Source organism: Paracoccus luteus (genome assembly GCF_004522155.1).
GTDB lineage: Bacteria > Pseudomonadota > Alphaproteobacteria > Rhodobacterales > Rhodobacteraceae > Paracoccus > Paracoccus luteus.
This window is the reverse complement of record NZ_SDEA01000015.1, coordinates 1-55686: the sequence shown is the minus strand read 5'-3', so window position 1 is coordinate 55686 and position 55686 is coordinate 1. Positions and strand designations below refer to the sequence as shown.

Genomic DNA, 55686 nt, shown 5'->3' with positions numbered 1-55686 from the left:
TGCATCACATCAGGCGGTGTCGTCCCGCCGGGGTTCGATCAGGTAATTCGCATTGCTCTTGCTGACCCGCCAGTCCTTGACCGGGCGATACCCCGCCGCCGCCTGCCAGTCCAGAAAGGCGGCAAGGTTGGCGTCGTCCACCTCGACCATCATCAGGGGGCGGGCGCGGGCGATGGTGGCGGACAGGCCCGCCAGCACTTCCATCTCCATCCCCTCGACGTCGATCTTGATCAGGGCGGGCGTCTCGCCGGTCAGCAGATCGTCGCCGCGGCAGACCGGGATGCAGCCTTCGCCGGGACGCAGGCGGGTGGCGCCCAGGTTGCGGTCGTGGCGGCGCATGCCAAAGCCCGTGGACGCGCCCGCACCCAGCGCCACGCCCAGATGGTCAAGGCAGACGACGCCCGCCAGCCCGTTCAGCAGCACGTTCGCCATCAGCGGCGCGGCGGCCAGCGGGTTCGGCTCGAACACGATGACGCGGGCCGCGCGCATCCGGCGGGCAAAGAACAGCGCGTGGTTGCCGACATTGGCGCCGATATCGACGATGGTGGCGCCGGGGGCGACCAGGCCTTTCAGCGTCCGCAGCTCGGGCAGTTCATAGAACCGGCCCTCGCGGATCGCGTTCTGCACCGGGTCGCGGCGATAGTTCAGCGCGAATGTCAGCCCGCCCCAATGGACCAGGTCAAAGGGCGGAAAGGCCACCGGCCCGCCCGACGCCAGCGCAGCCCGCGCCGCCGCCGCATCAAAATACGATGCGTCGGTCAGCTCGGGCCGCGGCAGGTCGATCGCCTCAGACATGGGGGGCGCAGGTCTCCTTGCGGTGCGTCAACCGACGCTGCCTTCCAGGCTGATCGCGACCAGGCTCTGCGCCTCCATCGCGAACTCCATCGGCAGCGCCTGCAGCACGTCGCGGCAGAACCCGTTGACGACCAGCGCCACGGCCTCTTCCTCGTCCATGCCGCGGGCGCGGCAATAGAACAGCTGGTCCTCGTCCACCTTGGACGTGGTCGCCTCGTGTTCGACGCGCGACGAGGTGTTCTTGACCTCGATATAGGGCACGGTATGCGCCCCGCACTTGTCGCCGATCAGCAGGCTGTCGCACTGGGTATAGTTGCGGCTGTCGGTGGCGCGCGGGTGCATCGTCACCAAGCCGCGATAGGTGTTCTGCGCGCGCCCGGCGGAAATCCCCTTGGACACGATGCGCGACCGGGTGTTCCGGCCCAGATGGATCATCTTGGTCCCGGTGTCGGCCTGCTGGGCGTTGTTGGCGATGGCGATCGAATAGAACTCGCCCTGGCTGCCCTCGCCGCGCAGGATGCAGGACGGGTATTTCCACGTGATCGCGGACCCGGTTTCCACCTGCGTCCACATCACCTTGGCGCGGGCCTCTCGGCAGTCCGCCCGCTTGGTGACAAAGTTGTAGATGCCGCCCTTGCCTTCCTCGTCGCCGGGATACCAGTTCTGGACGGTCGAGTATTTCACCTCGGCGTCCTCCAGCACGACGATCTCCACCACCGCCGCGTGCAGCTGCGCCACGTCGCGTTTCGGCGCGGTGCAGCCCTCGAGATAGCTGACATAGCTGCCCTTGTCGGCGATGATCAGCGTGCGTTCGAACTGGCCGGTGTTTTCCGCGTTGATGCGGAAATAGGTCGAAAGCTCCATCGGGCAGCGCACGCCCGGCGGGATATAGACGAACGAGCCGTCCGAAAACACCGCGCTGTTCAGCGTGGCGAAATAGTTGTCGCTTTGCGGCACGACCGAGCCGAGGTATTTCCGCACCAGATCGGGATGCTTGCGGATCGCCTCGCTGATCGAACAGAAGATGACGCCGGCCTTGGCCAGCTCGTCCTGGAAGGTGGTGCCCAGGCTGACGCTGTCGAAGACGGCGTCCACGGCGACGCGGCGCCCCTCGGCCGGGGCGCCCTCGGCGCCCTCGATCCCGGCCAGGATCGCCTGTTCCTTCAGCGGGATGCCCAGCTTTTCATAGGTCGCCAGCAGCTTGGGATCGACCTCGTCCAGCGACTTGGGCTTGACCGACATGCTTTTCGGGCGGGCGTAGTAATATTGATCCTGATAGTCGATGTCAGGGTAATTCAGCATCGCCCAGCGCGGCTCGACCATCGTCTGCCAGCGGCGGAAGGCGGTCAGCCGCCATTCCGTCATCCATTCCGGTTCCTCGTTGCGCTGGGAAATCAGCCGGACGATGTCCTCGGATACGCCCTTGGGGGCGTATTCCATCTCGATTTCGGTCTCCCAGCCGTATTTATAGGAACCCATGTTGGCGACGGTTTCCACCGTCTCGCGGTCGACGCCTTCGCGCACCTCGATCTCGGGCATGTCCAACGCGGCCATCGCTCACCTTCCTCGCTTGCCTTGCCAACGGGCGCGGGCGGCAAGCCACGCGTCGGCAAAGCGATCCAAATCCTCGACCGGGGTCGCCCATCCGAACGACACCCGCAGGGCGCAGCCCGCGTCATCGTCGGACAGCCCCATCGCGCGCAGCACCCCGCTGGCCCGGACCTTGCCCGACGAACAGGCCGACCCGGCGGACACGGCGAACCCCGCCAGATCCATCTGCATGACCTGCGTTTCCCCGCGCCATCCGGGCGTGAGGATTGACAGGGTGTTGGGCAGGCAGTCACTGTCGCGCCCCGGAAACATAGTGTTTCCCTCGGCATCTTCCAGTCTCATTCGCAGGCGATTTCGCTGCGTCGCCAATTTCTCCGCCATGCCGTCGGCCAGGTCGCGCTGCGCCGCCGCCGCCGCGGCCGCAAAGCCCGCGATGCCGATCAGGTTTTCCGTGCCCGCGCGCCGGCCCAGTTCCTGCCCGCCGCCGCGGATGCGGGCCGCCCGGTCAGTGCCCGCGCGCAGGATCAGCGCGCCCACGCCGCGCGGACCGCCCAGCTTGTGGGCGCTGACGAACCCCGCGCCGATGCCCAGCCAGTCGAAGGCCAGCGGGATCTTGCCGAAACCCTGCGTCAGGTCGCTGACCGCCAGCCCCTGCGGCAGCGGCTGGATCACCCCGGTTTCGCTGTTGGCCAGTTGCAGGGCGGCGCGGGCCGGGTCGGGCACCGTCACCTGCCCGTCGGGGGCCACCGCCAGCACCTCGTCGCACCAGGCCCGCACGGCATCGTGTTCGACGGCTGCGCAGGCCAGCCCCTGCCCTTCCAGCGCCAGCGCGGCAGCCTCGGTCGCGCCCGAGGTGAACACGATGTCGGCCTGCGCCGCGCCCAGCGCCTGCGCCACCGCCTCGCGCGAGCGTTCCAGCAGCATCTTGGCCGCGCGCCCCTCGGCGTGGACGCTCGACGGGTTGCCGACCACGTCCATCGCCGCGGCCATCGCGGCGCGCGCCTCGGGCCGCAGGGGGGCGGTGGCGTTCCAGTCCAGATAGACGCGGCTCATGCCGGACCGTTCGCGGGCGGATCGCCGCGGCCCAGCGCCGCCGCGATCCGCGCGGCCAGACGGCGCGCCACCTCGTCCTTGGGCATGCGCGGCCAGTGTTCGGCGTTGCTGTCGGTGATCAGCACCACGGCGTTTTCCGTGCCGCCCATGATGCCGGTCGCGGGCCGCACGTCGTTGGCCACGATCCAGTCGCAGCCCTTGCGCGCCCGCTTGGCGGTGGCGTGCGCCACGACGTCGTCGGTTTCCGCGGCAAAGCCCACGACCAGCGGCGGGCGGCGGTCGTCACGGCTGATCCACGCCAGAATGTCGGGGTTCTCGACCATGTCCAGCGCGGGGGGCCGGCCGCTGCCGTCCTTTTTCATCTTGCGGTCCGCGGCGTTGACGACGCGCCAGTCCGCCACGGCCGCCGCCATCACCGCCGCGTCGGCCGGCAGCGCCGCCTGAACCGCCGCCTGCATCTCGGCCGCGGTCTGCACGGGCAGGACCGTCACGCCTGCGGGCGGCGGCACGCTGGCCGGGCCGGTGACAAAGCTGACCCGCGCCCCCAGGTCGCGCAGCGCCGCAGCGACCGCCGCCCCCTGCGCCCCCGACGAACGGTTGGCGATATAGCGCACCGGGTCGATCGGCTCGTGCGTCGGCCCCGAGGTGACGATGACGTGGCGTCCGTGCAACGGGCCCGGCGGCGGCGTGACGATGACATCATCCGGGGCCGCCTGCGGGCGGGGCGGCACGACCACCGCCTCGGGCGGCAGGCGCAGCGGCGCCTCGGTCAGCAGGGCCGGGCCCAGCGCGTCCCGGATCGCGTCCAGGATCGCCTCCGGCTCGGCCATCCGGCCCGCGCCGTATTCGCCGCAAGCCATCTCTCCGACGTCGGGACCGACGAACAGGATGCCGTCGCCCTCCAGCGTGTCGCGGTTGCGGCGGGATGCGGGGTGATCCCACATGCGCACGTTCATGGCCGGCGCGACCAGCACCCGCTTGTCGGTGGCCATCAGCAGGGTCGAGGCGAGATCGTCGGCCAGCCCGCCCGCCATCTTGGCCATCAGGTCGGCCGTCGCGGGCGCCACAACAACCAGATCGGCGGCGCGCGACAGCTGGATATGCCCCATCTCGGTTTCCCGCGTCAGGTCGAACAGATCCCGGTGGCACGGCTGCCCCGACAGGGCGGACAGGGTCAGCGGCGTGACGAACTGCGCGCCCGCGGCGGTCAGGACGCAGGTGACCTCGCCCCCCGCGCGCTGGATCATGCGCACCAGCTCGGGCGTCTTGTAGGCGGCGACGCCGCCCCCCACGATCAGCAGAACGCGTTTTCCCTGCATGGCACCCCCCTGCGCTGGGTGCCAGTCCTAGGGGCAAGCGCCCCGGGGGGCAAGAACGGGATGCCGCCGGGGTGGGTGATCGGGCCCCCGCGCGGCACGGCTTTCGGGTGTATGCGTTGGCCCGATCCGGCGCGTGGCATTGCGCCCCACGGGGAAGGCTTCCCCTACCCGCCCGCAAGGAACGGCAGGCGATAGCCGATGGCCTCGGCCAGATGGGGCGCGCGGACCCGCGCCTCGCCGGCCAGATCGGCGATGGTGCGCGCGGTCCGCAGGATGCGGTGATAACCGCGCGCCGTAAGCCCCAGCCGATCCGCCGCGCGCCGGATCAGCCCGGCCCCCTCGGCGTCCGGCTCGGCGATCTCGTCCAGCAGCGCGCCGCCCGCATCGGCGTTCGTCCGCAATCCGGGATGGGCGTCAAAGCGGCCGGCCTGCACGGCCCGCGCGGCGGCGACGCGGCCGGCGAACGCGCCCGACGGCTCGCCCGTGGCGGGCATGTCCAGATCGTCCAGGCCGACCGCAGGAACCTCGATCCGCAGGTCGAAACGGTCCATCAGCGGCCCCGACAGGCGGCCCAGGTAATCGCTGCCGCACAGCGGCGCCTTGGCGCATGCCCGCGCCGGATCGGCCAGATGGCCGCAGCGGCAGGGGTTCGCCGCCGCGATCAGCAGGAAACGGCAGGGATAGCGGATATGCGCGTTGGCGCGGGCCACCACGACCTCGCCCGTCTCGATCGGCTGGCGCAGGGTTTCCAGCACGGGGCGCGAGAACTCGGGCAGTTCGTCCAGAAACAGGATGCCGTTGTGCGCCAGGCTGATTTCCCCCGGCCGCGCGCCGCGCCCGCCCCCCACGATGGCGGCCATGCTGGCCGTGTGGTGCGGATCGCGGAACGGCGCCGCGCGCGAGATGCCGCCGTCGCCCAGCAGCCCCGCCAGCGAATGGATCATCGAGGTTTCCAGCGCCTCGGCCGGGGTCAGGTCCGGCATCAGCCCCGGCATGCGGGCGGCCAGCATCGACTTGCCCGCGCCCGGCGGGCCGACCATCAGCAAGTGGTGGCGCCCGGCGGCCGCGATCTCAAGCGCGCGCTTGGCCCGCTCCTGCCCCTTGACGTCGACCATGTCCGCCGCCGGCCGGGGCCGCGCCACCTGCCCCGCGCGGGCCTGGCCCAGCGGGGAACGCCCGGTCAGGTGGTCGACAACCTCGCGCAGGCTGGCGGGCGCGATCACGGGGACGGCGCCGACCCAGGCCGCCTCGGCCCCGCAGTCGCGCGGACAGATCAGCGTGCGCTGGTCCTCGGCCGCCGCCATCGCCGAAGGCAGCGCGCCGGCGACCGCCACCAGCCGCCCGTCCAGCGCCAGCTCGCCCAGCGACACCACCTGCGCCAGCTCGTCGGCCGGCACGACCTCCAGCGCGGCAAGGATCGCCAGCGCGATCGGCAGGTCGAAATGCGACCCCTCTTTCGGCAGATCGGCCGGCGACAGGTTCACCGTCACGCGCCGCGACGGCATCGCCACCGACAGCGCGCCGAAGGCCGCGCGCACCCGTTCGCGCGCCTCGCTGACCGCCTTGTCGGGCAGACCCACGATGGTGAACGACGGAAGGCCCGGCGAGACCGCCGCCTGCACCTCGACCAGCCGGGCCTGGATGCCCTCGAAGGCCACCGAATAGGCGATGGCAACCATCCGCGACTCCCCCTTGCACCGACAGGGACAGCTAGCGCGAGAGTGGTTTAAGAAAGGTTAACGGCGGGGAGAAATGTGGGCAGTGCGACCGCCTCGCCGGGGGGTGGAGTTGTTGCTCGACGCAGGCGGCGTAGCCGCCTGCTCATCCGACGATGCCACAGGCGAGCGGTGCAGAACCCGGTGCGGCTTTGCCGGTTCTCGCGCCAAGACGGCGACCCGGCGCCGCGGGACGCCGATCTGGTGTGACCCGCAGAGACTGAACCGCGCAGGTTTCCCGCTTGGCGAGGCCCGCGTGGGCCCTCGTCTCGACCATGTTGATTCGCCACGCCGGGCTGGTCCCGTGGGACCACCCCCACCCGCGCCACACGTTGCGGCCTTGGCCCTGCCTAGCCCGCCGCCCGCCGCCGCTCGATCGCCTCCCAGATCAGCGCGGCGGCGTTGATGCCGTCGAACCGCTCCAGCTCCTGGATGCCGGTGGGCGAGGTCAGGTTGATCTCGGTCAGCCAGCCGTCGATCACGTCGATGCCCACGAAGATCTGGCCCTTTTCCCGCAGGACGGGACCGATGATGGCGCAGATCTCGCGTTCGCGCTCGGTCAGGCCGACCTTCTCGGGGCGGCCGCCGACATGCATGTTCGACCGCGCCTCGCCCTCTGCCGGGACGCGGTTGATGGCGCCGACCGGCTCTCCGTCGACAAGGATGATCCGCTTGTCGCCGCGGACGACGGCGGGCAGGTATTTCTGCGCGATCACCGGCTCGCGGTTGATGCCGCCGAACAGTTCCAGCAGCGCCGACAGATTGGCGTCGGCCTGCGGCAAGTGGAACACCCCGGCGCCGCCGTTGCCGTAAAGCGGCTTGAGGATGATCTCGTCGTGCTGCTTGCGGAAGGCGCGGATCGCATCGGCATCCCGCGCGATCATCGTGGGCGGTGTGAGGTCCGGGAAATCCAGCACCATCAGCTTTTCCGGCCAGTTCCGCACCCAGAACGGATCGTTGACGACCAGCGTGCCGGGATGGATCCGGTCCAGCAGGTGGGTCGATGTCACGTAAGCCATGTCGAACGGCGGATCCTGACGCAGCCAGACCACGTCGAACCCGGCCAGATCGACGCGCCGCCAGTCGCCGAAGTCGACGTGATCGCCCTTTTCCCGCCGTAGCGTGATGTCGCGGCCGGTCGCCATGACCCGGCCCTGATCGAAGACCAGCCGGTCGGGGGTATACTGGAACAGCGAATGGCCGCGCTCCTGCGCCTCGATCGCGATGCGGAACGTGGAATCGGCGGTGATCGAAACCTGTTCGATCGGGTCCATCTGCAAGGCAACGGTCAGGCCCATGAATCATGCTCCGGCTGGTCGATTGCGGGTCTTGTGGCAAGGCCCCCGTCTTGATGCAACCGCGTCAGTTCAGGCCGAAGGCATTGGGGATCAGGTCGATGGCGCCGGTCTCGTCAACCAGCGCCGCGTCAAAACGCTGTTCGGTCAGCGAGCCGTCGGGCAGATCGGCGCAATACTCCTGCGCGGCAAGGCAGATGCGATCCATCTGCCGACGCGACAGACGCTCGGCGGCAATGGCGTGGGTGGTGCTTTTCTTGACCTCGACAAAGACCATCGCAGGCCCGTCCCGCAGGATCAGGTCGATCTCTCCGGCCCGGCCGCGCCAGCACTGCGCCAGGATCTCGCAGCCGCGCGACCGATAGACCTCGGCGACGCGCCGTTCGGCATGGTGGCCCGACGCATGGGCCGTCAAGCCGCGCGCCACCCGCGCCGTGCGGAACGACCGCGCCGCGGGCACCGGTTGGGCGCGGTCGAACCGGTCAAAGGCCTCGTGTCTCATCGCCATCCTCCTGCATGGCCAAGGCCATGCGATACACATCCTTGCGCGGCAGGTTCAGCGCGCCCGCCACCTCGGCGGCGGCGTCGCGCACCGTCATCCGCCCCAGCCGGCCGGCCAGGGCCGTCCTGACCTCGTCTGCGCCGGCCAGGACCGGGGCCGGCGGCGCCAAAACGACCACCACCTCGCCTTTCAGCCCCGCGTCGGGAACCATCTCGCGGACCTCGGCCACGGTTCCCCGCAGCACCTCCTCGAACTTTTTCGTCAGTTCCCGGCACACCGCCATACCCCGATTCGCCTCAATCTCGCACAACTCATCCAATAATTGCTTAACGCGCCTCGGACTCTCGAACAGCACGACGGTCGCGTCGACCCCGGCCAGCCCGCCCAGCCATCTGCGGCGCGCCGCGGCTTGCGGCGGGGGGAATCCCGCGAACAGAAATCGGTCGCTGGGCAGGCCCGCCACCGTCAGCGCCGCCAGCAGGGCCGACGGACCCGGCACCGCATGGACGCGCGCGCCCGCCCCGGCCGCGTCGCGGGCCAGCGCAAAGCCGGGGTCGGCGACCAGCGGCGTGCCCGCGTCCGAGCAATAGGCCACCGACAACCCCTGCCCCAGCGCCGCCAGCAGGCCCGGACGGGCGCGGGCGGCGTTGTGGTCGTGATAGGCGACGATGCGGCGGCCGCGCAGCGGGATGGCGTGGATCGCCATCAGGTGGCGCAGCGTGCGCGTGTCCTCGGCTGCCAGCAGGTCGGCGGCGTTCAGCACGTCCAGCGCCCGCAGCGTGATGTCGCGCGCCACCCCGATGGGGGTCGCCACCAGATGCAGGCCGGGGGGCAGCGGCCTTGCCTCGATGGTGGCCGTAAGCGGGCGGGCCGGCTCGCGCGCGGCAGGCGCCTCTGCCCTGCGGGCCGCACCCTCGGGGCCGCCCGGCCCGGTCCGCGCATCCTTGGTCATCGTCCGCTCCGTGCCCCGGCATGGGCGCGTCAGGTTGCCACGTCGCGCTCCTTGTGGCTAGGCTTGCCCCGTCGGCCCACCGCCCAACGAGGAACCACCATGTCCACACTCGCCCCCCGCCGCGCCTTGCATGCGTTGCGCCGGCCCCTGTGGCGCGCCGCCGCGGCGGTTGCGGCGCTGGCGCTGGCCGCCTGTCAGCCGCTGGAACCGACCGCCTCGGGTCCGCAGACCGGCCCGATGATCGATCCGTCGCAGCCGGTGCAGGTCGCGCTGCTGGTGCCGACCGGGTCGGGCAACGCCGAGGTCGAGTGGCTCGCCCGCTCGCTTGCGAACGCGGGCCGCATGGCCGCGGCCGACGCGCAGGGCGCGCGCATCGACCTGCGCGTCTATGAAACCGCCGGCAGCGCCGAAACCGCCGTCGCCCGCGCGAACGAGGCCGTGGCCGCCGGCGCCAAGATCATCGTGGGCCCCCTGTTCGCCGAGGAAACCAACGCCGTCGGCAACGCCATGCGCGGGCGGGTGAACGTGCTGTCCTATTCCAACAACGCCGACATCGCCGGGGGCAACGTCTTTGTGCTGGGCAACACCTTCGGCAACACGGCCGACCGGCTGGTGTCCTATGGCACCAGCCAGGGCCTGCGCCGGTTCCTGGTGGTGTCGGAGACCGACACGGCGGGCCAGCTGGGCGGCGCCGCGATCGAAAGCGCGATCGCCCGCAACCGCGCCACGATGGCCGGCCGCACCAGCCACGGGATGAGCCGCGCCGACATGGACGCGGTCGCCCCGCAGATCGCGCAGGCCGCCCGCGCCAACAACGCGCAGGCGATCTTCCTGACCGCCAACCAAAGCAGCGTCCTGCCCGAGATCACCGCCGCCCTGGCCAATGTCGGGCTGAACGGGTCGGCCATCCAGATGATGGGGCTGACGCGCTGGGACACGCCGTCCGAACGGCTGGGCCTGGCGCAGCTGCAGAACGGCTGGTTCACGGTGCCGGACCTTGCCCGCATCTCGGCGTTCCGCAACCGCTATCAGGCGGCCTACGGGGAACAGCCGCACGAGCTGGGATCGCTGGCCTATGACGGGGTGTCGGCGGTCGCGGCGCTGGTCCGCGCCGGGCGAAAGAACGCCGTGACGACCGCGGGGCTGACCAGCGGCGGCGGATTCGCGGGCATCCAGGGGCCGTTCCGCCTGCGCCCCGACGGCAGCATCCAGCGCAGCCTGGCGGTGGCCACCATCCGCGGCGGCAGGCTGGTCATCCTTGACCCCGCAGGCCGCAGCTTTGGCGGCGCCGGGTTCTGACCTTGACCGCCCCGGCCACGCCCGGCGCGGCGGGCGACCCCGCCGCCCCCGTCCAAAGCGCCCCGGCATTGCCCGGGGCGCATGCGTTGTTCGACCCCGACCGGCTGGCGGCGGCGCTGGACGAACGGCTGGCGGGCCTGGCCGATGCCCGCGCGATCAGGGACGCCACGGTGGACCTGCTGTCGCGGGCGCGGGCCGAGGCGATGGCCGATATCGTCGCGGGGCTTGCCAGCCACCCGCGCGCGGGCCGCGAAACCGTGCGCGCCATCGCCACCCTGACCGATGCGACGGTGCGGGCGGTCCATCACGTCGCCACCTGCCACCTGCACCCCAACCCCCACCCGACCGAGGCCGAGCGCCTGGCCGTGGTGGCCGTCGGCGGCTATGGCCGGGCCGAGATGGCGCCGCAGTCCGACGTGGACCTGCTGTTCCTCGCGCCGTGGAAGATCAGCGGCTGGATCGAAAGCATCGTCGAGTCGATGCTTTACATGCTGTGGGATCTCAAGCTGAAGATCGGGCACGCGACACGCTCGCTGGACGAATGCCTGCGGCTGGGCGAACGCGACATGACGATCCGCACCAGCCTGCTGGAACACCGCCGCATCTGCGGTGACGCGCTGACCGCCGAAACCCTGCGCGACCGCCTGTGGCCGGAACTGTTCGAGCGCACGATCCCCGAGTTCATCGAGGCCAAGCTGGCCGAACGGGCGCAGCGCCACAAGCGGCAGGGCGGCCAGCGCTATGTGCTGGAACCCAACATCAAGGAAGGCAAGGGGGGCTTGCGCGACCTGCAGACGCTGTACTGGATCGCCAAGTACATCCACCGCGTGGACCGCGCGGTCGAGCTGGTGGATCTGGGGTTCTTTACCCGCGACGAGCACGCAACCTTCTGGGCGGCCGAGGATTTCCTGTGGGCGGTGCGCTGCCACCTGCACCTGATCGCGGGGCGGGCGGTCGATGTCCTCAGCTTTGACATGCAGGTCGAGGTGGCGGCCCGCATGGGTTATCACGACACGACCGGCCGCCGCGCGGTCGAGATCTTCATGCAGGATTACTTCCGCCACGCCACCCGCGTGGGCGAGCTGACGCGCGTGTTCCTGACCGCGCTGGAACAGCGCCACGTCTATCGCGCGCCGCTGCTGCCCGGCATCTTCCGCCGCCGAAGGGCGCTGCGGCCGGGGTTCACCGAAAAGACCGGGCGGCTGACAATCGACGCCCCCGATGCGTTCCTGACCGACCCGCTGAACATCCTGCGCCTGTTCCAGGAGGCGCTGCGCACCGCGATCCTGCTGCATCCCGACGCGATGCGGCTGGTCGCGGCGAACCTGTGGCGCATCGACGACCGCATGCGCCACGACCCCGAGGCGGCGCGCATCTTCCTGGACCTGCTGCTGGGGCACGGCAATCCGGTGCGCTCGCTCAGGCGGATGAACGAGTTGGGAGTGCTGGGCGCCTATATCCCCGAGTTCGAACGCGTCGTCGCCATGATGCAGTTCAACGTCTATCACCATTTCACCGTGGACGAGCATTCCATCCAGTGCGTCGCGGCCCTGTCGGCCATCGAGCGCGGCGACGAACAAGAGGATCTGCCCCTTGTCAGCGCCATCATGCAGGGGCCGATCGACCGGACGGTGATCTATCTGGCGACGCTGCTGCACGACATCGGCAAGGGCCGCCCCGAGGATCATTCCATCATCGGCGCCCAGATCGCCCGCAAGGTCTGCCAGCGCCTGCGCCTGGCGCCCGAGCAGGTCGAACTGGTGGAATGGCTGATCCGCAACCACCTGCTGATGTCGGACGTGGCGCAGAAACGCGACATCGCGGACCCCCGCACCCTGCGCGATTTCGCCAAGGCGGTCCGAACGCGCCGGCGGCTGGACCTGCTGACCGTGCTGACGGTCTGCGACATCCGGGGGGTGGGGCCGGGGACGTGGAACAACTGGAAGGCGGTGCTGATCCGCAAGCTGTATCAGCAGACCGCCGACGCGCTGGACAACGGGCTTGAGGACGTCAACCGCGAGCAGCGCGTGGACGAGGCGCGGCGCAGCCTGCGCCACCTGCTGACCGCCCAGGGGTGGGAGCCGCGGTCGATCCGGGCCGAGACGCAGCGCCACTATGACAGCTATTGGCAGGGGCTGCCCACCGACACGCAGCAGGTCTTCGCCCGCCTGCTGCGCGGCATCCGCGACGACGAAATCCGCATCGACCTGGACCCCGACCTGAAACGCGACGCGACGCGGGCGGCCTTCGCGCTGGCCGACCATCCGGGCATCTTCTCGCGGCTGGCCGGGTCGCTGGCGCTGGTCGGCGCCAACGTGGTGGACGCGCGGACCTATACCACCCGCGACGGCTATGCGACGGCGGTGTTCTGGATCCAGGACGAGGCCGGGCACCCCTATGCCGCCGACCGCCTGCCCCGCCTGCGCCGCATGATCGAGCGCACGCTGGCGGGCGAGGTCGTCCCGCGCGAGGCCTTCGCCGACCGCGACAAGGTGAAAAAGCGCGAGCGCGCGTTCCGCTTTCCCACCCATGTCACCTTCGACAACGAGGGCAGCGAGATCTATACGATCATCGAGGTGGACACCCGCGACCGCCCCGGCCTGCTTTACGACCTGACGCGGACGCTGGCGCAGAACCACATCCAGATCGCCAGCGCGGTGATCGCGACCTTCGGCGCGCAGGTGGTCGATACGTTCTATGTCAAGGACATGTTCGGGCTGAAGCTGCACCAGCAGGCGCGGCGCGACGCCCTGGAACGCCGCCTGCGCCAGGCCATCCGCGAGGGGGCCGAGCGCGCCGCCGCATGACGCCGCCGGGGCGCGGACGTCCCTTCCGCCGGGATAACCCTGTGCGGGGCGCGTGCCGCGCCCTTGCCCATTCCGCCGTCTCATGTCGGCAGCCCTGCGGGCGTCGCGCAGCCCGGTCTGAGCCGGCGCGTTCCATCCGTGCAACCTTCCGCCGCACCGTCCGCCCCACCATCCGCCCTTGTGGCAGCAGCCCCCTTGCCGGGTCCGCCGCGCCGCCCCGGTCGGGCCACGCGCGGCTTGCGGTGCGGCGCAATCGCGGGCACATCGGCGCGGCACCGGCGCCGGCGGGTGGCGCGCGCCCCGCGAAGGGCCGCCGCAAACGGAAAAATAGCGAGGGGGGACGGGCAATGCGGGGCGGACTGCTGCGGGGCTTTGTCTCGGTCGGGCTGTGGACATTCCTGTCGCGGCTGTCGGGGTTCGTGCGCGACATCCTGATGGCCGCCTGGCTGGGCACCGGCCCGGTCGCCGAGGCGTTCCTCGTGGCGCTGTCGCTGCCCAACATGTTCCGCCGGTTCTTTGCCGAGGGCGCGTTCAACACCGCCTTTGTGCCGCTGTTTTCCAAAAAGCTGGAATCGGGCGAAGACCCGCAGGGGTTCGCCCGCGACGCGTTTTCGGGCCTTGCCTTTGTCGTGGCGGTGTTTTCCGCGCTGGCGATGATCCTGATGCCGGGGCTTGTCTGGCTGATGGCCGCCGGTTTCGCGGGCGACGAACGCTTCGACCTCGCCGTCGAATACGGGCGGATCACCTTCCCCTATATCCTGCTGATCTCGCTCGCCTCGATGATTTCGGGCGTGCTGAACGCCAACGGGCGGTTCACCGCCGCCGCCGCGGCGCCAGTGCTGCTGAACCTTTTGTTCATCGTCGGCATGGTTCTGGGCCGGGCCTTCGGCTGGGATCTGGGGCTGACGCTGGCCTGGGCCACGCCGATCACCGGCATCGCCCAGCTGGCGCTGGTCTGGTGGGACGCCAGCCGCACAGGCTGGCGGCTGGTCCCCCGCCGGCCGCGCCTGACGCCCGAGATGCGGCGGCTGCTGACCATCGCCCTGCCCGCGATCTTTGCCGGCGGCGTGGTGCAGGTGAACCTGCTGGTCGGCCGACAGGTCGGCAGTTTCTTCGACGGGGCGATCGGCTGGCTCAGCTACTCTGACCGGCTTTACCAGCTGCCGCTGGGCGTCGTGGGCGCGGCGGTGGCGGTCGTGCTGCTGCCGGAACTGGCGCGGCGGCTGCGCGCGGGCGACGACAGCGGCGGCCAGTCGGCCTATAGTCGCGCGACGGAATTCGGGCTGTTCCTGACCCTGCCCGCCGCATTCGCCATCGCCGTCATCGCCGTGCCGATGGTGGCCACGCTGTTCCAGCGCGGCGCGTTCGACGCGCATGACACCCAGCAGACCGCCCGCGCGCTGGTCGTCTATGCGCTGGGGCTGCCCGCGTTCGTGATGCAGAAGATCCTGCAGCCGCTGTATTTCGCGCGCGAGGATACGCGCACGCCGTTCCGGTTTGCGGTGGCGTCGATGGTCGTCAACGCGGCCGTGGCGTTCGGCCTGATGCCGGTCGCCGGGTTCCTGGCGGCCGCCATCGGCACCAGCGTCGCGGCCTGGGTGATGGTCGGGCAGCTGTGGTGGGGCACCCGCGCAATGGGGATCGCCGCGCGCGCGGATGCGCGGCTGGTCCGGGCCGTCCCGCGCATCGTGCTGTCGTCGGCGCTGATGGCGGCGGCGCTGTGGGGCCTGCGCGGCTGGCTGGCTGCGGACGGCGAGGGCGACGTGCCCGGCCTCGCCCTGCTGGTGATGGGCGGGGCGGCGATCTATTTCGGCTTGAGCTTTGCGACCGGGGCGGTGCGCGCGGCGGATTTGCGGGCCAACGTGCGCCGCCGCTGAACGCAGCCACACCGACAGGCGGAACAGCAGCCGGAACAGCAGGCAAAGCGCGGGATGCAGGCGAATCGTCACGGGGCCACCTTTCCCCGCGACGGTCGCAGACGATCCTTCAGATCGGGTTAACGGTGCCTGACGCGCCCGCGCAGCCGGGTCCAGCCGCCCGGAACCAGCACGAAGGACAGGGCGAACCCGATCAGGAAGCCCGCGATCTCGGCCACCCAGTTCATCCCCGCGCCGCCGAACACGATGCCGAACACCAGCTGGAACGCCAGCAGGATGCCGATCAGCGAAAACGCCCGCATCTGGTTGGCGTTCTCGGCCCCCAGCCGCGCCCACAAAAGGAATGTGAACGCGCCCAGCAGGCCATAGACGGCGGGATAGCCGCCGACCAGCGGGTCGAACCGCACCCCCGGCAGCAGCCGCGCGGCGACGGCATAGACCAGGCCGCCGCCGACCGCCGCGCCCAGAAACACCAGCGCCACCGCGGCGGGCCGGAACGCGCGGGCCACCATGTTGCCCAGCGCCAGCAGGAACACGCACACGAACAGCGCATGGGTCAGCGAATAATGCACAAAGGGATAGGTCAGCAGCCGCCACAGCTGCCCGCCGACGGGCGTCCAGCGTTCCCACGCGCGGATGGCGAACTCGGGCGCAAAGGCGGTGCGTTCCACCATGATCTGGCGCGCGGCCCCGCCCGCGCCGGGGCCGCCGCCCAGAAAGCCCAGCCGTCCCAGCCCGAAATACGCCTCGGCCGCAAGGATCGGCGCGGCCAGGATCCAGATCACCGCGGGCACGGGGTTCAGCGGGCTTTGGTCGTATCCGGGGCGCATCGCGGTCCTTTCGTGGGGCGGTTGCGCCCGTTCCGGCCAAGGGCTATCCCGGCCGCATCCGTTTTTCCAGCAGGCTTGCCATGACCCACGCGCCCCGCATCTTTTCCGGCATCCAGCCGTCCGGCGGGCTGACGCTGGGCAACTATCTGGGCGCGCTGAAACGCTTTGCCGAAAAGCAGGGGCAGGTCGAGACGGTGTTCTGCCTGGTCGATCTGCACGCCATCACCGTCTGGCAGGACCCCGAACGCCTGCGCCAGCAGACGCGCGAGGCGGCGGCGGCGTTCCTTGCCTCGGGGATCGACCCGGCGCAGTCGGTGCTGTTCGTGCAGTCCCACGTGCCCGCCCACACGGAACTGGGCTGGATGCTGTCCTGCGTGGCGCGCGTCGGCTGGATGAACCGGATGACCCAGTTCAAGGACAAGGCCGGCAAGAACGCCGAGGCCGTCAGCCTTGGGCTTTATGCCTATCCGGCGCTGATGGCGGCCGACATCCTCGCCTACAAGGCGACGCATGTGCCGGTGGGCGAGGACCAGAAGCAGCATGTCGAACTGACCCGCGACATCGCGGCCAAGTTCAACCACGACTATGGCGTGGATTTCTTCCCCCTGCCCGAGCCGGTGATCGAGGGCGCGGCGACCCGCGTCATGTCGCTGCGCGACGGCAGCAAGAAGATGTCGAAATCCGACCCCTCGGACGCCAGCCGCATCAACCTGACGGACGACGCCGACACCATCGCGCAAAAGATCCGCAAGGCCCGGACCGATGCAGACCCTCTGCCGGGGTCGATGGCGGGGCTGAAGGACCGGCCCGAGGCGCGCAACCTCGTCAACATCCATGCCGCGCTGACCGGCGAGACCCCGGACGCGGTCTGCGCCCGGTTCGAGGGGCAGGGCTTTGGCGCCTTCAAACCCGCGCTGGCCGAGGTCGCGGTGGGCGTCCTGTCGCCGATCACGGCGCGGATGAACGCGCTGATGGCCGACCCGGCCGAGATCGACCGCATCCTGCTGGCGGGGGCCGAGCGGGCGCATGCCATCGCAGCCCCCATCGTGGCCGACGCGCGCGAGATCATGGGGATGATCCGCGGCGCACGCTGATCGGGCGCGCTGAAAAAGGGGGCGCTGCCCCCGGCCCCTGGCGGGGCCTCCCCGGGATATTTCGGGCCAGAAGATGCCTAGAACAGCGACAGCTGCTGGCCTGCGCGGGGCGGCGGGGCAAAGCGGCTGCAGTCGAGGGCCGGGCTTTCGGTCGCAAAGCCCAGCCGCTTGCGGGCGAGGCGGAAACGCTGGTGCAGCAGCTCGGCCTCGACCCCCTCGCCGCGCATCCGGCTGCCGAAGCGGGGGTCGTTGTCGCGCCCGCCGCGCATCGCCCGGATCGCGGCCATGACATGCGCGGCTTTGCCGGGGTGATGCCGGTCCAGCCAGTCGCGGAAAAGCGGCGCCACCTCGAGCGGCAGGCGGATCGGGATCATGCTGGCGGTGGCGGCGCCGGCGTCCCGCGCGGCGGCAAGGATCGATTCCAGCTCGTGCGCGGTCAGCACCGGGATCATCGGCGCGGCCATGACGCGCACCGCGACGCCCGCGTCCGCCAGCGCCCGGATCATCCGCAGCCGCGTCGCAGGCGCGGGTGCGCGCGGTTCCATCTGCCGGGCAAGCGCCGGGTCCAGCGTGGTCAGCGAGACGCCGACGAACGCCTGCCCGCGCGCGGCCATCGCGCCGATCAGGTCCAGGTCGCGCAGGATGGTGTGGCCGCGGGTGACGATGCTGACCGGGTGGTTCCAGTCGTGCAGCACCTGCAGGCAGCCGCGCATGATCCCCAGCCGCGATTCGGCCGGCTGATAGGGGTCGGTGTTGGTGCCGAAGGCGATGGCCGCCACGGCATAGGCGGGGCGGGCGATTTCCTCGGCCAGCCGGGCCGGGGCTTCCGGCTTGGCGGTGATGCGGGTTTCGAAATCCAGCCCCGGCGACAGGCCCAGATAGGCGTGGCTGGGGCGGGCAAAGCAATAGATGCAGCCGTGTTCGCAGCCGCGATAGGGGTTGACCGAGCGGTCGAAGGGCACGTCGGGCGACTGGTTGCGGGTGATGATCCGGCGCGGGTTTTCGGTCGCGATCTCGGTGCGCAGCAGGGCGGCGTCGGGCGGGGTGTTCCAGCCGTCATCCTCTCGCACCGGCTGATAGGGTTCGAACCGCGCCGCCGGGCGATGGGCGGCGCCGCGGGCCTTGAGGATCTCGTCGGGGTTGGCCGGGGGAAGGTGGGGCGGGGGCAGCATGAGGACAGGATAGAACATACCGCGAACTTCGTCATCCCTTTTGAATCGAATGCTGTGCGGCTTGTCGCCGCCCCGCGCGCCATCCCCCTTCCATCGCCGCGCGGCAGACCCCATATTCGGACCAGAACCGGAGGGAACGATGCCCCTGCCCCATTTCCTGCTGATGCTTGCCGCCGTGATCCTGACCGCGGGCGCCACGCTGTGGGCCGCGCTGGCCGCCGGTGTGCCGCTGCCGTTGATGGGCGGCGTGGTGCTGGCGGGGGCCGTCGTCGTGCATCTGGCCACGCGGTCGCGCGACGCGGGCGACGGGCCGCATCACCACCCCGGCGCCTGACCGCTCAGCTTTCCAGTTCGGCGTCCCAGTACAGGTAATCGATCCAGCTGTCGTGCAGGTGGTTCGGGGGGAATCGCCGGCCGATGGCGTGCATCTCTTCGGTCGAGGGGCGGCGCGGGGCATGGCGCAGCCGCAGCCCCGACTGGCGCAGGCTGCGGTTGGCCTTTTTCAGGTTGCAGGGCGAACAGGCGGCGACCACGTTTTCCCAGCTGGTCACGCCGCCCCGCGACCGGGGCACCACATGGTCGAACGTCAGATCGCCCCTGGCCCCGCAATACTGGCAGCAGAACTCGTCCCGCAGAAAAAGATTGAAGCGCGTGAAGGCCACGCGCTTCCTGGGTTTCACATAGTCCCTGAGGACGACGACCGAGGGGATTCGGATCACCTCGCGCTGGCTGCGGACCACCTCGTCGTATTCGGCGATGATGCTGACGCGGTCCAGGAACACGGCCTTGATCGCCTCTTGCCAGGGCCACAGCGACAGCGGGTAATAGCTGAGCGGGCGGAAATCGGCGTTCAGGACCAGCGCCGGATTGCGGCGCAACGACGCGGGGTCGCGCACGAACTGGGTGCGAAAGTCGGAACCGCCGTGATGGTCGTCCAGCATCGTGCGTCGCGCGCCCCCTGCCCCCGGCGTGGCCGGGCCTGTCAGAACCGTCGCGCCGACTATATCTGGCGGTCGCAAGCTGGCAAGTCCCGGACATCTGGTCACGCGCGGGTTGGCGCGCATTCGTGACGCGGCCGTGACAGGGCGGCCGCGGTTCGCTGTTTGGGGCGCGCGCCGCGCCGTGGTATGATGGCGCGCCGCCCCCGCGATGCAGACGGGCACGCGGCAGGAGGTCACATCATGAGCAAACCGATCAATCCCCTGCGCGCGACCCTTGCCGCATCGCTGCTGGGCCTGGCCGCGACGGCGGCGCTGGCCGATCCGGGGGTCGTGCGCATCAACACGCCCTCGGGGCAGGTCTATGCCGACGCGCGCGGCATGGCGCTGTATGTCTTTGACAAGGACGAGCCGGGCAAGTCGAACTGCGACGGCGACTGCGCGGCGAAATGGCCGCCGCTGGTGGCGCCCGCAGGGTCCACCGCGACCGGGGCCTTTGCGCCGATCACGCGCAGCGACGGCACGATGCAATGGGCGATGGACGGCCGCCCGCTGTATCTGTGGGTCAAGGACACCGCGCCCGGCCAGACGACCGGGGACGGCGTGGGCGGGGTCTGGCACGTCGCCAAGTGACGGGGGCCAAGTGACGCGGGCGGGCGGCGGACGGGCCGCCGCTCAGCCCTCGTCCAGCACGTCGCGCAGGAACGCCAGCGCCACCGACAGCCCGTCGGGCGCGATGCCGTGGCCGGTGCCCTGCATGGTGTGGCCATAGACGGTAAAGCCCGCGCCGGTCAGGGCCTGCGCGGCCAGGTCCATGTCGGCATAGGGCACCATCTCGTCCGCGTCGCCGTGGACCAGCAGCACCGGCGGGCGGACCCGCACCTCGGCCGCCAGCAGTTCGGGGGCCAGCAGCCGGCCGGAAAACCCGATGATGCCCGCGATGGCCGTATCGCGGCGCGGCACGACATGCAGCGCCATCATCGTCCCCTGCGAGAACCCGACCACGACCATGCGGTCGGGGGACAGCCCCTCGCGTTCAAGGACCGCGTCCAGAAAGGCGTCGATGTCGTCGGCCGCACGGGCCATCCCGTCGCGGGCGTCGGTTTCGGACGACCCGTCCAGCCACGGGATCGGAAACCACTGGCGGCCAAAAGGATTGTTGCGCGACGGGTCCGTGGCGTCCGGCGCATAAAAGGCCGTGGTCGGCAGATGCGGGATCAGCGGATCGGCCAGACCCAGCAGGTCGGCCCCGTCCGCACCATAACCATGCAGGAAGACGACGACCGAGCGGGCAGTCTCGGGGCCCTTGCGGCCAGAGGACAGGGGACGGGGGGGCATCGGCACTCTCGCAATTCGGAAAAACCCGCGCAGTTTGGGCGATGGGGGCGGGATGGTAAAGGCAAAGCCTCAGATCACGCCCTCGCGCCCCTTGGCGACGCGGTAATGCGCCCACAGCGCGCGGGCGGCGACGGCGCGCCAAGGGCGCCAGGGCTGCGCCAGTTCGGACAGCGCGCGGGGCGTGGGCCGGGCGTCCAGCCCATACAGCAGCCGCGCCGATTCCTGCAGCGCAAGGTCGGCGGGCGCGAATGCGTCGGCGCGGCCCAGCGCGAACATCAGATAGATCTCGGCCGTCCAGCGCCCGATGCCGGGAAGCGCGGTCAGCGTCTCGACGACCGAATCATCAGACTGCGCGGCCAGCGCGTCCCAGTCCACGCCCGCCGCGGCGATGCCGCGCAGATAGCGGATCTTGGGGCCCGAGAGGCCGCACGCCCTCAGCGAAGCCTCGTCGGCCTCCGCAATGGCGCCGGGCGTCACCAGCCCCGCCGCGGCCAGCCGGTCCGAGATGGCGCGGGCGGCATGGATCGACAGCTGCTGGCCCACCACCGCGTCGAGAATGGCGGCAAAGCCGCCCTCGCGCCGGCGCAGCGGCAGGTCGCCCAGGCCGGGCAACACCCGCGCCCAGACCGGACAGACCGCCGCCAGATGGGCCGCGCCCTCGGCCAGGTCGGCGTCGGACGCGATCAGGCGCATCAGCGGCGGTCCTGTTCGATGGTGTCGGCCCAGGCGCGCGCGCCCTCTTTCAGGCGCGTCTCGAACGCGGTCGAGATATGCTCGCGCAGCGCCTGTTCGGCGGCGGCCGCGTCGCCCGCGGCGATGGCGTCCACGATCTTCTGATGCTCGGCCATCGCCCTGTCGCCCCGTCCCGGCGCGGCCAGCGACGTGTGGGCCATCAGCGCCATCGTGCGATGCACGATGTCCAGCTGCTGCACCAGATAGCGGTTGTGCGACGCCAGATGGATCTGGTGGTGAAAGCGGCGGTTCGCCCGGCTCAGCGCCTGCGGGTCGGCGACGATGCGGCGGTCGTCCTGCACCATCTGGTTCAGGACGCGCACCTCCTCTCGGGTCGCATGGCGGGCGGCAAGGCGGGCGGACAGGGCCTCAAGCTCGGTCCTGACGGTGTAAAGCTCGGCCAGCTGGTTGTGGTCCAGCGTCGCCACGATCAGGCTGCGGCCGTCGCGGGTCAGCATCGACTGGGTTTCCAGCCGTTGCAGCGCCTCGCGCACGGGGGTGCGGCTGACGCCGAAGCGTTCGGCCAGTTCCGATTCGACCAGCCGGTCGCCGGGGCGATAGGTGCCGTTGTCGATGGCCGACAGGATCAGGGAATAGGCGTCCTTCATGCCGGCACAGTTGGGCCGCGCCGCCCGCGATTGCAAGCCGCACAAGGGCGGGCTAGGCCGCCCCCATGTCCGATGCCGTCCCCTGCCCCCCTTGCGGGCCGTCCGCCCTTCGCGCCGCCTTTGCCGGGGTGGATCTGTGGATCTTTGACCTGGACAACACGCTGTATCCGCCCGGCACGCGGCTGTTTGCGCAGATCGAGGCGCGGATGACCGCCTATGTCCAGCGCTTGCTGGGCGTCCCCGCGGCCGAAGCCGACCGCCTGCGCGCGCGATACTGGCGCGACCACGGCACCACGCTGGCCGGGCTGATGACGCATCACGCCATCGACCCGGCGGCCTATCTGGCCGATGTCCACGCCATCGACTTTTCCGCGCTGGCCCCCGATCCGGCGCTTGCCGCGGCCATCGCCGCGCTGCCGGGGCGCAAGATCGTCCACACGAACGCCGACGCGGCCTATGCGCGCAAGGTGCTGGCGGGCTGCGGCCTGGCGCCTGAACGGGCCGCGCTGTTCGACGCCGTCTATGGCATCGAAGAGACGGGCTTTCACCCCAAGCCCGACCCGCGGTCATTCGCCGCAGTCGCCGCCGCGCATGGCGTTGACCCCACCCGCGCCGCCATGTTCGAGGACGATCCCCGCAACCTTGAAACCCCGCATGCGCTGGGGATGCGCACGGTGCTGGTCGGCCCCGGACGCCACGGGCCGGACGATCTGGACCCCGACCACGCCCACGGTCCCCACGTCCAGCACCGCACCGACGACCTGCCCGCGTTCCTTGCGGCGCTTGCGGCCCGGCCGCGCCCCGTGGCAGACTGAGCGGGCGCAAGCCAGTTGCACGATCACACGAGGCCACCATGTCCCAGACCCACAAAGGCGCGGCCGAGACCGTCGGCGAGGCGCTGACCGGCGACGCCGAGATGCAGTCCCGCGCCGAGCTGCGGATCGCCACGCGCATCCTGGGCATCCTTGTGATGGTCGTCATCGTGCTGGCGGTGATCGTGATGCTGTTCGGCCTGCCCGCGCTGAACATCATCGGGCTGATCGGCACGGTCATCGTGTTCGGCCTGCTGATCGCCTATGCCGCCGGATTCTGACCGGGCGGTGACGTCGGTCGATGTGCTGGTGTCGGGCGGCGGCGTCGCCGGGCTGATCGCGGCCGCGGCCTTCGGGGCCGAGGGGCGCTCGGTGCTGTGCGTGGACCCGTTCGCCCCCGTCACGACCGAGGACGGACCGGGCGCGGACCTGCGCACGACCGCGTTCCTGCAACCCTCGGTCGATCTGCTGGACCGGATCGGGCTGTGGGGCCGGCTGGCGCCCCATGCCGCGCCCCTTCAGGTGATGCGGATCGTGGACGCGGGCGGCGCGCGCCCGGTGGCGCGGCTGACGCGCGAGTTCGACGCGTCCGAGATCTCGGACCGGCCATTCGGCTGGAACATCCCCAACTGGCTGCTGCGGCGCGAAATCTCGGCCCGGTTGGCCGAACTGCCGGGGGTCGAGTTTCGCCCCGGCACCGGCACCGCCGGGCTGACGCCGCGCGACGACGCCGCGCTTGTGACGCTGACGGACGGCAGCGCGGTTGCCGCGCGGCTGGTGGTCGCCGCCGACGGGCGCGATTCGCCCGTGCGCCGCGCGCTGGGGATCGGCGTGCGCACCATCCGTTACGGGCAAAAGGCGCTGGCGTTCGCGGTAACGCACGAGCGCCCGCACGACAACGTCTCGACCGAGGTTCACCGCTCTGGCGGGCCATTCACGCTGGTGCCCCTGCCCGACCGCGACGGCCGCCCCGCGTCGGCCGTGGTGTGGATGGAACGCGGCCCCCGCATCGCGCAGCTGCGCGCCATGCCGCGCGAGGATTTTGCGGCGGAACTGAACGCCCGGTCCGCAGGCGTGCTGGGGCATCTGACGCAGGCGACCGGCCTGACGGAATGGCCGATCATCAGCCAGATCGCCGACCGCTATGCCGGGCCCCGCACCGCCCTGATCGCCGAGGCCGCGCATGTCGTGCCGCCCATCGGCGCGCAGGGCCTGAACATGAGCCTGGCCGACCTGGGATCGCTGCTGGACCTGTCGCGCCACGATCCGGGTTCGGCGGACAGCCTGGCCGCCTATGCCCGCCGCCGCCGCCCCGAGGCGCTGGCCCGGCTGATCGGCATCGACGCGCTGAACCGCGCCAGCATGATGACGCCCCGCCCCCTGCGCGACCTGCGCGCGGCAGCCTTGGGCGGGCTTTACGCGCTGGCCCCGGTGCGCCGCACGATGATGCGCGCGGGGCTGGGGATGCGGTAAGGCCGGGGCCACCGCGCGGGGACGCTGCGGCGGCCTTTCTGCTGAGAGCATTGACGGGTGGTTCCGGTTGCCCGCAAGCCGAGTATTTGGACCAAGAAGAAACTCAGCCCAGCGGGCCGGGACGGCGTTCCTCGGACAGGACGACGTTCGCCTCGACCTGGCCCACGCCGGGCAGGGTCATGATGCGGCGGCGCAGGATGCGTTCGAAATCGGGGATGTCGCGGGCCACGATGCGCAGGCGGTAGTCAAAGCGGCCCAGCACGTGCTGGACGGTCTGCACCTCGGGGATGGCGGTCACGGCGCGCTCGAACGTTTCCAGGTCGATCCGCCCCTTGGCGGCCAGCCGCACGCCGAGGAACACGGTCACGCCGAACCCCAGCGCGGCGCGGTCCACCACGACGCGCCGGCCGGCGATGACGCCCGCGTCGGTCAGGCGGCGGATGCGCCGCCACGCGGCGGGCTGGGTCAGCCCCACCGCGCGGCCGATCGGCGCCGCCCCCAGCGTCGCGTCGGCGGCCAGCAGGCGCAGGATGGCGCGGTCGGTGTCGTCCAGATCGACGCTCACAGCGCAAGCTCCGCCGTGTCCTTGATCGTGGCGACCAGCATCAGCGGCTCGATATCCGTCACATGGGGCAGCGCCAGGATGCGGTCGCGCCAGATCTGCTGCCAATGGGCCATGTCGCGCGCGATCACCGACAGCCGGATATCGACCGACCCCAGGAAGGTCTGGATCTCGGTCACCTCGGGCACGTCGCGCGCGGCCGCGGTGAAGGCGTCGAAGGCGCGCGGTTCGGTCTTGTCGAGGGTAAAGCGCAGGCTGACCTGAACCTCGTATCCCAGCGCGCGCCAGTCGATGCGTGCCTCGGTCCCCTGCAGGACGCCACGGTCGCGCAGCCGGTCCAGCCGGCGCCACAGCGTGGCGGCGGTGACACCCGCGCGCGCGGCCAGCGCCGCGTTGTCGGCCTGCGGATCGGCCAGCAGGTGGCGCAGGATACGCCGGTCGGTGTCGTCGAGCATGATTTTTGCGCATGATCGGTATGAGGGACATAGATTTCGCGCATATTGCCCGCACGGCCTGAAGAATGCAACGCCCTCAGCCCGCCAGACGGCTAGGTTCCATCCATTACAAGGAGAAGAACCATGCGCGTTTACTATGACCGCGACTGCGACGTGAACCTGATCAAGGACAAGAACATCGCCATCCTGGGCTATGGCAGCCAAGGCCACGCCCACGCGCTGAACCTGCGCGACTCGGGCGCCAGGAACCTTGTCGTGGCGCTGCGCGAGGGCTCTCCCTCGGCGCAGAAGGCCGAGGCCGAGGGGCTGAAGGTCATGGGCATCGCCGAGGCCGCCAAATGGGCCGACCTGATCATGTTCACCATGCCCGACGAACTGCAGGCCGACACCTATCGCAAATACGTCCACGACAACCTGCGCGATGGCGCGGCCATCGCATTCGCGCACGGGCTGAACGTGCATTTCGGCCTGATCGAGCCGAAAAAGACCGTGGACGTCATCATGATGGCCCCCAAGGGCCCGGGCCACACGGTGCGCGGCGAATACGTCAAGGGCGGCGGCGTGCCCTGCCTGGTCGCGGTGGACAACGACGCGTCGGGGCGCGCGCTGGACCTGGGGCTGTCCTATTGCTCGGCCATCGGCGGCGGGCGGTCGGGGATCATCGAGACCGACTTCCGCGAGGAATGCGAAACCGACCTGTTCGGCGAGCAGGCGGTGCTGTGCGGCGGGCTGGTCGAGCTGATCCGCATGGGCTTCGAGACGCTGGTCGAGGCGGGCTATGAGCCGGAAATGGCCTATTTCGAATGCCTGCACGAGGTGAAGCTGATCGTCGACCTGATCTATGAGGGCGGCATCGCCAACATGAACTATTCGATCAGCAACACCGCCGAATACGGCGAATATGTCAGCGGCCCGCGCATCCTGCCTTACGACGAAACGAAGGCGCGGATGAAGGCGGTGCTGAAGGACATCCAGTCGGGCAAGTTCGTGCGCGACTTCATGCAGGAAAACGCCGTCGGCCAGCCGTCGTTTAAGGCCACGCGCCGCATCAACGACGAACACCAGATCGAACAGGTCGGCGCCAAGCTGCGCGAGATGATGCCGTGGATTTCCAAGGGCAAGATGGTGGACCGCGCGCGCAACTGATGCCGCCGGGGGCGGGGGGCACTCCCCCCCGCCGCACATCCCGGCAAGGACAAGGGAGGGCGTCCATCGGGGCGCCCTTTTTTCGTGCAAATGCCTGTGGTTGACGGTCGCGACCGGCGGGAACCAACGACCCGCGGCGCGGATTGATCCGGGCATCGACAAGGGGGCGGATCATGGCGGACGAGGGCGAGTTCAGCGGGGCCGCCCCCGGCGGACATGGCGCGCAGGGTGAACGGCCGGACATCCGCACCATCCTTCTGGCGCTGATCGCGCTGGTTCTGGTCGGCTGGGCGCTGCGTGCGATGGCCGCCGTGGCGATCCCGGTGGTCGCGTCGATCCTGATCGCGCTGGCGGTGATGCCGGTGCGCGACTGGGTGCGGCGCAGACTGCCCGAAAAGCTGGGCGGGCTGGGCATCGTCGCCGCCATGACGCTGTTGCTGCTGGTGGTGGCGGTGTTCGCCGGTGCGCTGTGGCTTGCCGCGCAGCAGGTGGCCGCACAGTTGCCGGGCGGCGGCGAACAGGGGGTCGAGCTGCTGACCCAAGGCGGCGAGGCGACGGGCGATGGTTCCCGGCAGGCGCTGCCGCTGGGCCTGCCCGCGGACGTCACGGACCCTGCGGACGGGGCGCAGCCGTCAGGCGAAGGGGCGTCCGCCGGCGGCGGTCCCGGCGTTGCCGGGCTGCTGGAGGGACGGGCTGGCGACCTGGCCGCGCGTTTCGGCGACACCGTCATCGGCGTCCTTGCGGATACCGGGGCGGCGGTCCTGAACTCGGCGATGGCGATCGGATCGGCGCTGGTGGTGATCTTTTTCCTGGTCCTGCTGATCCTGATCGAAAGCGGCGACTGGCGGCAGAAGATCGCGACCGTCACCCGCCGCCGCGACGAATGGCGGCTGACCGAATCGGCCGAGGTGATCGCGCAGAAGGTCCGCACCTATCTGCTGATCCGGGCCGTGCTGGGCGCGGTGACGGCGGTGCTTTACGGGCTGTGGCTGTGGTTCTTTGGCGCGGGGCTGATCATCGTCTGGGCGATCCTGACGTTCCTGCTGAACTTTGTCCCCACCGTGGGGTCCATCGTCGCCGGGCTGCTGCCGGTCATCTATGTGCTGATCACGCAGGATGCCGGGACCGCGGCCGCCGTCGGCGTCGGCATCCTGGTGATCGAGCAGGTGATGGGGAACTATGTCGATCCGCGCGTTTCCGGCAACCGCATCGCCGTGTCGCCGCTGGTGGTGCTGGTGGCGCTGCTGTTCTGGGCGTGGGTCTGGGGCATCCCCGGCGCCCTTCTGGCCGCGCCGGTCACGGTGTCGCTGATCGTGCTGGGCGCGCATGTGCCGGTGCTGCGCCCCTGGGCGCTGCTGCTGTCGGACCGGACGGACATGCAGGGGCTGAAGGACGCGACGCGGCCCAAGTGACGCGGAGGGGATGACCGGCGCGGCGCGATGCCGCCTTGCGCGTCACAGGTCGTTGTGGCTGTTCAGCAGATCCGCCGCGCGCACGGTGCGGCCGTCGGGCAGCCGGCACAGATCGGCCCGCCTGCCCCCTGCGGTGCCCGCGATGACCGCGCCCCCGGTGCCCGCGCAATACAGCGCCGCCGGATCGACGATGGCGGCTGCCGCCGGTGCCCGCGCCGCCGACTGGGCCTGCGGGGACGCCCCGCCCCCGCAGGCCGCCAGCAGCAGGACCGACACGGGCACGGACATGGTCATTGGCATCATGCGGTTCATCCGGTGGTCCCTTGCGTCGGTTGCGTCGGTTGCGTGGGTGGCAGGGTGCCAAGCAGCGCCGCGGCAGGCAAGCCGCAGCGGACCGGCGCGCCGAAAAGATGCCGCGCGGCGCGGGCGCAGGGCCAGTGCAAACGCGATGCGCGTGACGCCCTGCGCCAGCATCCGCGCAATGGGCAAGCAATCAGGAACCGGCGCAGCCGGCCGCGCGGGCGGCTGCGCGGGCGGCCCCCAGCCGGGTCGCTGGTCGCAAAGGCCGCGACATGAAAGGGCGGACCTGTCCCGGCCCGCCCCTGTCGTTTCCCGGCGTGTCCCGTTACTTGGGGATCTGCGCCGTGATCCCCTCGACAAAGAAGTTCATGCCCGACAGTTCCTCGTCGGTGGCGACCGCGCCCTCGGCCAGCCAGTCGCTGCCGTCCTGCTTTTTCAGCGGACCGGTGAACGGGTGGTATTCCTTGCTGGCGATCTTCGCCTGCAATGCCTCGGCCTCGGCCTTGATCTCGGCCGGGACGGCGTCGGTGATCTCGCCGATCTCGACCTCGCCGTCGCCGATGCCCAGCCAGACGCCGTGCGAGGTCCAGGTGCCGTCCAGCACCTCGCCCACGCGCTTGATGTAATAGGGCGCCCAGTTGTCGATGATCGAGCTGACCCGCGGCGTCGGCTTGAAGTTCGCCATGTCGGACGCCTGACCGAAGCCGATCACGCCGGCTTCCTGCGCCTTGGCAAGCGGCGCGGTCGAATCGGTGTGCTGCAGGATGACGTCCACGCCCTCGGCGATCAGGGCGGCGGCGGCGTCGGCCTCTTTCGCGGGGTCGAACCAGCTATAGGCCCAGACCACCTTCATCTCGACGTCCGGGTTCACCTTGCGGGCGTGGATAAAGGACGAGTTGATGCCCTGCACGACCTCGGGGATGGGGAACGACCCGATATAGCCGATCTTGTTCGACTTGGTCATGCGGCCCGCGATGGTGCCGATCACCGCCCGGCCCTCATAGAAGCGGGCGTCATAGGTCGCCACGTTGTCGGCGCGCTTATAGCCGGTCGCATGCTCGAACTTCACGTCCGGGAACTTGGCGGCGGTGTTGATGACCGAATCCATGAAGCCGAAGCTGGTCGCGAAGATCAGCTTGTTGCCGGCCAGCGCCAGCTGGGTCAGCGCGCGCTCGGCGTCGGCGCCCTCGGGGACGCTTTCGATGAACGTCGTCTCGATCCGGTCGCCGTATTCCGCCTCGATCGCCTGCCGGCCCAGGTCGTGCTGATAGGACCAGCCGCCGTCGCCGACCGGGCCGACATAGATAAAGCCGACCTTCAGCTTTTCACCCTCGGGGATGGGGGCGGCGGTCTGGGCCACGGCGCGGACGCCGGGCAGCAGGGCCAGCAGCGCCGCGGCTGCGGCCGAGGCCAGAAGGGTTCTGCGGTTCATCGAAAGCTCCTTGCGGTCGGGGTTATCGCAGCGCGTGGAAGGTGCGGCCCAGCGAGCCGGGTGCCGCGCCGCCCCCTCCGCGCGCGTATTTCTGCCGGGCCGATATCAGCACCAGAACGATGATCGTGGCAAGATAGGGCGCCATGCTAAGCAGTTGAACCGGAACGGCGACGCCCGCCGCCTGCAGGCGCAGTTGCAGCACGGTCACGCCGCCGAACAGCCACGCGCCCGCCAGCACGCCCCACGGGTTCCAGCCCGCGAAGACGACGATGGCCAGCGCGATCCAGCCGGCGCCGGCGGTCATCCCCTCGGTCCACTGCAGGACGATGGCGATGCTGATATAGGCCCCGCCCAAGCCGGCCAGCGCGCCGCCCGCGGCGATGGCCGCGACGCGCACGGCGCGGACCTTGTAGCCCAGCGCGTGCGCCGCGTCATGGTTTTCGCCCACGCCGCGCAGGATCAGCCCCGACCGGGTGCGGTTCAGGAACAGCCACGCCAGCGGCACCAGCGCAAGGCCCAGCCAGATCATCCAGTTGACGCCCAGCGGCCCGCCCGGCATCGCGGGGGCCTTGATCCCCTCATACGGTTTGCCGAACATCGCGGTCAGCCCCAGCCCGAACAGCGTCAGCGCAAGGCCGGTCGCGACCTGGTTGGTCAGCAGCATCTGGGTCAGGGCGGCAAAGATCATCGCCAGCGCCGCACCTGCGACGGCGGCGGTGACAAACCCGGCGGCGGTGCTGCCGGTGGCGTGGGCGGCGGCGAACCCCGCCAGCGCGCCCACGATCATCAGCCCCTCGACCCCCAAGTTCAGGACGCCCGCGCGTTCCACGATCGCCTCGCCCAGCGCGGCGAACAGGATCGGCGTCGCGGCGGACACCAGCAGCAGCAGCGTCGTCAGATCGAGGATCATGCCCCGCCCTTTCCCAGCCGGATGCGGAACCGGGTCAGCGTGTCGAAACCCAGCAGGAAGAACAGCAGCATCCCCTGGAACACCTGCACGGTCGCGGCGGGCAGCTGCATGGTCAGCTGCGCGAGTTCGCCCCCAATATAGGTCAGCGCCAGCAGCAGCCCCGCCAGCAGGATGCCCAGCGGGTGCAGGCGGCCCAGGAACGCCACGATGATCGCGGTGAACCCATAGCCCGAGCCGAAGCTGTCGATGATCTGCCCGCCGGGGCCGGACGCCTCGAACAGGCCCGCCATGCCAGCCAGCGCGCCCGACAGGCCCAGGCAGAACGCGACCAGCACCGCGGGCCGCACCCCCGCAAAGCGCGCGGCGCGGGGCGCGAGGCCGGCGGCGCGGATATGAAAGCCGCGGATATGGCGGCTCATCAGGAACCAGGTGGCGACCACCGCCAGCGCCGCGGCGACCACGCCCCAGTGCGCGCCGGTGCCCGCAACCAACTCGGGGTTCGCGGCGGCCGGGTATTGCTGCAGGTTGCGCGACCCGGGCATGCCGAACCCTTCCGGGTTGCGCATCGGGCCGAACGCCATCCACGCCGCCAGTTTCTGCGCGACATAGACCAGCATCAGCGACACGAGGATTTCCGACGCGCCGAACCAGTTGCGCAGCATGGCCGGGATCATCCCCCAGGCCCAGCCGCCCGCCGCGCCCGCCACGACCATCGCGGGGAAAATCCATGCCCCCTCGGCCGGATAGGCGGCCAGCGCCACCGCCGCGCCGGTGATGCCGCCGACGATGTATTGCCCCTCGGCCCCGATGTTCCAGATGCCGGCGCGGAATCCCACCGCCAGCCCGCAGGCGATCAGGATCAGCGGCCCGGCCTTGACCAGCAGCTGCGGGCGCGAATAGCCCGCCGCCGTTCCGAACAGCGGATCCCAGAAGATCGTGCGGACCGCCGCGACCGGGTCGAACCCCATCAGCGCAAACAGGATGCCGCCCGCGATCATGGTCGCGGCGACCGCCATCAGGGGCGTGGCGAACTCCAGCCAGCGCGGGGCGGCGGGGCGGGGTTCAAGCCGCAACATGCGCGACCTCCATCCCGTGGGCGCCGCCCAGCATCAGGCCGATCTGCTCGATCGTCAGCCCCTCGGTCGGGACGGGCGCGGACAGCCGTCCGTTGTTCAGCGCGGCAAAGCGGTCCGACAGCTCCAGCAGCTCGTCCAGATCCTGGCTGATGACGACGACCGCCGCGCCGCCGCGCGCAAGGTCCAGCAGCGCCTGCCGGATGGCGGCGGCGGCCCCCGCATCGACGCCCCACGTCGGCTGGTTCACGACCAGCGCGCGGGGCTGCTGCATGATCTCGCGGCCGATGACGAATTTCTGCAGGTTGCCCCCCGACAGCGAGGCGGCGGGCGTCCCCGGTCCCGGCGTGCGCACGTCAAAGGCGGCGATGATGCGTTCGGCAAAGGCGCGCGTCGCGCCGTGGTCGATCAGGCCGCCGCGCGCCAGCCCCTGCCGGGTCGCCCCGGTCAGCAGGGCGTTTTCCGTCAGGCTCATCTCGGGGACGGCCGCGTGGCCCAGCCGATCCTCGGGCGCGGCCAGCAGGCCCGCGCGGCGGCGGGGTTCCGGTCCCAGGCCCGACAGGTCGGTGCCCGTCAGCGTCACCGTGCCGGGGCGGCCGACCGTCTCGCCCGACAGGGCGGCGATCAGTTCTTCCTGTCCGTTGCCGGCGACGCCGCCGATGCCCAGGATCTCGCCCGCGTGGACGGCAAAGCCCACGTCGCGCAGCAGCGTCCCGTCGTGGCCCGCAGCCGAGGTCAGGCCCGCGACCGTCAGAACCGCCTCGCCCGTCTGCCGGCCGCTGCGGTCCACCAGCCGCATTTCGGCGCCCACCATCATCGCCGCCAGTTCGCGCGCCGAATGGTCGCGCGGGCTGACGGTGCCCACCACGCGGCCCTGCCGCAGGATGGTGGCGCGGTCGCAATGGGCGCGGATCTCGTCCAGCTTGTGGCTGATATACAGGATCGCGGTCCCCTGCGCGGCCAGCTTGCGCAGGGTGGCGAACAGGATTTCCGCCTCTTGCGGGGTCAGGACGCTGGTCGGCTCGTCCATGATCAGCAGGCGCGGCCCGCCCAGCAGGCAGCGCACGATTTCCACCCGCTGACGCTCGCCCGCCGACAGGCTGGCGATGCGCCGCGCGGGGTTCAGCGGCAGGCCGTAGGCCGCGCTGACCTCGGCGATGCGCTGCGACAGTTCGCGCCGGGGCGGCGGCGCGTCCATGCCCAGCGCGATGTTTTCGGCGACGGTCAGCGCGTCGAACAGGCTGAAATGCTGGAACACCATGCCCACGCCCGCGGCGCGTGCGGCATGGGGGTCGGCGGGCGCATGGGCCGCGCCGCCCAGCCGCATGTGGCCCGCGTCGGGGCGCACCAGCCCATAGATCATCTTGACCAGCGTGGACTTGCCCGCGCCGTTCTCGCCCAGAAGGGCGTGGATTTCCCCCGCCCCCACGGAAAACGACACGTCGTCATTGGCGCGCACGCCCGGATAGGTCTTGCCCAGGCCCTCGGCCCGGAACAGCTCGGTTGTGGTCACGCGCGTCCCCGTCGGTCTTTGCCCCAGTGTTAGCGGATTTCCGCAGCGGGGCAATTGCGCCTGTTGGCCACCGGCCTATGTTTCGCGCCATGTCCGACACCCTGCCCCGATTCATCCACCTGCGCTGCCATTCCGAACACTCGCTGCTGGAAGGCGCGATCCCGGTCAAGAAGCTGCCGGGGCTGGCGGCCAAGCACGGGATGCCGGCCGTCGCGCTGACCGACACCAACGCGCTGTTCGCGGCGCTGGAGTTCTCGGTCAAGGCGATGGACGAGGGCGTCCAGCCCATCGTCGGCTGCCAGATGACGCTGGACGCAGGCGCCGCCTGCGGGCCGGTGGTGCTGCTGGCGCAGGACCGGGACGGCTGGATGAACCTCATGGCGCTGTCGTCCTGCCTTTACCTGCGCGAGGGCGGGGCCGCGCCGCATGTCACGCTGGACGAGCTGGCGGCGCACGCGGGCGGGCTGATCTGCCTGACGGGCGGCGCCACTGGACCGCTGGGGTTGCTGGTCGCGCAGGGCAAGCAGGCCGACGCCGAGGCGCTGGCCCGGCAGATGGCCGCGATCTTCGGCGACCGTCTGTATGTGGAACTGCAACGCCACATGCAGGACAACGGCCAGCCGATGCCCGCAGAGGCGGCCAGCGAAGGCGGCATGATCGACCTCGCCTATGCCTTGAACCTGCCGCTGGTCGCCACCAACGACGTGCATTTCCCGGAACCCAAGATGTTCGGCGCCCATGACGCGCTGATCTGCATCCGCGAGCGGGCTATGGTGGACCAGCAGGCGCCCCGCCGTCGCCTGACCGCGCAGCATCATTTCAAGTCGGCCGAGGACATGGCCGTCCTGTTCGCCGACCTGCCCGAGGCGGTCGAGAACACCGTGGAGATCGCCCGCCGCTGCGCATTCGCCGTCGCCAGGCACAAGCCGATCCTGCCCCGCTTTGCCGAGGACGAGGTGCAGGAGCTGCGCCGTCAGGCCAACGAGGGGCTTGCCGCGCGGCTGGCCGTCATCCCCCACGCCGTCGCGCCCGCCGAATACCAGGCGCGGCTGGATTTCGAGCTGGGCATCATCGAGCAGATGGGCTTCCCCGGCTATTTCCTGATCGTCGCGGATTTCATCCAGTGGGCCAAGCAGCAGGGCATCCCCGTCGGCCCCGGCCGGGGGTCGGGGGCGGGGTCGCTGGTCGCCTATGCGCTGACCATCACCGACCTTGACCCGCTGCGCTATTCGCTGCTGTTCGAACGCTTCCTGAACCCGGAACGGGTGTCGATGCCGGACTTCGACATCGACTTCTGCATGGACCGGCGGGAAGAGGTCATCCACTACGTCCAGCAGAAATACGGCCGCGACAAGGTGGGGCAGATCATCACCTTTGGCGCGCTGCTGTCCAAGGCGGCGGTCCATGACGTGGGCCGGGTGCTGGGCATGGGGTTCGGCCAGCGCGACCGCCTGTCCAAGATGATCCCGGTCGAGGGCGTGAAGCCCGTCAGCATCACCAAGGCGCTGGCCGACGAGCCGCGCCTGCGCGAGGCGGCGGCGGCCGAAGAGAACGTGCGCCGGATGCTGGATTACGCGGCGCAGGTCGAGGGGCTGCTGCGCAACGCGTCAACCCACGCGGCGGGCGTGGTGATCGGCGACCGGCCGCTGGACCAGCTTGTGCCCCTTTACCGCGACCCCGCGTCCGACATGCCGGCCACGCAATTCAACATGAAATGGGTGGAACAGGCCGGGCTGGTCAAGTTCGACTTCCTCGGCCTGAAAACGCTGACGGTGATCCAGAACGCCGTGGACCTGATCCGCGCGGGCGGGCGGCACCTGCATGTCGCCGCCGACGGACGCCAGCTTTACGACCCGCCGCCGGGCGCGGTGGACGAGATCAACGCCATCCCGCTTGAGGATGAGCCGACCTATCGCCTGTTCGCGTCGGCCCGCACCGTCGCCGTGTTCCAAGTCGAAAGCAGCGGCATGATGGACGCGCTGCGCCAGATGCGCCCGACCTGCATCGAGGACATCGTGGCGCTGGTGGCCCTCTATCGCCCCGGCCCGATGGAGAACATCCCGACCTATTGCAAGGTCAAGAACGGCCTGCAGCCGCTGGAATCCATCCATCCGACCATCGACCACATCCTGGCGGAAACGCAGGGCATCATCGTCTATCAGGAACAGGTGATGCAGATCGCGCAGGTCATGGCGGGCTATAGCCTCGGCGGCGCGGACCTTTTGCGCCGGGCGATGGGCAAGAAGATCGCCGAGGAGATGGCGAAGGAGCGGCCCAAGTTCATCGAGGGCTGCACCGCGCAGGGAATCGACGCGAAGAAATCCGGCGAGGTCTTCGACCTGCTGGAGAAGTTCGCCAACTATGGTTTCAACAAAAGCCACGCCGCGGCCTATGCGGTGGTCAGCTATCAGACCGCATGGCTCAAGGCGAACCACCCGGTCGAGTTCATGGCCGCGGTGATGAACTGCGACATCCACCTGACCGACAAGCTGGCCGTTTACCGGCGCGAGGTGGACCGCATGGGGATCGAGGTCGTGCCCCCTTGCGTCAACCGCAGCCAGCCCGCCTTCAGCGTCCACGAAGGCCGCATCGTCTATGCCTTGGGCGCGCTGAAGAACGTCGGCGCCGAGGCGATGCGGGTGCTGGTGCGGGCGCGGGGCGACCGCCCCTTTGCCGATCTGGCCGATGTCGCCCGCCGCGCACCGCTGAAGCAGATCGGCAAGCGCGCGCTTGAGATGCTGGCCCGCGCCGGCGCCTTCGACGCGCTGGACGGCAACCGCGCGCGGGTGCTGAAATCGCTGGACGCGTTGGTGGCATGGTCGGCGGCGGTGCAAGAGGCCGCGGCCTCGTCGCAGAACTCGCTGTTCGGGGGCGGCGAGGATCTGCCCCCGCCCCGCCCCGCCATCGCCAGCGTCTGGATGCCCGCCGAAAAGCTGGCCGAGGAACGCGCCGCGATCGGGTTCTATCTGTCAGGACATCCGCTGGACGACTATCTGCCCGCGATGCGTCGCAAGGGCGCGATGACGCTGGCCGAGGCGACGGCCGCCGCCGCGGGCGGGCCGCTGGTCGCGCAACTGGGCGGGACGGTGGCGGCGCGGGCGGAAAAGAAATCCGCCAAGGGCACGCGTTATGCGTTCGTCACCCTGTCGGACCCGACCGGGCTTTACGAGGTGACGGTGTTTTCCGACCTGCTGGACGCTGCGCGCCAGCATCTGGAACCCGGCCAGAACGTGCTGCTGACCGTCAACGTCGAACCCTCGGGCGACCAGGTCAAGCTGCTGGCCCGCGCCGCCGTCCCGCTGGAGGATGCGGTGGCCGACGCGGGCGCAGGGCAACTGGCGGTCGAGGTCGCGGACGCGCCGACCGCCATCGCCGTCCTGGACCGGCTGCGCAGCGTCAGCGCCGACATGGCGGTGTCGGCGCGCGGCCGCGGCCCCTTGCTGCTGCGGGTGCGCGCGGGCCACACCGTCTATGACGTCGAGGTCGGCCGCGACGTTCCGGTGACGCCGCGGATGCGGCAGGCCCTGCGCGCGGTCGAGGGCGTGATCGACGTGACCGAGGAATAGCCGCCAGCGGACCGCCGGGCCGACGTGGGGAAACCGCAATGCAGTTGCGTCCGCCGCGCCGTTCGGTGCCGTCTTGCGCGGTCGAGCGGCGCGCAAGCGGCGGCCGTTCAGCGGCTTTCCCCCGTGTCGAACGTCAGCCGGCCGAACTGACGCGGTCGCCCCCGTCGCGGTGCATCTGCGCCCGCAGCCGCCCGGTTCAGTCCAGGTGGCTTTGCAGCAGCCACAGATCCTTGTCGGCCTGCCGCGACGCGTCGGTCAGCAGGTCCATCGAATCCTGATCGCCCACCTCTTCGATCGCGTCGATGCCTTCGCGCACCCGGCCGCCATAGGCGCGCATCCGGTCGCAGATTTCGCGCAGATGGTCCTCGGTCGCGGTCAGGTCGGTGGGATAGGGGGCAAGCCGGGTGCCGCCGGCCACGGCCTCGACGGTGCCGATGGCCTGTCCGTCCAGTTGCTTGATGCGTTCCGCCATCTCGTCGATGTTGGGGTCCAGCCGCGCCTTGACCGCGTCCAGCAGCTCGTGAACGGCGATGAAGTTCGGACCCTTGAGGTTCCAGTGCGCCTGTTTCAGCGCCATCGACAGCGCGGCGGCGTCGGTCATGCAGGCTTGCAGTTCGTCGATCGCGGTCTTGCGGGCGTTGTCTTTCAGCCCGGCCAGCTTGACGGCCATTGGTCAGTTCTCCTGTGAAACGGAAATGCTTTCCACAACAACGAACTGGGTGCGGACAGGTTCCGCGGGGGTCGGCCGCCGTCAGCCGCGCTCCGCCGCCTCCAGCCGCTCCAGCGCCGCCATCCACAGCTCTTCGGCGCGGGGCAGCGCGGCGGTCGCCTCGGCGTGCTTGCGGCCCCATTTCTCGGCCTCGTGCGGGTCGTTGTACAGCGCCGGATCGGCCATCCGCTGGCTGATCTTGCCCAGCATCTCGGTCAGCTTGGCGACCCGCTCCTCGCCGCGGCGCACCTCGGCGCGCAGGTCCAGGATCTCGTCGCGGCCGGCGCGGCGGGGGGCGGGCCTGGCGGCCTCGCGCGGGCGCTCGGGCTCGTCGCCGGTCAGCAGCGTGCGGCGATAGGTTTCCAGGTCGTGCGGATAGGGGGTGACGCCGCCGTCCGCGACCAGCCACAGCCGGTCCGCGACCAGTTCCAGCAGGTGCATGTCGTGGCTGACCAGCACCACCGCGCCGGTATAGTCGTTCAGCGCCTCGGTCAGCGCCTCGCGGGATTCGATGTCCAGGTGGTTCGTCGGCTCGTCCAGGATCAGCAGATGCGGGGCGTCGATGGTGGCCAGCAGCAGCGACAGCCGCGCCTTCTGCCCGCCCGACAGCGCCGCGACCCGCGTCTCGGCCTGCGCCTCCATCAGGCCGAACCCGGCCAGCCGCGCGCGCAGCCGGGCGGGGGTCTCGGCCGGGCGCAGGCGGCGCACATGGGTCAGCGGCGTCTCGGCCAGGTCCAGCTCGTCCACCTGATGCTGGGCGAAATAGCCCACGCGCAGCTTGGACGACTGCGCCACGCGCCCCTTCATCGGGGCCAACCGGTTCGCCAGCAGCTTGGACAGCGTCGATTTCCCCTGCCCGTTGCGGCCCAGCAGCGCGATGCGGTCGTCCTGGTCGATCCGCAGGTCCAGCCGCCGCAGCACGGCCCGGTCGCCGTAGCCGACCGAAACATCGTCCATCGCCACGATGGGCGGCGACAGCGCGTCGGGCTGCGGAAAGGTAAAGCGGTGGAACTTCGCCTCGCCGGGGGCGGTGATCGGCTCCATCCTGGCCAGCGCCTTCAGCCGCGACTGGGCCTGCGTGGCCTTGGTGGCCTTGGCGCGGAACCGGTCCACGAAGCTTTGCAGATGGGCGCGCCGCGCCTCTTGCTTTTTCGCCTCGGCGGCCTGCAGCGCGCGGCGCTCGGCGCGGGCGCGGGCGAATGCGTCATAGCCGCCGGAATACAGCGTCAGGCGGCGATCCTCGACATGCAGGATCGCGCCGACCGCGCGGTTCAGCAGGCCGCGGTCGTGGCTGATGATGATGACGGTGTGGGGATATTTCGCCAGATAGCCTTCCAGCCACAGCGCGCCTTCAAGGTCCAGATAGTTGGTCGGTTCGTCCAGCAGCAAAAGGTCCGGGCGCGCGAACAGCACGCCCGCCAGCGCCATCCGCATCCGCCACCCGCCCGAGAAATCCGACGTCGGCCGCGCCTGATCCGCGATGGAAAACCCCAGACCCTGCAGGATGGACGAGGCGCGCCCTTCGGCCGACCAGGCGTCGATGTCGGCCAGCCGGGTCTGGATGTCGGCGATGCGGTGCGGGTCGGTCGCGGTTTCAGATTCCGCCATCAGGGCGTGACGTTCGCGGTCGGCGGCCAGCACCGTCGCCAGAACGCTGTCGCCGGTCGCGGCCGATTCCTGCGCCACGCCGCCGATGCGCGCCCGGGGAGGCAGGGTGATGTCGCCGCCGTCCAGCGCCAGCTCGCCCCGGATCAGGCGGAACAGCGTCGTCTTGCCCGCCCCGTTCGGCCCGATCAGCCCGACCTTGTGCCCTTCCGGGATCACGGCCGAGGCGTGTTCGAACAGCGGGCGCCCCGCGATGGAATAAGAGATGTCGTCGATCCGCAGCATGGGCGGGGCCATGCCGCAGCGGCCGGTCCGGGTCAATGGCCGCCGCGGCTGGGCGGGTTTTCGCCGTATGCCGGGAATCCCGGCACGCGGCGCTTGCGCGACGCGCACGGGCGTCCTATCTGGTGCCTGCAACGTTTAGCTATCTGCTCTCTGTCTCCGTTACCGGCTTCAGTCTGCTTTATCTGACCGCGCCGGGCCGTCACATGATGTGGACGGCATACTTGAGGGAGATCTCACGATGGCCAACGGCACCGTGAAATGGTTCAACACCACCAAAGGCTTCGGCTTCATCCAGCCGGAAAACGGCAAGCGCGACGTGTTCCTGCACGTCTCGGCGCTGGAGCGTGCGGGCCTGCAGGCCCCCGCTGACGGGCAGGCCGTGACCTATGACCTGGAAACCGGCCGCGACGGCCGCGAATCCGCGATCAACATCAAGTTCGCCTGATTTCAGGCCGGACTGACGATCAGGGCAGCCCTTCGGGGCTGCTTTTTTCATTGCCGAATCGCCGCCCGCCCGGCCCGTCGCGGGTTTCCCTTCGGTCCCCGCCATGATACCGCGCCGCGCAATCGCAAACCCCACGAGGACATCATGGCTGTCGAACGCACGCTGTCGATCATCAAGCCCGACGCGACCCGCCGGAACCTGACCGGCAAGATCAACCAGAAATTCGAGGATGCGGGCCTGCGCATCGTCGCGCAAAAGCGCCTGCACCTGTCGCCCGCGCAGGCCGGCCAGTTCTATGCCGTCCACAAGGACCGCCCCTTTTACGGCGAACTGGTCGAGTTCATGGCGTCCGAGCCGGTCGTCGTGCAGGTGCTGGAAGGCGAGAACGCCATCGCCAAGAACCGCGAAGTGATGGGCGCGACCAACCCGGCCAACGCCGACGCGGGCACCATCCGCAAGGATTTCGCGCTGTCGGTGGGCGAGAACTCGGTCCACGGGTCGGACGCGCCGGAAACCGCGAAAGAGGAAATCGCCTTCTTCTTCTCGGGGCTGGAACTGGTCGGCTGAACCCTGCGCTTTGCCGCTGATCGGGCCGTCCCTGCCGGGGCGGCCCTTTTCGTTGGCGGTCAGTCGCGCGTCGCGGTCAGCTCGACCGTGACCGGCACCGCAAAGCCCGCGGTGCTTTCGTCGGCATAGCCCTTGCCCACGCCGAAATCGCGCCGGTCCACGGCCAGCGTGCCGCGCGCCGTCGCCGTGGTGCCGTCGATGGTCAGGTCGAACGGCAGGGTCGCGGGCTGGGTCATGCCCGCGATGGTCAGCGTGCCGGTCGCCTGATGGGCCGTGCTGCCCTGGGCCGCACGGGTGATCGCCCCCTCGAACGTGGCCTGCGGGTTCGCGGCGGCGTTCAGGAAATCCGGCCCCGTCGCCGTGGACGACACCGCCCCCAGGCTGAGCGATGTCACATCCACGACCGCCGTCACGCTGCCGGTGCCCGTCGCCTCGTCATAGGCGATCTGCGCCGTCCAGGTGCCGAACTGGCCCGCAACCGGCGCGCCCGCCTGGTTGACCGAGATGGCGACGGTGCCGGACTGCACGGTCCAGGTGGGCACGGCCGCGGCGGCCGTATCCGCGGCCGGAGTATCCGCCGGGACCACAGGCGCAGCTGGCGCAGGCACGGCGTCGGTGGAGGCGGCCGCTGGCAGGGCGTCCGGCAGGGCGTCCGGCAACGCCGCCGCGGGCGCGGCGTCCACCGCCTCGGCCACGGGCGCGCCGTCCGCCGCCTCCTCGGGCGTTGCCTGCGCGATCACGGCCACCGCCGCCCACAGCACCACCGCCAGCAGCGGCGGCAGCCATCTGTTCCGGCGCGTGTCGGGCGGCGGCTCGGGCAGGTTGCGGGCATGGGTCATCCGCGCCAGCGTCGCGTCGCGGTCGATGACGGCGTGTTTCAGCGCCCCCGCGACATGCGCCGCGATCAGCCCCGCCAGCAGCCACCAGCCGGTGACGTGGAACGCGGCAAAGCGTTCCGACAGGGCGGCGTCGATCGGCACGCCCGGCAGGCGCTGGCCAAGGGGCCACAGGATGCGGGCAAACCCCTCGCCCGGCGCGGCGGAATGCAGCAGCCAGCCGGTCAGCGGCATCAGGACCATTCCGCCATACAGCGCCCAGTGGACGCTGTCCGCCACCAGCGTCTCAAGCCGCCGTTCGGGGTGCAGCGGGCGCGGATGCGGCCGCGTCGCCACCCAGACGATCCGCGCCAGCGCCAGCAGCAGCACGGCGACGCCAACGGTCTTGTGGACCGAAAAGACCTGGATGATGGCGGCAAGCGCGGCCGCGCCCTCTTGCGGCAGGCTGCTGGCGTACAGCCCCAGCCCGATGGCCGACAGGATCAGCAGGGCGATGGCCCAGTGCAGCAGCCGGTGGAAGCCGTCGTATCCGCGCGGCGCAGGATCGTGGGGCAGCATGTCCGTGGTCCTTGATCGTGGCCGCTGGTGGCGGGTGCGCCCGCCGGAGGCGCTGTTGCCTGAACGTCGCCCCCGCGTTATCCCCGATTCGATCCAAGAAAGGAACGCATCATGCGGGCATTCGTATTTCCGGGACAGGGCGCGCAGGCCATCGGCATGGGCCGCGCGTTGGCCGAGGCGTATCCCGCCGCGCGCGCCGTGTTCGACGAGGTGGACGAGGCGCTTGGCGAAAACCTCTCGACCCTGATCTGGGAAGGCGACGCCGAGACGCTCACCCTGACCCGCAACGCCCAGCCGGCGCTGATGGCGACGTCCGTCGCGGCGATGCGGGCGCTGGAATCCGAAGGCTGGGGGATCGAGGCGGCGTCGTTTGTCGCGGGCCACTCGCTGGGCGAATATTCGGCACTGTGCGCGGCGGGGGCGATCAGCCTGTCCGACACGGCGCGGCTTTTGCGCCTGCGCGGCGCCGCCATGCAAGAGGCCGTGCCCGTCGGACAGGGCGCGATGGCCGCGATCCTGGGGCTGGACCTGGCCGCCGTGGACCAGATCGCCCGCGACGCGGCGGGCGACGAGGTGTGCCAGGCCGCCAACGACAACGACCCGGCGCAGGTGGTGATCTCGGGACACGTCGCGGCGGTGGAACGCGCCGCCGCGCTGGCCCGCGAACGCGGCGCCAAGCGCGCGCTGATGCTGCCGGTCAGCGCGCCGTTCCACTGCGCGCTGATGCAGCCCGCCGCGGCCGTCATGGCCGACGCGCTGGCGGGGGTCGAGATCGCGGAACCCGCCGTGCCGGTCGTCGCCAATGTCCGGGCCGAGCCGGTGACCGAACCCGGCGCAATCCGCCGCCTGCTGGTCGAACAGGTGACCGGCGCGGTGCGCTGGCGCGAGTCGGTGCAGTGCATGGTCCAGTCCGGCGTGGTCGAGTTCTGGGAGATCGGCGCGGGCAAGGCGCTGACCGGGATGATCCGCCGCATCGCCCCCGACGCGCGGACCCGCGCCATCGGCACGCCCGACGACATCGCAAGCCTCAAGGGCTGACGCCGGCAGCGGCCGAAGGTCCCGGAATATTCACATCTTTGTTGCAGGGATGACCTGCCGCCGCGTCCGTGCCAGACAGGCGCGGCCACATGGAACCCGGAGAGACGACATGCGCCTGACCCTTGCCGCAGCCCTTGCCCTGATGCCGATTGCCGCCATCGCGCAGGACGACCCACGGCTGGACGCGGTCGCGGCGCGGCAGGGCTATTTCAAGCTGCTAGGCGCGAACATGGGCGTGCTGGCGGGCATGGCCAAGGGCGACCTCGCCTATGACGAGGCGCAGGCGACACAGGCCGGGGCCAACATCAAGGCGCTGTCGCTGTACCACGCGCCGGTCCATTTCGCCCAGGGCACCTCGACCGACGACCTGGGCGACCAGACCGCCGCGCGGCCCGAGATCTGGACCGACAGCGCCGGTTTCGCCGAGAAATTCGCCGGTCTCGCCGCCGCCGCCGCGCCCCTGCCCGAGGCGCTGGCCGGCGGGCAGGACAGCCTGGGCCCGGTCGTGCAGTCCCTGGGCGGGGCCTGCAAGGCGTGCCACGACGGCTATCGTGCCAAGTAATCCCGCGAACGCCGCCACGCACCCCCGGCCGGTGCGCGTCAGGGTCTGGGATCCCGCCCTGCGCGCCTATCACTGGCTGCTGGCGGCGGCGGTCACCGTGACCTGGCTGCTGGGCCAGTTCGGCCCGGCCAGCATGACGCTGCATTTCTGGCTGGGCTATTCGATCCTGGGCCTGCTGGCCTTTCGGCTGGTGTGGGGGCTGGCCGGGCCGGCCCCGGCGCGCTTTGCGTCGTTCGTGCGCGGGCCGGGGGCCACGCTGCGCTATGCCCGCGGGATCTTCGTCCGCCAGCCCAGCCTGACGGCGGGGCACAACCCGCTGGGCGCGCTGTCCGCCGTGGCGATGATCGCGGTGCTGGCGATGCAGGGGGTGACGGGCCTGTTCGTCGACCCCGACGACTATATCAACGTCGGGCCGCTGGCGGGCTCGGTCGATGCGGCGACGCGCAAGCTGGCCATCCGCCTGCATCATCTGGGCGCGACGCTGGCGGTCGTGCTGGTCGGGCTGCATGTCGCCGCGATCCTGTTCTATCGCGTGTGGAAGCGCGAGGATCTGGTCCGCCCCATGCTGACCGGATGGAAGCTGGTGCGCCCGCCCCGCGACTGAACCGCCCCCGCGACCAAACCGCTGCGGGGGCGGGTTTCCGCCCCTGCCCCGCCGTGGTAAGCGCGCTGTCAGCAATCACCCTGGGGGCCAGCCATGTTCGACCTGACCGGAAAGACCGCACTGATCACCGGGGCATCCGGCGGGATCGGGGGCGCCGTCGCCGCCGCGCTGCACGCCGCGGGCGCGACCGTCGCGCTGTCGGGCACGCGCGAAGACCCGCTGCGCGCCCTGGCCGACCGTCTGGGCGACCGCGCCCATGTGGTGGCGGCCAACCTGTCGGACCCCGCCGCCGTGGACGCCCTGCCCAAGCAGGCGGCGCAGGCGATGGGATCGGTGGACATCCTGGTCAACAACGCCGGCATCACCCGCGACAACCTGTTCATGCGGATGTCGGACGAGGAATGGGATCAGGTGATCGCGGTCAACCTCACCTCGTCGTTCCGGCTGGCGCGGGGCGTGCTGCGCGGGATGATGAAGGCGCGCTGGGGCCGCATCGTCAGCATCACCAGCGTCGTCGGCACCACCGGCAACCCCGGACAGGGCAACTATGCCGCCGCCAAGGCCGGGCTGGTCGGCATGTCGAAAAGCCTGGCGGCCGAGGTCGCCAGCCGCGGCATCACGGTCAACTGCGTCGCACCCGGCTTTATCGAGACGGCGATGACCGACAAGCTGAACGACGACCAGAAATCCCGCATCCTGACCCAGATCCCCGCCGGGCGCATGGGGGCGGCCGACGACATCGCGGCGGCCGTGCTGTATCTGGCCAGCCCGGCCGCAGGCTATGTCACCGGCACGACGCTGCACGTCAACGGCGGCATGGCGATGGTCTGAACCGGCCCCTCGCGCCGGTTTTGCAAGGCAAATCCTGCGTGTGAAAGCGGTTGCAGTGGGTGCGGGCGGTGCTGTATCCCCCGAATCCGAGGCCGCCGGGAACCGCCCGCGGCTGTCGCCGGTTCCTGTGCCGGCTGCATTCCGGGCGGATTGCCCGCTAGTAAGGAACGAGACATGAGCGATATCGCTGATCGCGTGAAGAAAATCGTCGTCGAGCATCTGGGCGTCGAAGAGGACAAGGTCACCGAGACCGCCTCGTTCATCGACGATCTGGGCGCCGACAGCCTCGACACGGTCGAGCTGGTGATGGCGTTCGAGGAAGAGTTCGGGATCGAGATCCCCGACGACGCCGCCGAGACGATCCAGACCTTCGGCGACGCGGTCAAGTTCATTCAGGGCGCCACCGCCTGATCTGCCACCGCCTGATCGGCCGGGCCTGACCGGCCCCGACCTGACCACACCGGACGGCGCCCCCCTGCGGGCGCCGTCTGCGCATGCGCCATCCCGCCGCAGCGCGGGTTTCGCGCCGGATCGGGCTTTTCCCCGGCGGGGCAATCCCCTATATAAACCGTCAGCCATGACGGGATACCGCCCCATGAACCAGCCGCAGACCCAACCGATGCTGGAAGGCGCGCCGCTGATCGCGCCGTCCACCACGGACCACCCGCTGTATGAAACCGTCGTCGAGGCCTGCCGCACGGTCTATGACCCCGAAATCCCGGTCAACATCTTTGACCTGGGGCTGATCTATACGGTCGCCATCGACGACACGAACGCGGTCCGCATCGTGATGACCCTGACCGCCCCCGGCTGCCCTGTCGCGGGCGAGATGCCGGGATGGGTCGCCGACGCCGTGGAACCGCTGCCCGGCGTGCGCCAGGTCGATGTCGAGATGACCTTCCAGCCCCCCTGGGGCATGGAGATGATGAGCGACGAGGCCCGGCTGGAACTGGGCTTCATGTAAGCCCGCACCGTGGCCGCGCTGGACGACATGCTGGCGGGCCGCGCCTATGACGCGGCCGACCCGTCGCTGACCGCCATGCGCCGCCACGCGCAAGGCCTGCTGCGCCGTTACAACGCCACCATCGAGGGCGACGACGCCTCGGCCCTGGGCGAGTTGCTGGGGACATGGAACGGCGCGGCGATCCGGCCGCCTTTCCATGTCGATTACGGCCGCCACATCCACTTCGGGCCGGGCTGTTTCGTCAACTTTGGCGGCGTGTTCCTGGACGTGGCCCCGATCCGCATCGGCGCGCGCGTCCAGATCGGCCCGCAGGTCCAGATCCTGACCGCCGACCACCCCCGCGACCCCGCCCGCCGCGCCACCGGCGAGGAAAGCGGCCGCCCCGTCACCATCGGCGACGACGTGTGGATCGGCGGCGGCGCGATCATCCTGCCCGGCGTGACGGTCGGCGGCGGCGCCATCATCGGCGCGGGCGCGGTCGTGACACGCGACGTGGCCCCCGGCGTCACCGTCGCGGGCAACCCCGCGCGGCCCCTGCGCCCCTGTCCCTAGCGGCGCGGCCTTTGCGCCTTCGCCCTGACGCGCGGCCCCTTCCGCCGGCTAGCGGCGCGGCCGCTGCGGCCCTGTCCCTAACGGCGCGGCTTGCCGCGCCAGCTGCCCAGCCAGCCGCTGAACCGCCCCCGCGCCTGCCGCGTCTGCGCCGCGACGCGGTCGCGGGCGCTGTCCATGCGTGCGTCGGCGCGGTCCAGCGCCCGGTCGGCACGGCTCATCATCGGGTCGATGGACCGTTCCCGGAACTGGTTCCACATCCGCCAGAACAGGAACAGCAGCGCCCCCAGCACGCCCAGGATCACCATCGCAGGCCAGTTCGCCGGATTGTCCGCGGGGCCGGCGACCGACCGGATGGAAATCGCGTTCGGATAGATCGACAGGAACGAGATGCGCCAGCCATAGGACGTGATGTTGACCCACTCGGGGTCGGCCGAGGTCGATTTGCGGTCCCCTGCGATCGCGTGCAGGTTCGAACTGTCGTACTTGAAATACGGCGGCCAGATCGTGCCGGTGTCCTCGTTGCGATAGACCAGCGGGCGGCCGTTCGGGCGCACCGTGTCGATGAACCGGATGTCGCGCTGGCCCTGGATGTTCTCGACCGTGCCGGTGTCTGCGGCGGCATAGAATATCCGGTTCCAGCCGACGTCGGTCAGCTTGTTATAGGTGTTGGTGATCCGCACCGTGTCGCGGGACGGCAGCACGTAATCCAGGAACAGGAACACCAGGACGCCGAAGGCGACCCCCAGAACAACCTGAAACGTCCGCATCGGGGTCTCCCTTCAGTCGAAGTTCACGATCCAGGCGATCACGACGATCGCCAGCGTCGGCAGGACGAACACCAGCCCGACAAGCCGCGCCTTGAGGCTGCGCCGGAACCCGGTCATCGAACGCCGGATGAACCGGCGCCGTTCCGGGCCGTCGCCGGGCCGGTCGGGATGACGCCGCGCCCACGCCTCCTCCAGCGCCTCGCGCCGCAGGGAACGCACATAGACCGAGATCAGGGCGTAGAACAGCGCCTCGACGGCCAGGACAAGGACGACAAGCCGGATCAGGGCCACGGACGCCCCCTGTCGGTGCGGGTTGCCGCGCCCCACGGGCCTGCGGCGGGCTGTTCGGTCAGCCGCACCCGCGCCGGACCCCAGGGCGAGGCGGCGGGCGAGGCGGCGGGGGGCGGGGTGGGCGCGGTGTCCTCGGCCATGCCGGGTTCGGGGCCGAACAGCGCCGCGCGCGTGCCCTGCTTGTCGATCTGGTATTCACGCGCCAGCTGGTCGGCGACATAGGCCTGCTTGCGCGCGTCCCAGCCCTGATACAGCCGATAGAACAGGGGCTTGTTCAGGATGAACAGCGCCCGAACGTCATGGGGCGCAAGGTCGGTCAAAAGCTGGTTGACCAGATTGCGCGCGGGTCCGGCGCTGGCCCGCAGCGCATAGAAATAGGCCGGGTCGCCCGAATCCACCGCCGGCCAGTCGCCGCCGGTCTCGACATAGCGCAGGATCGCCGACAGTCCCCTCAGCTCGGCCGGCAGGTCCGCGCCGTCCAGCCGCGCCGCGGCCCGGCGCAGGCTGGCGCGGGTGCCGTCGCCGGGATCGATGCCCGCGCGCGTGGCCGCATCGACAAGGATGAAGTCGATCTTCTGGCGCAGCACCGCCGCCGCATCCGCCCCCGCCGCGCCGGCGATGGGTTCGGCCAGCGCGTGGCGCGCCAGCCAGCCCGCGATGTCGTGGCGGTCGTCCAGCGTCATCACCCGCGCGCCCGCCAGCGCCGTCCGCTGCGCCGGATCGGCAAAGATCACCGCCGCCTCGCGGGCCGAGCGGATGACATAGACGCCGCCGAACGCGGGCGTCCAGAAATCGGGCACGTCAAAGCTGGTGTGCGCCAGCCGCACCGGGTTGCGGATCACGTCGCCGGATTTTTTCGCCTGCTCGATCATCGCGGCGATCAGCACGTCGTCCCACCACGCGTCCGGCTGGCTGCGGAAGCGGTCGATCATGGCGGTCAGGCGGTCGGCCTCGGCCACGTGGTTGCCGGTGGTGTCGGCGCTGATGCGGACCTGCCGGATGTCCAGCAGGTCGGCGGGCTGCGCGACCTGCCAGACCTGGTCGTCGATCTCGCCCACCACCGCATCCCGGGCGGTCAGGCTGAACAGCTGGCTTTCGTTGTCGGCGATGAACCGGCGCAGGATCGAGCGATAGACTGACAGATCCGCGGCCAGCATCGGCGCGTCCTTCTGCTCGGTCGTCAGCAGGATGAACTGGCGGTTGCCGCCTTTCGGGACGAGATAGTCCAGATCGCCCAGCTCATCCCCGACCTCGGGCGAAAGGCCGGTCAGGTCGATGTGGAACTCGGTCAGCTGCGTGGTCCGGCCGGTCAGCTTGTCCAGCGCGCGGTTATACAGCGCCACCCATGCGGGGCTGTCCACCCGGATCAGGTTCCCGAACATCAGGCCGCGTTCGATGAGGAGTTTCATGGCGCGTCCCGTGGCGCTGGGCGGGCGGCGTTGCACCTCATCCCGGTCATCCTGCCCGTTCCTCGAACCGCCGCCGCGCCTCGACCGCACGTTCCATGCCCCGCACCGCCTCGTCGATCGCCGTTTCGTCCGCCGTCTCGGCATAGCGCCATTCGCTGTCGGCGTAGCGGTTGATTTCCTGCACGACCATCGCGGGGGTGATCGGCTGGCGCAGGCCGGCGATCATGTCCAGCTTGCGGGCATAGGGCTGGTGCAGGAACGGCCTGGGCGTCTCGAACCAGTCGTCGGGCATGTCGAAGTCCATTGCGCGGGTCTTGATCGCGTCCGTGATGTTCTTGACCGCGCGGCCGGTGAAGCGCGGCTCGGCCCGGGCGATTTCGTGCAGATAGGTGCCGATGTCGGACAGCGTGTCCAGCGGGCCGAGTCGCGCCGACAGATCGTCGTGGATCGCGGCCAGCGCGGGTTCCGCGGGGCGGTCGTGGCCGGCATAGCCCTGCTGCACGGCCGCCCTGATCTCTTGCGCGCGCATCAGCTGGTGATCGCCCACGGGTATGGCGTGGCGGCGACCCAGCAGTAGGGACAGGATGTCGATGTAATCGGCCTGCGTCTTGGGGCCGTCGATCAGGAACCGCGCGCCCGCACGCTGGCGCAGCGCCTCGTCGATGGAGTCGGCGTGGTTGGAAAACATGCCGAAGGTGGCGTTGCCGCGCACCACCGTCCCCGCGCCGGCAAAGGCATCCATCAGCACGGCGGTGATTTCCTGCTGGCCCGAGGACGACTGCCGGTCGCCGCGCCGCCCCGCGACCTGGTCGATGTCGTCGATGGTGCCAAGGCCGATCACGGCGGGGTCGATGATCGCATCGACAAAGGCGCGCGCGTTCTGGCCCGACTTGCCCTGATAGCTGTCCACGTTGTCGATGCCCAGGTTCTGATAGCGGAACGGATAGCCCGCGACGGTGCAATAGTCGTTGACCAGCCCCGCCATCATCTGGATCAGCGTCGTCTTGCCCGTCCCCGGCCGTCCGTCCCCCAGAAAGGTGAAGATGAAACCGCCCAGTTCCACGAACGGGTTCATCCTGCGGTCGAAATCATAGGCGACCAGCATCCGTGCCAGCCGCATCGCCTGATGCTTGGCGATGGCGTTGCCGACCACCTCCTCGGGGCGCTTGAAGGCCATCTGCACGGGCTTGCCGCGGGCGCGGGTCGCAGGCGCGAATCCTGCGATGGGCAGGTCGTCCGCGGCCACGCGCCAGCGCGCGCCGGTGAATGCGGCGGTGCCCGGCGCGGCACCGGCCCGGGCGGCGGCGGCGGCCGCCAGCGCCTCGGCCCAGGCCAGCGTCACGGCGACCAGCGTGGCGTCGTCGGCGGCGTGGGCAGCCAGCTTGGCGTCCAGTTCCCACAGCGCGCCCTGCAGCGCGACGTGGGGCGCGTCGGTCAGGATCTCGGCCACGCCGCCGATGTCGGGTGCCTCGGCCTGCGCGTGTTCGGCCAGCAGGAACGCCGTCGCATTGGCCAGCACCGACAGCACGGCCAGCGATTCCGCCGCCAGCAGTTCCGCGAACGCGCTGCGGCGTTCGACGGGCAGGCGGCTTTCCAGGTTGGCGCGCTTCAGTTCGGCTGCGCCGGACCGGGCGGCGACCTCGTCCCCCACGGCCAGCGCGACCGCAAGCGCCCGGCGCATGGCGCGCAGCACGGTCGCGGCGGCGGGCGACGGCAGGTCGTCGCCGTCCGTTCGCCCGACGCGGTCGATCAGCCGCACGGCGCCGGGGCGCTGCGCGGACACGCCCGCCAGCCCCGGCGTGGTGGACCGAAAGCGCGAGGCGCGGGGCACGCCGGGCGAGCGTTCCGGCAACGTGGCGGGCGCGGCGGATGCCAGCCGGGGGGCGTGGTCGAACCCGGTCAGCAGCGCCAGCGCCTGCCCGTAATGCGCCCGTATCTTCGGCTCGGGCAGTTCCATCTCGTCGCGCGTGTCCATCAGCCGAACCCCAGAACGCGGCCGTCGGGGCCGGGAACATATTTGCGGATGCCGCGAAAGCCGGGCGGGTCCAGCCGCGCCAGCGCCTGATAGGGGCGCTGCGGGATCACCAGCAGCCGTTGGGCCGCCGTCGTCCCCTGCCCGGCCCCGTGCCGGTCCAGCGGGTCGATGCGCCAGATCTGGCGCTCGGTCACCGTGAACAGCCCCGAGGATTCCATCTCGGCCCGGTCGGACACCAGATCCTCGACGGACAGGGCCAGCGCCCAGTCCTGCCCCGGCTCGGCGCGCGCATCGTCCAGCACCTGGCGGATCGGGCCTTCCTGCACGGTGAACTCGCGCGAATGGATCGGCCCCAGCGTCAGCCGCCGCAGCCGCTGGGGGTGCAGCGTGTCGAAATCGGCGTCGAAGCCCTGCGCGATGGTCAGCAACTGCAGCGCCCCCACCGACTGCGCCAGCAGATGGGCGCGCGCCTCGGGCCAGCGCCGGGCGTCGTCGGGCAAGGGGCGGCGGCCGGTGTCGTCGCAGTCCATCAGATAGACCACCGGCAGGTTCTGGCGGCTGTCATAGACGCCCCAGTGGATCAGCCAGCGGCGGCGGTTTCCCTGCTGGCCCAGCCCCAGCGCCTGCGGGTGCATCTGCGGCCAGAACAGCCCGCCGGCGGCGAGCGATTCGTAATACATCCGCTGCGACAGCGCGTATTGCAGGCGCGTCGGATGGGTCAGGTCGCCGACGATCTGGCGGATCATGTCGTCCTTGATCGCGGCGGCGGTGGGGCTGCGGGCCAGTTCCTCGCCCGCCTGCGCGGCGTCGGCGGCGGTCTGGGCGATTTCCTGCCAGACCGGAAAGCCTGAATCGTCAATGTCGATGGTCAGCGCACGGCGCAGCGGCCCCTCGGCCCGCCCTACCAGCAGGTATTTCATCGACAGCGCCTGCGCCGTCGCCAGCAGCGCGCGCAGATAGCCGTCGATCACCTGCACCTCGGTCGCCGAGAAGATGCGGTCGCGCACCATCTCGGCCAGCGCGGGCGTCAGCGCCGCGGCCACCCGGCGCAGCTGCAGGACATAGGCCCGCGCGACCAGATCGTCGGCGATGGCCCGGTGATCGGCGGCAAGGCCGGACGCGTCGGACACTTACGACCCGCCATACAGGTTCTTGTCGTGCTTTTCGACGATCTGGGCAAAGCGGCGGGCAAAGCGCTCGTCGGCGCGGGCCTTTTCCTCAAGCACCTTGCGGGCAAAGACCATGTGTTCGCCGTGCGCGTCCAGCATGTCGGCCATCCGGTCGTTGGTCGCGGCGCCGATGCCGGCCATCGCGGTCTGCGCCTCCTGGTCGGTCTTGACGCCGATCTCGTTGATGCGGTGGGCCACGTCCTGCTGCTGGGCGGTCTTCAGCGACTTGGTCAGCGCGTCATACAGCACCACGCGCTGGCGGGTGTCGGTCTGCAGCTTGTTGATCAGCACCATCTGCGTCGCCGCCTGGTTCTGCAGGCTGTCCACCCAGGTCTTGCCCGCCTCGATATAGCGTTCCAGCGTCTGCGACCGCGCCAGCGCCACCTGTTCGTCCTGCACCAGGGCGTTGTGGTCCTTGTTGGCGTTGGCGAGTTCCGTTTCCAGCCGGGTCCGGTCGCTGGGGTCGGTGGTCGCGCCCACGCGGTTTTCCAGGTCGATCAGCTGCGGGTCCATCGCCCGGATGCGTTCGCGCAGCGATTCCAGCGTGGCGACCGCCTCTTCGCGTTCGGCAAGCGTCTGGGACAGATTGGTTTCCACCTTGGCCTTCTGGTCGTTCAGCAGGTCCAGCTGGCCCTGCAACAGGCGGGTGATAACGTCGGACTTGGAAATCAGATCCTGCAGCTTGTCGTCGATCGAGGCATGGCGCAGCCGTTCCTGGCGCATCGATTCCGATTTGCCGCGCGCGAAGATGCCGACGAAACTTTCCCAGCCGGTCTTGGACCGCATCTGTTCAAAGTCCTTGCTGAACCCGGCGGTCACGTCGTCCAGCCCCATGATCAGCTCGGCGATGTTGGCGTTCATCGCCTCGCTGTGCTTGTGGACGTCGTCCAGCGTGGCGTTGGCGATGTCCATCGACGGCGCCTGCGCGGACGCGTCGGCCCGCGCCATCCGATTCAGCGTGCTGCCGATGCGGGCGATCTTGTCCTGCGTGACGGCCACCTGTTTCTGGCTGTCGGTGATCTGCTGTTCCAGGCTGGCCATCATACGCTCCGTCGTTCACCGCTGCCGATAACGGGGTGAAAACTTGCGCGGATCAAGGGGGTTCCCCGCCGTGCCCGCCGCAACCCCGGATTGCAGCCCCCGCGCGGCCCGCCTAGCATGGCGGGCATGGACACGCTGAAAACCGCCATCGCCGCGCGCCGCGACGATCTGATCGCGCTGACGCAGGATCTGATCCGCATCCCCACGCTGAACCCGCCGGGGCGCGATTATCGCGCCATCTGCGACTATCTGGCCGCGCGGATGCAGGCGCAGGGCTGGCAGGTCGAGCTGATCCGCGCCCACGGCACCCCCGGCGACAGCGAGGCCTATCCACGCTGGAACATCATCGCGCGCCACGCGGGCGGGCGGCCCGGCGACTGCGTGCATTTCAACAGCCACCACGACGTGGTCGAGGTGGGCCACGGCTGGACCCGCGACCCGTTCGCCGCCGAGCATGTCGCCGCCGAGGACCGCATCTATGGCCGCGGCGCCTGCGACATGAAGGGGGGTCTGGCCGCCAGCATCATCGCCGCCGAGGCGTTCGTCGCCCTGAACCCCGATCACGCCGGCACGGTGGAAATCAGCGCCACGGCGGACGAGGAATCCGGCGGCTTCGGCGGGGTCGCCTATCTGGCGCAGCAGGGCCGGTTCGACCACGTCCAGCACGTCATCATCCCCGAACCGCTGCACAAGGACCGCATCTGCCTGGGCCACCGCGGCGTCTGGTGGGCCGAGGTCGAGACGCAGGGCCGCATCGCCCACGGGTCGATGCCGTTTCTGGGCGACTGCGCCGTGCGCCACATGGGCGCGGTGATCGACGAGATGGAGCGGACGCTGTTCCCCCTGCTGGCGGGCAAGCGCACGGCGATGCCGGTGATCCCCGACGGCGCGCGGTCCAGCACGCTGAACATCAACTCGATCCACGGCGGCGCGCGCGAACCCGAGGCGGACTATACCGGCCTGCCCGCCCCCTGCGTGCCCGACCGCTGCCGCATCGTGATCGACCGGCGTTTCCTGATCGAAGAGGAACTGGCCGAGGTCAAGGCCGAGGTCCGCGACCTGATGGAACGCGTCCGCGCCGACCGCCCCGGCTTTTCCTACGAGATCCGCGACCTGTTCGAGGTGGTCCCCTCGATGACCGACCGCGACGCGCCCGTGGTCCGCACCACCGCTGCCGCCATCGAACGGGTGCTGGGCCGCGAGGCGGGCTATGTCGTCAGCCCCGGCACCTATGACCAGAAGCACATCGACCGTATCGGCCGGCTGAAGAACTGCATCGCCTATGGGCCCGGCGTGCTGGACCTGGCGCACCAGCCCGACGAATGGATCGGGGTCGGCGACATGATCGACAGCGCCGGCGTCATGGCGCTGGTGCTGGACGACCTGCTGGGCTGACCCGCAAGGTTCCCGTTCACACCGGCGCGGCAACCGTGCATGGTGGCGGCGACCCGCCGGAACCGACGCCATGACCAAGACCCTGCCGATCAGCGCCCTTGTCTATTACCTCGCCATGCTGCTGCTGGGGCTGTATTTCGCCTTTGCCGCCGTGCAGGGCCCGTCGGGCATCCTGCGCCGCGTCCAGCTTGAGGCGGAAACCGATCAGCTGACGCGCGAACGCGACGCCCTGCAGGCGCAGGTGGCCGAGATGCGGAACCTGACCCGGCGGCTGTCGGACGATTATCTGGACATCGACCTTTTGGACGAACGCGCGCGCGACGTGCTGGGGCTGGTGCGCGCCGACGAGCTGGTGGTGCGCTGACGCGGCGCAAGGAAAAGCCTTGCGGCCCGCCGGATCGCCTGCCTAGGATTAGTTCAACGTTGAACTATCCTGCCGGAGGAATCGCATGGCAAGGAAGCCGTCCGCCCCAAGCGACAGCACGTCCGACATGGGCGCCCAGCCCAACGTGTCGCGCGACGAGCTGCTGAAACTTTACCGCGACATGCTGCTGATCCGCCGGTTCGAGGAAAAGGCCGGCCAGCTTTACGGCATGGGCCAGATCGGCGGCTTCTGCCACCTGTATATCGGGCAGGAAGCCGTCGTCGTCGGGCTGGAAGCCGCCGCCGAGGAAGGCGACAAGCGCATCACCAGCTATCGCGACCACGGCCACATGCTGGCCTGCGGCATGTCCGCGCGCGGCGTCATGGCCGAACTGACCGGGCGCGAGGGGGGATACTCCAAGGGCAAGGGCGGCTCGATGCACATGTTTTCCAAGGAACGCCATTTCTATGGCGGCCACGGCATCGTGGGCGCGCAGGTGCCGTTGGGCGCGGGGCTTGCCTTCGCCGACAAGTATCTGGGCAACGGCCGCGTGACCTTTACCTATTTCGGCGACGGCGCGTCCAACCAGGGCCAGGTCTACGAGACCTACAACATGGCCGAGCTGTGGTCCCTGCCCGTCGTCTTCGTGATCGAGAACAACCAGTATGCGATGGGGACCAGCATGAAGCGGTCCACCAAATCCACGACGCTGTTCGGCCGGGGCGAGGCCTTCGGCCTGACCGGCGAGCAGGTGGACGGCATGGACGTGCTGGCGGTCAAGGCCGCCGGCGAAAAGGCCGTCGCCCACTGCCGCGCGGGCAAGGGGCCGTATATCCTTGAGATGATGACCTATCGCTATCGCGGCCATTCCATGTCGGACCCGGCCAAGTATCGCACCCGCGAAGAGGTGCAGAAGATGCGCGACGAACGCGACCCGATCGAGAACGTGCGGTCGCTGCTGCTGACCGGCAGCCACGCGTCCGAGGATGACCTGAAGGCCATCGACAAGGAGATCAAGGACATCGTCAACGACAGCGCCGACTTTGCCCGCGAAAGCCCGGAACCGCATGCCGACGAGCTGTGGACCGACATCTATGCCGACGCCTGAGAGGGGACCGATATGGCAACCGAAATCCTGATGCCTGCCCTGTCCCCCACGATGGAGGAAGGGACGCTGGCCAAGTGGCT

At 70.2% G+C, this 55686-nt stretch carries 54 protein-coding genes; 24 read left to right on the top strand and 30 right to left on the bottom strand.

The features are described from left to right. Window positions 1-9: 9 nt before the first annotated feature. The 8 genes from EPA64_RS14550 to rsmI form a co-directional block, all read right to left on the bottom strand. Window positions 10-795: an FkbM family methyltransferase gene (locus EPA64_RS14550; RefSeq protein WP_134727029.1), complete on the bottom strand. Its 786-nt coding sequence runs from the start codon at window positions 793-795 to the stop codon at window positions 10-12. A 27-nt stretch (window positions 796-822) separates the two neighbouring features. Further along, on the bottom strand, window positions 823-2349 hold the full coding sequence (gene sufB, locus EPA64_RS14545; protein WP_134727028.1) for a Fe-S cluster assembly protein SufB: 1527 nt from the start codon (window positions 2347-2349) through the stop codon (window positions 823-825). 3 nt (window positions 2350-2352) lie between these two features. Continuing rightward, window positions 2353-3399: a cysteine desulfurase family protein gene (locus EPA64_RS14540; RefSeq protein WP_134727027.1), complete on the bottom strand. Its 1047-nt coding sequence runs from the start codon at window positions 3397-3399 to the stop codon at window positions 2353-2355. Continuing rightward, window positions 3396-4718, bottom strand: a complete 1323-nt coding sequence (locus tag EPA64_RS14535; protein WP_134727026.1) for a bifunctional phosphopantothenoylcysteine decarboxylase/phosphopantothenate synthase — start codon at window positions 4716-4718, stop codon at window positions 3396-3398. The genes EPA64_RS14540 and EPA64_RS14535 overlap by 4 nt, the downstream gene beginning before the upstream one ends. Window positions 4719-4882: 164 nt before the next feature. Further along, on the bottom strand, window positions 4883-6397 hold the full coding sequence (locus tag EPA64_RS14530; protein ID WP_134727025.1) for a YifB family Mg chelatase-like AAA ATPase: 1515 nt from the start codon (window positions 6395-6397) through the stop codon (window positions 4883-4885). Between the two features lie 386 nt (window positions 6398-6783). Further along, window positions 6784-7731, bottom strand: coding sequence for a glutathione synthase (gene gshB / locus EPA64_RS14525; protein ID WP_134727024.1), 948 nt, complete (start codon window positions 7729-7731; stop codon window positions 6784-6786). A 64-nt stretch (window positions 7732-7795) separates the two neighbouring features. Then, entirely contained in the window at window positions 7796-8230 is a 435-nt protein-coding gene (locus EPA64_RS14520; RefSeq protein ID WP_134727023.1) for a YraN family protein, read from the bottom strand. Further along, window positions 8211-9182, bottom strand: coding sequence for a 16S rRNA (cytidine(1402)-2'-O)-methyltransferase (rsmI, locus tag EPA64_RS14515; protein ID WP_134727022.1), 972 nt, complete (start codon window positions 9180-9182; stop codon window positions 8211-8213). Before rsmI ends, EPA64_RS14520 begins: the two co-directional genes overlap by 20 nt. A 99-nt stretch (window positions 9183-9281) precedes the next feature. Here rsmI and EPA64_RS14510 point away from each other — a divergent pair, with 99 nt between their 5' ends. From EPA64_RS14510 to murJ, 3 genes are all read left to right on the top strand, one after another. Then, the gene (locus tag EPA64_RS14510) at window positions 9282-10481 is read left to right on the top strand and encodes a penicillin-binding protein activator (protein ID WP_134727021.1); all 1200 of its coding nucleotides are present in this window, start codon (window positions 9282-9284) and stop codon (window positions 10479-10481) included. Between the two features lie 2 nt (window positions 10482-10483). Next, on the top strand, window positions 10484-13288 hold the full coding sequence (locus tag EPA64_RS14505; RefSeq protein ID WP_134727020.1) for a [protein-PII] uridylyltransferase: 2805 nt from the start codon (window positions 10484-10486) through the stop codon (window positions 13286-13288). Window positions 13289-13635: 347 nt separating this feature from the next. Next, complete coding sequence (gene murJ / locus EPA64_RS14500) at window positions 13636-15165, top strand: murein biosynthesis integral membrane protein MurJ (RefSeq protein ID WP_134727019.1); 1530 nt, start codon at window positions 13636-13638, stop codon at window positions 15163-15165. A 119-nt stretch (window positions 15166-15284) separates the two neighbouring features. On the opposite strand, the gene EPA64_RS14495 is transcribed toward murJ, so the two are convergent. Beyond that, window positions 15285-15995: a rhomboid family intramembrane serine protease gene (locus EPA64_RS14495; protein WP_134727018.1), complete on the bottom strand. Its 711-nt coding sequence runs from the start codon at window positions 15993-15995 to the stop codon at window positions 15285-15287. A gap of 80 nt (window positions 15996-16075) precedes the next feature. On the opposite strand from EPA64_RS14495, the gene trpS reads away from it, so the two are divergent. Continuing rightward, window positions 16076-17089 (top strand): tryptophan--tRNA ligase, encoded by a 1014-nt coding sequence (gene trpS, locus EPA64_RS14490; RefSeq protein ID WP_134727017.1) that lies wholly within the window; start codon window positions 16076-16078, stop codon window positions 17087-17089. A gap of 77 nt (window positions 17090-17166) precedes the next feature. Here the strand turns inward: trpS and EPA64_RS14485 are convergent, their stop codons facing one another. Next, window positions 17167-18279: a PA0069 family radical SAM protein gene (locus EPA64_RS14485; protein ID WP_246026778.1), complete on the bottom strand. Its 1113-nt coding sequence runs from the start codon at window positions 18277-18279 to the stop codon at window positions 17167-17169. Between the two features lie 121 nt (window positions 18280-18400). Between EPA64_RS14485 and EPA64_RS14480 the strand changes: the two genes are divergently transcribed. Next, window positions 18401-18595 carry a hypothetical protein gene (locus tag EPA64_RS14480; protein ID WP_134727016.1) on the top strand — a complete coding sequence of 65 codons (195 nt, stop codon included), beginning with the start codon at window positions 18401-18403 and terminating at the stop codon, window positions 18593-18595. A gap of 4 nt (window positions 18596-18599) precedes the next feature. Here the strand turns inward: EPA64_RS14480 and EPA64_RS14475 are convergent, their stop codons facing one another. Then, a complete protein-coding gene (locus EPA64_RS14475; RefSeq protein ID WP_134727015.1) occupies window positions 18600-19202 on the bottom strand; it encodes an HNH endonuclease in 603 nt (200 codons plus the stop codon). Window positions 19203-19442: 240 nt separating this feature from the next. Here EPA64_RS14475 and EPA64_RS14470 point away from each other — a divergent pair, with 240 nt between their 5' ends. Then, entirely contained in the window at window positions 19443-19832 is a 390-nt protein-coding gene (locus tag EPA64_RS14470) for a COG4315 family predicted lipoprotein (protein ID WP_134727014.1), read from the top strand. Window positions 19833-19874: 42 nt separating this feature from the next. Here the strand turns inward: EPA64_RS14470 and EPA64_RS14465 are convergent, their stop codons facing one another. From EPA64_RS14465 to EPA64_RS14455, 3 genes are all read right to left on the bottom strand, one after another. Beyond that, on the bottom strand, window positions 19875-20537 hold the full coding sequence (locus EPA64_RS14465) for an alpha/beta hydrolase (protein ID WP_134727013.1): 663 nt from the start codon (window positions 20535-20537) through the stop codon (window positions 19875-19877). A 69-nt stretch (window positions 20538-20606) separates the two neighbouring features. Next, window positions 20607-21230 carry a DNA-3-methyladenine glycosylase family protein gene (locus EPA64_RS14460; RefSeq protein ID WP_134727012.1) on the bottom strand — a complete coding sequence of 208 codons (624 nt, stop codon included), beginning with the start codon at window positions 21228-21230 and terminating at the stop codon, window positions 20607-20609. After that, on the bottom strand, window positions 21230-21877 hold the full coding sequence (locus EPA64_RS14455; RefSeq protein ID WP_134727011.1) for a GntR family transcriptional regulator: 648 nt from the start codon (window positions 21875-21877) through the stop codon (window positions 21230-21232). The genes EPA64_RS14460 and EPA64_RS14455 overlap by 1 nt, the downstream gene beginning before the upstream one ends. 65 nt (window positions 21878-21942) lie before the next feature. Here EPA64_RS14455 and EPA64_RS14450 point away from each other — a divergent pair, with 65 nt between their 5' ends. Genes EPA64_RS14450 through EPA64_RS14440 form a run of 3 tightly spaced genes read left to right on the top strand, consistent with a single transcriptional unit; the run spans window position 21943 to window position 24162 of the window. Continuing rightward, complete coding sequence (locus tag EPA64_RS14450; RefSeq protein WP_134727010.1) at window positions 21943-22692, top strand: pyrimidine 5'-nucleotidase; 750 nt, start codon at window positions 21943-21945, stop codon at window positions 22690-22692. Window positions 22693-22730: 38 nt separating this feature from the next. Continuing rightward, the gene (locus tag EPA64_RS14445) at window positions 22731-22970 is read left to right on the top strand and encodes a hypothetical protein (RefSeq protein WP_134727009.1); all 240 of its coding nucleotides are present in this window, start codon (window positions 22731-22733) and stop codon (window positions 22968-22970) included. Further along, window positions 22954-24162: a UbiH/UbiF family hydroxylase gene (locus EPA64_RS14440; protein ID WP_134727008.1), complete on the top strand. Its 1209-nt coding sequence runs from the start codon at window positions 22954-22956 to the stop codon at window positions 24160-24162. Before EPA64_RS14445 ends, EPA64_RS14440 begins: the two co-directional genes overlap by 17 nt. 103 nt (window positions 24163-24265) lie before the next feature. Here EPA64_RS14440 and EPA64_RS14435 read toward each other — a convergent pair whose 3' ends face one another. Continuing rightward, window positions 24266-24727: an Lrp/AsnC family transcriptional regulator gene (locus tag EPA64_RS14435; RefSeq protein ID WP_134727007.1), complete on the bottom strand. Its 462-nt coding sequence runs from the start codon at window positions 24725-24727 to the stop codon at window positions 24266-24268. Continuing rightward, window positions 24724-25179, bottom strand: a complete 456-nt coding sequence (locus EPA64_RS14430; RefSeq protein ID WP_134727006.1) for an Lrp/AsnC family transcriptional regulator — start codon at window positions 25177-25179, stop codon at window positions 24724-24726. Before EPA64_RS14430 ends, EPA64_RS14435 begins: the two co-directional genes overlap by 4 nt. Before the next feature lie 123 nt (window positions 25180-25302). On the opposite strand from EPA64_RS14430, the gene ilvC reads away from it, so the two are divergent. After that, on the top strand, window positions 25303-26325 hold the full coding sequence (gene ilvC, locus EPA64_RS14425; RefSeq protein WP_134727005.1) for a ketol-acid reductoisomerase: 1023 nt from the start codon (window positions 25303-25305) through the stop codon (window positions 26323-26325). Between the two features lie 173 nt (window positions 26326-26498). After that, window positions 26499-27737 carry an AI-2E family transporter gene (locus EPA64_RS14420; RefSeq protein WP_134727004.1) on the top strand — a complete coding sequence of 413 codons (1239 nt, stop codon included), beginning with the start codon at window positions 26499-26501 and terminating at the stop codon, window positions 27735-27737. A 42-nt stretch (window positions 27738-27779) separates the two neighbouring features. On the opposite strand, the gene EPA64_RS14415 is transcribed toward EPA64_RS14420, so the two are convergent. The 5 genes from EPA64_RS14415 to EPA64_RS14395 all read right to left on the bottom strand — a co-directional run bounded on the left by EPA64_RS14415 (window position 27780) and on the right by EPA64_RS14395 (window position 32965). Next, window positions 27780-28049 (bottom strand): DUF333 domain-containing protein, encoded by a 270-nt coding sequence (locus EPA64_RS14415; protein ID WP_134727003.1) that lies wholly within the window; start codon window positions 28047-28049, stop codon window positions 27780-27782. Window positions 28050-28362: 313 nt separating this feature from the next. Further along, window positions 28363-29469, bottom strand: a complete 1107-nt coding sequence (locus EPA64_RS14410; protein WP_134727002.1) for a BMP family ABC transporter substrate-binding protein — start codon at window positions 29467-29469, stop codon at window positions 28363-28365. 22 nt (window positions 29470-29491) lie between these two features. Next, window positions 29492-30379 carry an ABC transporter permease gene (locus EPA64_RS14405; RefSeq protein ID WP_134727001.1) on the bottom strand — a complete coding sequence of 296 codons (888 nt, stop codon included), beginning with the start codon at window positions 30377-30379 and terminating at the stop codon, window positions 29492-29494. Further along, on the bottom strand, window positions 30376-31455 hold the full coding sequence (locus tag EPA64_RS14400) for an ABC transporter permease (protein ID WP_134727000.1): 1080 nt from the start codon (window positions 31453-31455) through the stop codon (window positions 30376-30378). Before EPA64_RS14400 ends, EPA64_RS14405 begins: the two co-directional genes overlap by 4 nt. Further along, window positions 31442-32965 (bottom strand): ABC transporter ATP-binding protein, encoded by a 1524-nt coding sequence (locus EPA64_RS14395; RefSeq protein ID WP_134726999.1) that lies wholly within the window; start codon window positions 32963-32965, stop codon window positions 31442-31444. The genes EPA64_RS14400 and EPA64_RS14395 overlap by 14 nt, the downstream gene beginning before the upstream one ends. An 89-nt stretch (window positions 32966-33054) precedes the next feature. On the opposite strand from EPA64_RS14395, the gene dnaE reads away from it, so the two are divergent. Further along, window positions 33055-36531 carry a DNA polymerase III subunit alpha gene (gene dnaE, locus EPA64_RS14390; RefSeq protein ID WP_134726998.1) on the top strand — a complete coding sequence of 1159 codons (3477 nt, stop codon included), beginning with the start codon at window positions 33055-33057 and terminating at the stop codon, window positions 36529-36531. Window positions 36532-36727: 196 nt separating this feature from the next. Here the strand turns inward: dnaE and dps are convergent, their stop codons facing one another. Together dps and EPA64_RS14380 are read right to left on the bottom strand one after the other, a co-directional pair. Next, complete coding sequence (gene dps, locus EPA64_RS14385; protein WP_134726997.1) at window positions 36728-37201, bottom strand: DNA starvation/stationary phase protection protein Dps; 474 nt, start codon at window positions 37199-37201, stop codon at window positions 36728-36730. Between the two features lie 81 nt (window positions 37202-37282). Next, window positions 37283-39130 (bottom strand): ABC-F family ATP-binding cassette domain-containing protein, encoded by a 1848-nt coding sequence (locus EPA64_RS14380; RefSeq protein WP_134727038.1) that lies wholly within the window; start codon window positions 39128-39130, stop codon window positions 37283-37285. Between the two features lie 238 nt (window positions 39131-39368). Between EPA64_RS14380 and EPA64_RS14375 the strand changes: the two genes are divergently transcribed. After that, entirely contained in the window at window positions 39369-39575 is a 207-nt protein-coding gene (locus tag EPA64_RS14375; RefSeq protein WP_134726996.1) for a cold-shock protein, read from the top strand. A gap of 144 nt (window positions 39576-39719) precedes the next feature. Continuing rightward, a complete protein-coding gene (gene ndk, locus EPA64_RS14370; protein ID WP_134726995.1) occupies window positions 39720-40142 on the top strand; it encodes a nucleoside-diphosphate kinase in 423 nt (140 codons plus the stop codon). 59 nt (window positions 40143-40201) lie between these two features. On the opposite strand, the gene EPA64_RS14365 is transcribed toward ndk, so the two are convergent. Then, the gene (locus EPA64_RS14365; RefSeq protein WP_134726994.1) at window positions 40202-41536 is read right to left on the bottom strand and encodes a cytochrome b/b6 domain-containing protein; all 1335 of its coding nucleotides are present in this window, start codon (window positions 41534-41536) and stop codon (window positions 40202-40204) included. Window positions 41537-41647: 111 nt separating this feature from the next. Here EPA64_RS14365 and fabD point away from each other — a divergent pair, with 111 nt between their 5' ends. From fabD to EPA64_RS14330, 7 genes are all read left to right on the top strand, one after another. Beyond that, entirely contained in the window at window positions 41648-42574 is a 927-nt protein-coding gene (gene fabD / locus EPA64_RS14360) for an ACP S-malonyltransferase (RefSeq protein WP_134726993.1), read from the top strand. A 109-nt stretch (window positions 42575-42683) separates the two neighbouring features. After that, on the top strand, window positions 42684-43136 hold the full coding sequence (locus EPA64_RS14355) for a c-type cytochrome (RefSeq protein WP_134726992.1): 453 nt from the start codon (window positions 42684-42686) through the stop codon (window positions 43134-43136). Continuing rightward, the gene (locus tag EPA64_RS14350; protein WP_134726991.1) at window positions 43126-43740 is read left to right on the top strand and encodes a cytochrome b/b6 domain-containing protein; all 615 of its coding nucleotides are present in this window, start codon (window positions 43126-43128) and stop codon (window positions 43738-43740) included. The genes EPA64_RS14355 and EPA64_RS14350 overlap by 11 nt, the downstream gene beginning before the upstream one ends. Before the next feature lie 93 nt (window positions 43741-43833). Next, entirely contained in the window at window positions 43834-44571 is a 738-nt protein-coding gene (gene fabG / locus EPA64_RS14345; RefSeq protein WP_134726990.1) for a 3-oxoacyl-ACP reductase FabG, read from the top strand. Between the two features lie 174 nt (window positions 44572-44745). After that, entirely contained in the window at window positions 44746-44982 is a 237-nt protein-coding gene (locus tag EPA64_RS14340; protein WP_112873971.1) for an acyl carrier protein, read from the top strand. Between the two features lie 166 nt (window positions 44983-45148). Then, window positions 45149-45535, top strand: a complete 387-nt coding sequence (locus EPA64_RS14335) for an SUF system Fe-S cluster assembly protein (protein ID WP_425467047.1) — start codon at window positions 45149-45151, stop codon at window positions 45533-45535. A gap of 9 nt (window positions 45536-45544) precedes the next feature. Further along, a complete protein-coding gene (locus EPA64_RS14330) occupies window positions 45545-46087 on the top strand; it encodes a sugar O-acetyltransferase (protein ID WP_281278586.1) in 543 nt (180 codons plus the stop codon). A gap of 77 nt (window positions 46088-46164) precedes the next feature. Here the strand turns inward: EPA64_RS14330 and EPA64_RS14325 are convergent, their stop codons facing one another. Genes EPA64_RS14325 through EPA64_RS14300 form a run of 6 tightly spaced genes read right to left on the bottom strand, consistent with a single transcriptional unit; the run spans window position 46165 to window position 52739 of the window. Then, the gene (locus tag EPA64_RS14325) at window positions 46165-46854 is read right to left on the bottom strand and encodes a DUF1523 family protein (RefSeq protein WP_134726989.1); all 690 of its coding nucleotides are present in this window, start codon (window positions 46852-46854) and stop codon (window positions 46165-46167) included. Between the two features lie 12 nt (window positions 46855-46866). After that, complete coding sequence (locus EPA64_RS14320) at window positions 46867-47145, bottom strand: hypothetical protein (RefSeq protein ID WP_134726988.1); 279 nt, start codon at window positions 47143-47145, stop codon at window positions 46867-46869. Beyond that, the gene (locus EPA64_RS14315) at window positions 47136-48554 is read right to left on the bottom strand and encodes a DUF6638 family protein (RefSeq protein WP_134726987.1); all 1419 of its coding nucleotides are present in this window, start codon (window positions 48552-48554) and stop codon (window positions 47136-47138) included. Before EPA64_RS14315 ends, EPA64_RS14320 begins: the two co-directional genes overlap by 10 nt. A gap of 46 nt (window positions 48555-48600) precedes the next feature. After that, entirely contained in the window at window positions 48601-50529 is a 1929-nt protein-coding gene (locus EPA64_RS14310) for an AAA family ATPase (protein WP_425467046.1), read from the bottom strand. Further along, entirely contained in the window at window positions 50529-51659 is a 1131-nt protein-coding gene (locus tag EPA64_RS14305; protein WP_134726985.1) for a hypothetical protein, read from the bottom strand. Before EPA64_RS14305 ends, EPA64_RS14310 begins: the two co-directional genes overlap by 1 nt. After that, entirely contained in the window at window positions 51660-52739 is a 1080-nt protein-coding gene (locus tag EPA64_RS14300) for a hypothetical protein (RefSeq protein WP_134726984.1), read from the bottom strand. It lies immediately after the preceding gene. A gap of 117 nt (window positions 52740-52856) precedes the next feature. Between EPA64_RS14300 and EPA64_RS14295 the strand changes: the two genes are divergently transcribed. The 3 genes from EPA64_RS14295 (at window position 52857) to pdhA (ending at window position 55606) form a co-directional block, all read left to right on the top strand. After that, on the top strand, window positions 52857-54134 hold the full coding sequence (locus EPA64_RS14295) for an acetylornithine deacetylase/succinyl-diaminopimelate desuccinylase family protein (RefSeq protein ID WP_425467045.1): 1278 nt from the start codon (window positions 52857-52859) through the stop codon (window positions 54132-54134). A 70-nt stretch (window positions 54135-54204) separates the two neighbouring features. Beyond that, window positions 54205-54498: an FtsB family cell division protein gene (locus tag EPA64_RS14290; RefSeq protein ID WP_134726982.1), complete on the top strand. Its 294-nt coding sequence runs from the start codon at window positions 54205-54207 to the stop codon at window positions 54496-54498. An 85-nt stretch (window positions 54499-54583) separates the two neighbouring features. After that, window positions 54584-55606, top strand: a complete 1023-nt coding sequence (pdhA, locus tag EPA64_RS14285) for a pyruvate dehydrogenase (acetyl-transferring) E1 component subunit alpha (RefSeq protein ID WP_134726981.1) — start codon at window positions 54584-54586, stop codon at window positions 55604-55606. Window positions 55607-55686: the final 80 nt, after the last annotated feature.

Bases quoted from the DNA above. Each gene is read 5' to 3' on its own strand.
- EPA64_RS14550 (WP_134727029.1), bottom strand. From the start codon at position 795: ATGTCTGAGGCGATCGACCTGCCGCGGCCCGAGCTGACCGACGCATCG.
- sufB (WP_134727028.1), bottom strand. From the start codon at position 2,349: ATGGCCGCGTTGGACATGCCCGAGATCGAGGTGCGCGAAGGCGTCGAC.
- EPA64_RS14540 (WP_134727027.1), bottom strand. From the start codon at position 3,399: ATGAGCCGCGTCTATCTGGACTGGAACGCCACCGCCCCCCTGCGGCCC.
- EPA64_RS14535 (WP_134727026.1), bottom strand. From the start codon at position 4,718: ATGCAGGGAAAACGCGTTCTGCTGATCGTGGGGGGCGGCGTCGCCGCC.
- EPA64_RS14530 (WP_134727025.1), bottom strand. From the start codon at position 6,397: ATGGTTGCCATCGCCTATTCGGTGGCCTTCGAGGGCATCCAGGCCCGG.
- gshB (WP_134727024.1), bottom strand. From the start codon at position 7,731: ATGGGCCTGACCGTTGCCTTGCAGATGGACCCGATCGAACAGGTTTCG.
- EPA64_RS14520 (WP_134727023.1), bottom strand. From the start codon at position 8,230: ATGAGACACGAGGCCTTTGACCGGTTCGACCGCGCCCAACCGGTGCCC.
- rsmI (WP_134727022.1), bottom strand. From the start codon at position 9,182: ATGACCAAGGATGCGCGGACCGGGCCGGGCGGCCCCGAGGGTGCGGCC.
- EPA64_RS14510 (WP_134727021.1), top strand. From the start codon at position 9,282: ATGTCCACACTCGCCCCCCGCCGCGCCTTGCATGCGTTGCGCCGGCCC.
- murJ (WP_134727019.1), top strand. From the start codon at position 13,636: ATGCGGGGCGGACTGCTGCGGGGCTTTGTCTCGGTCGGGCTGTGGACA.
- EPA64_RS14495 (WP_134727018.1), bottom strand. From the start codon at position 15,995: ATGCGCCCCGGATACGACCAAAGCCCGCTGAACCCCGTGCCCGCGGTG.
- trpS (WP_134727017.1), top strand. From the start codon at position 16,076: ATGACCCACGCGCCCCGCATCTTTTCCGGCATCCAGCCGTCCGGCGGG.
- EPA64_RS14485 (WP_246026778.1), bottom strand. From the start codon at position 18,279: ATGTTCTATCCTGTCCTCATGCTGCCCCCGCCCCACCTTCCCCCGGCC.
- EPA64_RS14480 (WP_134727016.1), top strand. From the start codon at position 18,401: ATGCCCCTGCCCCATTTCCTGCTGATGCTTGCCGCCGTGATCCTGACC.
- EPA64_RS14475 (WP_134727015.1), bottom strand. From the start codon at position 19,202: ATGCTGGACGACCATCACGGCGGTTCCGACTTTCGCACCCAGTTCGTG.
- EPA64_RS14470 (WP_134727014.1), top strand. From the start codon at position 19,443: ATGAGCAAACCGATCAATCCCCTGCGCGCGACCCTTGCCGCATCGCTG.
- EPA64_RS14465 (WP_134727013.1), bottom strand. From the start codon at position 20,537: ATGCCCCCCCGTCCCCTGTCCTCTGGCCGCAAGGGCCCCGAGACTGCC.
- EPA64_RS14460 (WP_134727012.1), bottom strand. From the start codon at position 21,230: ATGCGCCTGATCGCGTCCGACGCCGACCTGGCCGAGGGCGCGGCCCAT.
- EPA64_RS14455 (WP_134727011.1), bottom strand. From the start codon at position 21,877: ATGAAGGACGCCTATTCCCTGATCCTGTCGGCCATCGACAACGGCACC.
- EPA64_RS14450 (WP_134727010.1), top strand. From the start codon at position 21,943: ATGTCCGATGCCGTCCCCTGCCCCCCTTGCGGGCCGTCCGCCCTTCGC.
- EPA64_RS14445 (WP_134727009.1), top strand. From the start codon at position 22,731: ATGTCCCAGACCCACAAAGGCGCGGCCGAGACCGTCGGCGAGGCGCTG.
- EPA64_RS14440 (WP_134727008.1), top strand. From the start codon at position 22,954: ATGCCGCCGGATTCTGACCGGGCGGTGACGTCGGTCGATGTGCTGGTG.
- EPA64_RS14430 (WP_134727006.1), bottom strand. From the start codon at position 25,179: ATGCTCGACGACACCGACCGGCGTATCCTGCGCCACCTGCTGGCCGAT.
- ilvC (WP_134727005.1), top strand. From the start codon at position 25,303: ATGCGCGTTTACTATGACCGCGACTGCGACGTGAACCTGATCAAGGAC.
- EPA64_RS14420 (WP_134727004.1), top strand. From the start codon at position 26,499: ATGGCGGACGAGGGCGAGTTCAGCGGGGCCGCCCCCGGCGGACATGGC.
- EPA64_RS14415 (WP_134727003.1), bottom strand. From the start codon at position 28,049: ATGAACCGCATGATGCCAATGACCATGTCCGTGCCCGTGTCGGTCCTG.
- EPA64_RS14410 (WP_134727002.1), bottom strand. From the start codon at position 29,469: ATGAACCGCAGAACCCTTCTGGCCTCGGCCGCAGCCGCGGCGCTGCTG.
- EPA64_RS14405 (WP_134727001.1), bottom strand. From the start codon at position 30,379: ATGATCCTCGATCTGACGACGCTGCTGCTGCTGGTGTCCGCCGCGACG.
- EPA64_RS14400 (WP_134727000.1), bottom strand. From the start codon at position 31,455: ATGTTGCGGCTTGAACCCCGCCCCGCCGCCCCGCGCTGGCTGGAGTTC.
- dnaE (WP_134726998.1), top strand. From the start codon at position 33,055: ATGTCCGACACCCTGCCCCGATTCATCCACCTGCGCTGCCATTCCGAA.
- dps (WP_134726997.1), bottom strand. From the start codon at position 37,201: ATGGCCGTCAAGCTGGCCGGGCTGAAAGACAACGCCCGCAAGACCGCG.
- EPA64_RS14380 (WP_134727038.1), bottom strand. From the start codon at position 39,130: ATGCTGCGGATCGACGACATCTCTTATTCCATCGCGGGGCGCCCGCTG.
- EPA64_RS14375 (WP_134726996.1), top strand. From the start codon at position 39,369: ATGGCCAACGGCACCGTGAAATGGTTCAACACCACCAAAGGCTTCGGC.
- ndk (WP_134726995.1), top strand. From the start codon at position 39,720: ATGGCTGTCGAACGCACGCTGTCGATCATCAAGCCCGACGCGACCCGC.
- EPA64_RS14365 (WP_134726994.1), bottom strand. From the start codon at position 41,536: ATGCTGCCCCACGATCCTGCGCCGCGCGGATACGACGGCTTCCACCGG.
- fabD (WP_134726993.1), top strand. From the start codon at position 41,648: ATGCGGGCATTCGTATTTCCGGGACAGGGCGCGCAGGCCATCGGCATG.
- EPA64_RS14355 (WP_134726992.1), top strand. From the start codon at position 42,684: ATGCGCCTGACCCTTGCCGCAGCCCTTGCCCTGATGCCGATTGCCGCC.
- fabG (WP_134726990.1), top strand. From the start codon at position 43,834: ATGTTCGACCTGACCGGAAAGACCGCACTGATCACCGGGGCATCCGGC.
- EPA64_RS14340 (WP_112873971.1), top strand. From the start codon at position 44,746: ATGAGCGATATCGCTGATCGCGTGAAGAAAATCGTCGTCGAGCATCTG.
- EPA64_RS14335 (WP_425467047.1), top strand. From the start codon at position 45,149: ATGACGGGATACCGCCCCATGAACCAGCCGCAGACCCAACCGATGCTG.
- EPA64_RS14325 (WP_134726989.1), bottom strand. From the start codon at position 46,854: ATGCGGACGTTTCAGGTTGTTCTGGGGGTCGCCTTCGGCGTCCTGGTG.
- EPA64_RS14315 (WP_134726987.1), bottom strand. From the start codon at position 48,554: ATGAAACTCCTCATCGAACGCGGCCTGATGTTCGGGAACCTGATCCGG.
- EPA64_RS14310 (WP_425467046.1), bottom strand. From the start codon at position 50,529: ATGGACACGCGCGACGAGATGGAACTGCCCGAGCCGAAGATACGGGCG.
- EPA64_RS14300 (WP_134726984.1), bottom strand. From the start codon at position 52,739: ATGGCCAGCCTGGAACAGCAGATCACCGACAGCCAGAAACAGGTGGCC.
- EPA64_RS14295 (WP_425467045.1), top strand. From the start codon at position 52,857: ATGGCGGGCATGGACACGCTGAAAACCGCCATCGCCGCGCGCCGCGAC.
- EPA64_RS14290 (WP_134726982.1), top strand. From the start codon at position 54,205: ATGACCAAGACCCTGCCGATCAGCGCCCTTGTCTATTACCTCGCCATG.
- pdhA (WP_134726981.1), top strand. From the start codon at position 54,584: ATGGCAAGGAAGCCGTCCGCCCCAAGCGACAGCACGTCCGACATGGGC.